Source organism: Arthrobacter sp. CMU6, assembly GCF_059090205.1.
The window spans coordinates 1-54,264 of record NZ_JBNHFL010000013.1; the positions used below are offsets into that span (position 1 = coordinate 1).

Here is a 54,264-nt window from a genome sequence, read left to right on the forward strand (position 1 = left end):
CACGGCGAGGGGACCGTGCTGCACGGGATCAGCCTCACCATCCCCGCCGGCGAGCACATCGCCATCCTCGGCCCCTCCGGCGCCGGCAAATCCACCCTCGCCAGCCTCATCCTGCGCATGATCGACCCCAGCACCGGCACCGTCCGGATCGGCGGCGAAGACCTGCGCGACCTCACCATCGCCTCCGTCCGCTCGCACGTGTCCATCCTGCTGCAGGACTCCGTGCTCTTCGGCTCCTCGGTCCGGGACAACATCCGCTTCGGCCGGCTCGACGCCACAGACCACGAGATCGAGGAAGCAGCCACCCTCGCCCAGGCCGACGGATTCATCCGCGCCCTGCCCAACGGCTACGACACCGTCCTCGGCGAAGCCGCCAAAGACCTCTCCGGCGGCCAGCGGCAACGAATCGCCATCGCCCGCGCCATCCTCCGGCGCGCGCCCATCGTCATCCTCGACGAAGCCACCGCCGGGCTGGACCCCGTCGCCCGCAACTCCGTCCTGCAGGCCCTCGCCGCCCTCACCCGGAACCGGACCTCCATCACCATCACCCACGACGCCCACTCCGCCCGCACCAGCGACCGCATCATCTGGCTCGACCACGGCCGCATCACCGAAACCGGCCGCCCCGAAGACCTCCTCCGGGACCCGGACTCCCGGTTCGCCCGCTGGATCGAGGAGCAGGGACTTGGTGCCCATCTTGGTAGCGTTGGTGACCGGCTCGGCGGCGCCGGCGTTGCGGCAGCTGCTGTTGGTCCTGCGGACTCCCTGGCTGCGCCGGGAGCCATCAGGGTGGAAGTGCCATGATCACCCTGGTCCCCGGGGCGGTGCACGCCGAACGCTCCCTCGCCCGCCGCGACGCCGCGCTTCCCGGCCTGCCCTGGCTGCTGGACAACGGCCGCCTCTCCGAACTCCTCGGTGAAACCGTCCGCGTCACCCGCGTCCGCTACAAGCCGGGCACCTCCCTGCTGGTGGCATTCCGCAGGATCCGCAACGGCAGCTTCGACTACGGCTGGGCCATGACCCGCACACCCGCCGGCAGCGGCAAACTCCTCGAACGCGAACGCACCGTCCGCAGCCACGGCGGGGACATGCGCATCCTCCGGCCGGACCCCCGGCACCCAGACATCCTGGTGGCAGTGGGCGGTGTGGAGGACGACTGGGCCCTGCACAAGAACCTCACGTGGCTGAACAGGAACGGCGACGAACGGCTGGGCCTTCGCCGCCGGCCCGGCGCTGCCTTGCTGGCGGGCAGCAGCGTGCTGCGCTACAAGCCGGAACGGCGGCTGGTCCTTCTCAGCCACAAGGCGAGCACCGCCGTCGTGATTAAAGCGGCAGGCAAGCCCGCCGGCGCCGGACAGCAAACCCAGTTCCTCAACCGTCTCCGCCACCATGGCGTCCCCCTCCTCCCTCAGCTCGCCGACGCCGAATGCCTCGCCAACGGCATCAGCGCCAGCACCGCGTGGGGTGCCGGTGACCTCGCGGCGCGCGACGACACCACCGACGCGCGCGCCGCCTACACCGCCGGCGCGGCCCTCGCCGCACTCCACCGCGTGCCCGTCTCCCCGGATGTGGCCGGGGGTGGCGCCCATCCCGCCACAGGCAACTGGCGCGAAGACCTCGAGGCGCAACTGAAGGCCACGCGCAGCATGGTTTCCGCTCTGCTGCCGGAACATGAACCACTGGCCAGAGACCTGCAAACCCGGCTCTCGGCCCTGCTGCTTGAACGGCCCCGGACAGCACCGGTCCTGGTCCACGGGGACTTCTCCCCCGACCAGGTTCTGGTGGGGAATTCAGAGGTGCGGCTCATCGACTTCGACCGGGCGGGCACCGGAACAGCGGAGGCCGACCTGGGGTCATTCGCCGCCGCCGAAGAGGCGTTGATTCCCGCTGCGGGCGGAGCTGCTCCGGGCGGTTCCCCCGGCGGCGGGGCTCGTGACGGCGGCGGGGCTGCCGCCGGGGGCGCCCCTGCCGGTGGACCCAAGACGGCCCTCCTCGCCGAGGGCTACCTCGACGCCGGGGGACGGTTCTCGCAAACCGCCGTGGATGCCTGGGCAGCCTACCGGCTCTTCACCAGCAGCGTTGACCCCTTCCGCGACCGTGCCCCGGAGTGGGCCGCCGACATCTTCTGGCACCTGGACCGGGCCAAGGAGCTGACCGCATGACCTGGCATCCCCCTGTCCCCCGCCGCGTAACCGACGCCGCCGGCACCGACTGGACAGTCCGGCGGGCCTGGCCCGGAACATCGCCGGGCTCCTACGATGTGGAAGTCCGCTCCCCGGACCGGCCCGGCGTCCTGGCCGGCCACTTCAGTGGCGGAACGTTCAAGGCCATCAGGGCGGACGACCCCCGCCTCCCCGCACTCGCCGCCGAGGCGACGAAGGGTGAGATGGTGGTGCACCGCGCCCATAAACGAGCCGTTCTCCGTGCCCCCGAGGCCTACATCAAGGTCTTCCGCCCCGGCCGTGCACTGGCAGCCGCGGCCAGCCACAGCATCACGGCCGCTGCCCTTACCGAAGGCGGCTTCCACACGCCCCGGCTGGTCAGCGCAAAGCCCGACGTCCTGGTATTCAGCCACCTGGCGGGCCGGTCCTTCCACGAGCTCGGCCACAGCCAAGCAGGAAGCACCGATGCTTCCTACGCCGCTCTGTGGGCGGAATGGTCCAGCGCCTGGGTAGGAACCGTGACCGCCGCCGGCAGTTCCGCATTCCAGGACAGCCTGGAGCAGCTTCCGCTCCGCGATGCCGGTAAGGAGGCCGCGACCCTGCAGCGCTGGGTGGATCACTGGCTCCGGCACAGCGAGGGCATCGCCGCCGCCGCTCCCGCCCGCGCCGCGCTCCTCTCCCGTGTCCGCGTGGTCACCGAGACCCTGCTCGGCACACCCCCAGACCGTATGGGTTGGGCCCACGGCGATCTGCACGACAAGCAGATGCTCGGCACCGAAAGACTGGGCACCGGCAACGCCACAGCTCCCGGGCTGTTGGATTTTGATGAGTCCTGCCGGGCCGAGGCTGCCCTGGACCTGGCCAACCTCGACGTGCACCTGGAACTGAGGTGGCGGCAAAACGTGCTCACCACCCGCCGGTACGCCATCGCCCACGCAGCGGTCGTATCTACCGCCGAACGCCTGCACGTCAGCCCGCGCCGCTTCTCCGCCTACGCCGCGTCCACCCGGCTCCGGCTGGCCTGCCTCTATTCCTTCCGGCCGCCATGGGGAGCCGACGCCGCCAGCTACCTCGTCGCTGGTGACCTCCCCGCCCAGGGCCCGGCCCTCCCCGTACGAACCCCGATAGGAGCCTGACATGAACAACTTGCCGACCACGGCCACGACCACCCCGTCCGACGTCCCTGGCCCCACTGACCCGTCCGGGCCCTCGGCCGGATTAGCGGCCGCCGGCCTTTCCCTTTCCGTCATCGGCACCGGGTACCTTGGCGCCACCCACGCCGTCTGCATGGCACTGCTGGGCCACCAAGTGGTGGGAATCGATGTCGACGCGAACAAGATCAACTCCCTCGCCAGTGGGACACTGCCGTTCTACGAACCGGGACTGCAGGAACTGCTCCGCCGCATGTTGGAGTGCGGCAGGCTCAGCTTCACCACCGACTTCTCCGCCACACACGGCGCCGACATCCACTTCCTCTGCGTCGGCACGCCGCAAATGCCCGACTCACCGGCCGCCGACCTCCGCTACCTCGACGCCGCCCTTGCCCGGCTGGCACCGCACCTGGACCGGGACTGCCTCGTCACAGGCAAATCCACCGTGCCCGTCGGCAAGGCGGAGCGGCTGGCCCAGTTCCTCCGGTCGGGCTCGCCCGCCGGCGGCCGGGCCGAACTCGCCTGGAACCCCGAATTCCTCCGCGAAGGACACGCCGTCGACGACACCCTCCACCCGGACCGGCTCGTGTTCGGTGTTGCGTCCGAGTGGGCCCGGGAACGGCTCGAGGCCTGCTACGCGCCCGTCATCGCCGCCGGCACCCCCATGGTGGTCACGGACCCCGCCACCGCCGAACTGGTCAAAGCCGCCGCCAACTCCTTCCTCGCCACCAAAATCTCCTACATCAACGCCATGGCCGAAATCTGCGAAGCCACCGGCGCCGACGTCAACCACCTCGCCACCGCCCTCTCCTACGACACCCGCATCGGCGGCCGCTTCCTCACCCCCGGCCTCGGCTTCGGCGGCGGCTGCCTCCCCAAAGACATCCGCGCCTTCACCCACCGCGCCAAAGAACTCGGCGTCGGACACGCCGTCGGCTTCCTCCGGGAAGTCGACGCCATCAACCAGCGCCGCCGCCAACGCACCGTGGACCTCATCACCGAAATGGCCTGCGGAGACCTCAGCGGCGTCAACGTCACCGTCCTCGGCGCCGCCTTCAAACCCGACTCCGACGACATCCGCGACGCCCCCGCCCTCGACGTCGCCCGCATGCTCCACCAAGCCGGCGCCCACGTCACCGTCTACGACCCCCAAGCCATGAACAACGCCCGCCACGCCTACCCCGACCTCACCTACGCCGACACCCTCGAGACCGCCGTCACCGGCGCCGAAATCGTCGCACTCCTCACCGAATGGGACCTCTTCCGCCACGCCGACCCCACCGCCCTCGGCACACTCGTGCACCGACGCAACATCGTCGACGGCCGCCACGCACTCAACGCCGACGCCTACCGCGCCGCCGGCTGGGACTACCGCGCCCTCGGCAGCCCCACCAAGCTGCCCGACCCGGTTCGCCACTGCCAGGCGGTTGCGGCACCGGAAGCCCTGGTGATGCTGTAATCATGGTCCTGGGTGGTGGTTCCGCCGGCTCGTAGGGTTCCGGAACGGGTGTGGAACAATCGAAGAGCCCTTTGAAAGGAGCCCTTCACCCATGCGGCAGCCGGACCAGGGACGAGCAGTACCCTCCGGCTACCGGACACCCGCGGGGTGGGCCCGGGTGCTGCGCGGCTCCCCCGCCACCCTCACCTTCGTCGTTCTCTTCTGGACCGCGGGCGCACTGTCCGCCAGCCTCCGCTCCGGGCCGCCGCCGGTTCTTCTGCCCCACGTCGCAGCCACCTCACATGCCGTACCGGACCACTGGTGGGCGCTTCTGCTCTCGGCCTTCTGGGAGCGGGACCTGGCCGGGTACGTTGTGGGCACGCTGCTGGTGCTGCTGGCCGGACTGCCGCTGGAACGCCGTCTTGGGTCCCTGAAGTTCGCTGCGGCGGCGCTGGCCGGACACGTGTTCGGGATCGTGCTGACTCTCGGGTTCCTCGCCGCGGCTCGCGGCCTGATGGGCAGCTGGATCCGCGACCTGAGCGGGCACTTCTTCCTGGGGCCGAGCGCCCTGGCCTGCGCTGCCGCGATGGCTTCAACCGCCGCCTTCACCACCCTGTGGCGGCGCCGGATCCGGGTTGTCCTGCTGGCCGTGCTGCTGCTGTTTGCAATGTATGCCGGAGGCTTCGAGGACCTCGTCCGGCTCGGGGCGGCCGCGGCAGGAGGGCTGCTGGGTCCGGTGCTGCTGGGCCGGCGCCCGCGCTTCGGCAGGCCCGCCGTCTCCCGGCACGAGGCCCGGATTCTGGTGGCCCTGCTCCTGACCGTCGCGGCGATCGGCCCGGTGATCGCGGGACTGGCGCCGCACGCCGTCGGACCTCTTTCCGTACTGAAGTTCCTGTTCACCAACATCCAGCCGGTGGACCCCGCGGCGCTGCAGGCGGCCTGCTCCCGGCCGGCCGGCCTCAGGGACTGCGCGGCCGCGCAGCTGCAACTGCGGGCCGGGGCGGGCGGAATCTTCATGGCCATCCTGCCGTCGTTCCTGCTGCTCCTGTTCGCGGACGGCCTGCGGCGCGGGCGGCGGTTCGCCTGGGTTGGCGCGCTCTTTATCCAGGCGATGCTGTCGCTGCTGGCCGCCGTCACCATCGCCGGCGTCCTGCTGCCGCCGCCCGGTCCTGGATTGCCCGTCCGCGAGGGCGTAGGCGGAATCGAACTGTCGGGCTATTCGCACCCGCTCAGCCTGGTGCTGCCAATGCTCCTGCCCGTCTTCCTGACGGTGCTCCTGCTGGCGGGCCGGAACCTGTTCCCGGTGCGCGCCCCGCGGGGAACGTACCTCCGGCTGGCGCGCCGGGTGGTGATTGCCCTGGTTCTGCTGAGCCTTGTGTACCTGGGCCTGGGACTGGCCCTGGCCGGCGGATTCACCCCCGTGCCCGGACTGGTCCAGCTTCTGGCCGACGTTCCGGACAGGTTCCTGCCCCTCGGCTTCCTGGTGGACCGCTCACCGGCCTTCTTCCCCGAAAGCACCGCCGCCGTCGTGCTTTACGAAAGCATCGGCGTCGTGTTCTGGGCGTGGACCGGAGCGCTGCTGCTCCGGACGTTCCTGCGTCCGGCCCACGGCCGGCACAGCGCGGACGAGGAGCGGGCGCGGCGCATCCTCAAAGCACACGGCGGCGGCTCGCTCTCCTGGATGACCACGTGGAGCGGGAACAGCTACTGGTTCTCCGGTTCGAGTTTCATCGCGTACCGGGTCCTCAGCGGGGTGGCCGTGGCGCTCGGGCCGCCCGTGGGTCCGCGGGCCGAGCGGGAGGCAGCGTTTACGGAGTTTGCCCGGCACTGCAGGTTCAGCGGGTGGACGCCGTGCTTCTACTTCGTGTCCGAGGAGCTCCGCGGTCTGGCCGGATCGCTGGGTTGGGGCTCGGTGCAGGTGGCGCAGGAAACCGTGCTGCGGCTGGACGAGGTGTCCTTCCGGGGCAAGAAGTTCCAGGACATCCGCACCGCACTGAACCGGGCAGCCAAGGCCGGCATCCGCGCCGAATGGACCACGTTTGCCCGGGCGCCGATCGCTGTGCAGGCCCAGATCGAGGCGATTTCCGAGGAGTGGGTGGCGGACAAGAAAGTCCCGGAGATGGGCTTCACGCTGGGCAGCCTGGATGAGCTGGACGACCCCGAGGTCCGCTGCCTGCTGGCCATCGATTCCGAGCACACCGTCCATGCGGTCGCGTCGTGGCTGCCGGTGTACCGGAACGGATACGTGGAGGGCTGGACCCTGGACTTCATGCGGCGGCGCGGCGACGGTTTCCGTGCGAGCATTGACTTCCTCATCGCCTCCGCCGCGCTGAGCCTGCAGGACGAGGGGTGCGAGTTCATGAGCCTGTCCGGGGCGCCGCTGGCCCGGGTGCCGTCTTCGTCGCCTGCCGGCGGCGTTGCGGCCGGTGCCGCTTCTGGTTCCTCCCCCGGTTCCGGCGCGCCTGCCGGCCAAGACGCGAACGGCGGTCAGGACGCGAATGGCGGCCTGGACCGGATGCTCGACTGGCTCGGCGCAGCCCTGGAACCGGTCTATGGCTTCCGTTCCCTGCTGGCGTTCAAGGCGAAGTTCAAGCCGGACTACGAACCCATGTACCTGCTCTACCCTGATGCAGCCGCCCTGCCCGCGATCGCCAACGCCATCACCCGGGCGTACCTGCCTTCGATCAACCTGGGCCAGGGCCTGACGCTGGTCCGCGGCCTCCTCACCCGCCGCTGACCCGAAACTGGTCAGGAGGCGCGGGCAGGGACGCGCGGGCTAGCGGAGCGCGTAACCCGTGTGGCGTTCCAGTGCGTCGAGCAGTGCAGACTGGAACGCCGGGTCGTTGACGGCCGGGTGGGGCTCCCGGCGCTGCTGGTGGAACCAATAGCCTCCGGACACGGGGTTCTCACCTGCCTCCCCGGTTGCCAGCCACACCTGCGTGACGTGCCCCAGCTCCAGGTTGTCCGGCGCGGCGCTTCCGCCCATCCTGGTGGGCACCCAGCCGGGATCCACCGCATTGCTTTCAACGTCAGGCCAGCGGCTGGCCACCGCGGCCGAGAGCGTGGTGACATACAGCTTGCTGTCCGAGTAGGCGGCCGGCCGCCTGGCCGCGTCCGTCCAGTCGATTCCCTGGAGGTCAGGCGTGCCGGACCGGTGCATGCCGCTGCTGATGTACACGGCCCGGCGCGGCCGCGCCATGAGCGCGGTCAGAATGTAGGGCGCAACGGTATTGACCGAAAAGATCTCGCTACCGGTGTACACCCCGGCGTTGTGGATGACGGCATCGAACGGGCCGTACTTGTCCGCCTGTTCCGCCACCCGCACCGTCTCGCCGAGGTCGGCCAGATTTCCGACGACGGCGCCGACGGCCTGCTCCCGGATCCCCCCGGCGTCCGCCAGCCGAGACTCATCCCTGGCGTGCAGGATCACTTCGTGGCCCTGCTGCATCAGCGCCCGAGCGGCATTAAGCCCCAGTCCGCCGGCAGAACCGGTAATGAATATCCTCGCCACTGCGCGTGCTCCGTTCCCGCTACTCCATGCCGCCGCCCGGGCAGCCCGCCTGTTTCACAGTAATCGGGGCGTCCCGCGTCTGGCAGGCCCTGACAGGGACTCCCACAGTATCCACAGGGTCCGTAACGTGGTGGCTATGAACAACCGGAACGAGATACGGGAGTTCCTTGCCTCCCGGCGGGCGAAGCTCACCCCAGAACAGGCGGGGCTGCCGGACCTCGGCGGCGTGCGGCGCGTGCCCGGCCTGCGCCGTGGAGAAGTGGCAATGCTGGCCGGCATGAGCGTTGAGTACTACACGCGGGTGGAGCGCGGCAGCCTGGCCGGGGTGTCCGACTCCGTCCTGGAAGCCATCGCACGCGCCCTGCAGCTGAACGAGGCGGAGCATGAACATCTGTTCAACCTCGCCCGGGCTGCCGGGCCCGCTGCCCGGCGGCGGAGGCAGCCCGCTCAGGCGATCCACCCGAGCGTCCAGCTCATCCTCGACGGCCTGGCCGGCATCCCGGCATTCGTCCAGAACGCGCACCTGGACATCGTTGCCGCCAATGACCTTGCCCGGGCCCTGTACTCCCCTGCTTTTGAGGACCCGGCGCGGCCCGTGAACTTCGCCCGGTTTGCGTTCCTCAACAGCCGTTCCGAACGCCTGTACGCGGACTGGGACATGGCGGCCGACACGAGTGTGGCGCTGCTGCATGCCGAAGCCGGCCGCGACCCCTTCAACAAAGCCCTGTCGGACCTCATCGGGGAACTGTCCACCCGCAGTGAGGAATTCCGCAGGCGCTGGGCACAGCGGAATGTCCGGCTGCACCGCACGGGCGCCAAGACCTTCCAGCACCCGGCCGTCGGCCGGCTCGACCTGCACTTCAACGGGCTGGAGCTGACGGCCACGCCAGGGCTCACTATGTTCACGTACACGGCCGAACCGGGCTCGCCGTCCGAGGACGGTCTGCGGCTGCTGGCCAGCTGGGCTGCAACCGCAGCAATATCCGAATCCCGCGACGGCGCCGCGGCCCGCGAAGGCTCGGCGGCTCCCGACAGAACAGCGCAAGCCGAAGGCACAGCGCAAGGCGGCACCACCGCCGTCGGCCTTCAAAGCGGACGCGTCGACCAACGTGACCGCAACCGCAACCGCAAAGCCTGACCCAAAGCAACCTCAACGGTCCCTCCACAACAGCCCATCCCGTGCTGTGCAACACAATCGGGAAGAGACTTGGGGGTCCCTGTGGTTACCCCTTACAGCAGGGTCTGCCTCTCGCCACGGCGATGGGGTTAAGTAGATGAAAGAAACGGTCCATGGCTTTCATCTGCGGCCCGTTCCACCCACACCGACACATAGGAGAACTATGCCTACCGTCAACGCCTACGCCGCGCCCTCCGCTTCCGAGGACCTCATCCCCACCACCATCGAACGCCGCGAGGTCGGCCCGCACGACGTCCTCATCGAAATCAAGTTCGCCGGCATCTGCCACTCCGACATCCACACCGTCCGCGGCGACTGGGGCCCGCAGCAGTACCCGCTGGCACCCGGCCACGAAATCGCCGGCATCGTCACCGAGGTGGGCTCCGAAGTGACCCGCCACAAGGTCGGCGACCGGGTGGGCGTCGGCTGCATGGTCAACTCCTGCAGGGAGTGCGCCAACTGCGTGGCCGGCGAGGAACAGTACTGCCTGAAGGGAATGGTCGGCACGTACGGCGCGGTTGACCGCGACGGCACCATCACCCAGGGCGGCTACTCCACCCACGTCGTGGTCACCGAGGAATTCGTCGTCACCATCCCGGACGGCATCGAGCTCGACGTCGCCGCTCCCCTTTTGTGCGCCGGCATCACCACCTATTCCCCGCTGAAGCGCCGGGGCGTCGGCCCCGGTAAGAAGGTCGCCGTCGTCGGCCTCGGCGGACTGGGCCACATGGCCGTCAAGCTCGCCCACGCCATGGGCGCCGAGGTCACCGTCCTGTCCCAGTCGCTCAAGAAGCAGGAAGACGGCCTGCGCCTCGGCGCAGACCACTACTACGCCACGAGCGACGCCGGCACGTTCGAAGCGCTCGCCGGCAGCTTCGACCTGATCATCAACACGGTCAGTGCCTCGATCGACATCAGCTCCTACCTGCAGTTGCTGTCCCTCGACGGCACGCTGGTCAACGTCGGTGCTCCGGCCGAGCCGCTTCCGGTCAACGCGTTTGCACTCATCGGCGGCCGCCGCGCCTTCGCCGGTTCCATGATCGGCGGCATCCGCGAAACCCAGGAGATGCTCGACTTCTGCGCCGAGCACGGCATCGGCGCCGAGATCGAGGTCATCCCGGCCGACAAGATCAACGAAGCCTACGAACGCGTCCTCGCCTCGGACGTGCGCTACCGCTTCGTGATTGACACCGCCACCCTCTAAGGCAATAGACGCCCGACGGCCGGGCCGGTCCCTTAAGGGGCCGGCCCGCCGTCGGGCGTTCCACCCCGGGGCCCCGGACAGGCAACACCAATGACGAAACTTTCAGGAAATACGTGACCCAAGAACATTCCGGCTCCGGTACCCCCACGCAGGCCCCGACAGGCACGTCCGCCGTCCCCTCCGCTCTGCCGGCCCGCCCCGCAAGGATCCCGCGGGCCGGCCTGCTCATCCTGGCCATGGCCGGGTTCACCGCCGTCACCACCGAACTCCTGCCTTCGGGGCTGCTTCCACAGATCAGCCATGACCTGGGCGTGGAGGAATCGGCTGTCGGCTCGCTGACCGCTGCCTATGCGGCCGTCATCGTCATCACGGCCCTTCCCCTGTCCAGGCTGCTCGGCGGGCGGATGCCCCGCAAGGCGCTGCTGATCGTGACCGTGCTGGCCTTCGCGCTGAGCAACGTGCTGCTGGCTGCCAGCCCCAATCTGAGCCTGGCCATCGCCGCCAGGCTTCTTGGCGGCGTGGCCCACGGCCTGCTCTGGTCCAGCATGGCCCCGTATGTTGCGAGGATCGTGCCGGCGCATTCCGTGGGCAAGGCGATGGCCATCGTGTTCAGCGGCAACAGCATCGCCCTGGCCGTCGGCGCCCCGCTCGGCACGGTGATGGGGTCCCTGCTCTCGTGGCGCTCATCCTTCCTGGTCCTGGCCGGGGTCGCCACGCTCCTCGCGCTGCTGGCCATTCGTCTGCTGCCGCCGGCTTCCGACGCCGGCCGGGGCTCGGCGCCGTCGCTGCGCGCAGCCATGGCACTGCCCGGCGTCATCGCGGTGGCCACTGCCTGGCCGCTGCTGCTCCTGGGCCACTTCGCCCTGTTCACCTACATCGCCCCGTTCCTCCTGGCCGAGGGCCTGCCCAGCACCGCCACCGGCATCTCGCTGTCCGTCATCGGCGTCGCCAGCCTGGTGGGCATCTGGATTGCCGGCCTCACCGCGGACGCCCGCCCCCGCGGATCCATCCTGACCGGCGTGGCCCTGCTCCTGGCCAGCTTCGCCCTCCTGCCAGCGCTCGGCGGCACCTGGACCGGCAGCCTCGCACTCCTGACCCTCTGGGGCATCACCTTCGGAGCCACCGGCATCTACAACCAGGCGGCCATCCTCCGCGCGGGCGGCGAGCACAAGGACGCCGCCAACGGACTGGCCGTGGTGACCATCCAGCTGGGCATCGCCGTCGGGGCCGCGTACGGTGCGCTGGCCCTCAACACCGTCGGCGCGCTTTTCGTCCCGCTGGCTGCGGCGGTTCCGCTGGCTGTGGCGCTGGTGATCATCTTCGTCAGCCGCCACCGCGGGTATCCGGCCGGTCCCCGCGAGGGGCAGTTGTCCCGTTCACCCAAGTAGGGCCCAGGGGCAGGCAAGCGTTGACTCCCACTTCTCTTTAAATCGAGTGAGGACGATAATTAAGTCGACCACCGGGGCTGGGCCGGCGGCGGTGCCGCCTGACTGAGACCAAGGCGGCCCCCCAGCCGCCGCCGTCCCGTAAATTTCAGCCGCCGCTTGGTTTGTCGGCCGCCGCCTCCTCTGTTGTGGCATCAGGCGTGCGTGGGCTCCTCCACCAGTGCCGTGGCGATGCTGTCCGCGTCCGCCAGCGCGGCAAGGTACCGCTCGGCGTCGAGGGCCGCCGCGCACCCGGTGCCGGCGGCGGTGATCGCCTGGCGGTAGCGGTGGTCCACTGCGTCGCCGCACGCGAACACGCCACTGAGGTTGGTGCAGGTGGTGGGCGAATCGACCTTGATGTAGCCCTCGCCGTCGAGCTCCACCTGCCCGGCCACCAGCTCGGTACGCGGCACGTGCCCGATCGCCACGAAGAGCCCGGTGGCGGGCTGCTTCCGGGTTTCGCCGGTGCGGGTGTCGGTCAGGGTGACGCCGCTGACCTTGCCGTTGCCGTGGATCGCCGTCACCGCCGAGTTCCACGCGAACGTGATCTTCGGGTTGTCCTTGGCCCGCTGCGCCATAATGCGGGAGGCCCGGAGCTCGCCCTTGCGGACGACGACGGTCACGGACTTCCCGAAGCGGGTCAGGAACGTGGCCTCCTCCATCGCGGAATCCCCGCCGCCCACCACGATGATGTCCTGGTCGCGGAAAAAGAACCCGTCGCAGGTGGCGCACCAGGAGACGCCATGGCCGCTGAACTCCTTCTCCTCGGCCAGCCCCAGTTCCTTGTACGCCGAGCCGGTGGCCAGGATGACCGCAGGCGCCTCATAGGTCTCACCGCCGCCGGTGACCACACGCTTAAGGTGGCCCTTGAGCTGAACCTGGGTGGCGTCGTCGAACACCACCTGCGCGCCAAACTTCTCCGCCTGCTGCTGCAGGCCGTCCATCAGCTCGGGGCCCTGGACGCCCTCCGGGAAACCGGGGAAGTTCTCCACCTCGGTGGTGTTCATCAGCGCGCCGCCCGCGGTGACCGAGCCGGCCAGGACAAGCGGCTTCAGCCCGGCCCGGGCGGCGTAGATCGCGGCAGTGTAGCCGGCAGGCCCGGAGCCGATGATGATCAGCTGTTCGCTGCCGACCTGTTCGGGGCTGGCCTTCCCGGCGCTGGCGTCCTCGGGCTTGGCGTTTTTGCTCACTGCTGGCTCCTTCTCTTCAGGCTCATTAATGGAAACTGTTACTGCGCGTCGGCGTGCCGGGCGGGCAGCAGTTCGGTAACCAGTGCCTCGACGCGCGTCCGGATCTCATCGCGGATCGGGCGGACCGATTTAATACCCTTTCCGGCGGGGTCGGCCAGTTCCCAGTCTTCGTAGCGTTTGCCGGGGAACACCGGACACTCGTCGCCGCAGCCCATGGTGATCACGACGTCGGCCTCCTGGACGGCACCCGTGGTGAGGACCTTGGGGATCTCACCTGAAATATCAACACCGACGTCGGCCATGGCCTGGACGACGGAGGGGCTCACCTCGTACGAGGGCTTGATGCCGGCGGAACGCACCTCAACTGCGCCCCGGGACAGGCTGATGAGGAACCCGGCCGCCATCTGCGACCGGCCGGCGTTATGCTCGCAGACGAACAGGACGGTGGGCTTCTTGGCTGGATCGGGCGTCATGGCGGTCTCCTGGTCTGGCGGTCGGAGCCTGCATCGCCGGGAGGAAGCGGTGCGTGCCCACAGACCTGCGTACTCCAGTGCAACAAGAGCGGGCAATTCAATCAAGAGCCGGATGGGCCGAGGGCCGATTAACCCCTCCGGTTTGGAACTCGCGGTCGATCCTTGGGCGTCACCACTGCCCTCGTCACCACGGCCCTCGTCACGGCGGGCCTTTCGTGCGAGGATGCGGCATGAACACCAGCACCGGCGGCCACGTTGTCCTACTCGGGGACTCGATTTTCGACAACAAGGCCTACGTCAACGGCGGACCCGGCGTCGTCGAGCAGTTGCGTGAAGAGCTGCCGCACGGTTGGAAGGCAACACTTCTTGCACTGGACGGGGACGTTATTGCCGGCGTTCCCCGCCAGCTGTTGGCCCTCCCTGACGACGCCACCCACCTCGTGGTCAGTGCCGGCGGCAACGATGCGCTCCGCTACGCCCACCTGCTCGAAGCGCCCGCGCGCTCTGTGGCGGAGGCCTTGGACATGTTCGCTGATGCCCAGGAGCGGTTCGCCGCCGACTATGAGCTGATGGCCGAAGGACTTTCAGCGAGCGGACTGCCCGCAGCGGTGTGCACCATTTACGACACCCCTTCCTCCGGGCCTTTCTACCGGATGATCAGGACCGCCCTCACGGTCTTCAACGACTGCGTCACCAGGGCCGCCTTCACCCGCGGCCTCACCCTGCTCGACCTCCGGATCATCTGCAACCACGACGGCGACTACGCGAATGCCATCGAACCGTCCGTGCAGGGAGGGGCCAAAATCGCCCGGGCCGTCGCCGCCCTGCTGGATCCTGGCCGCCAGGCGCCCCGGTCACGCGTCATCGGCGGCACCTGAACTAGAGCGGAGCCGTGGAACCCCGGACCACGAGCCGGGGCGTGATGCACTTGTCCGCGAGCGGAGCGCCGGGTCCGTTGAGCCGCTCCAGCGCGACACTTCCGGCCGTTTTTCCCAGCTCCACGGCATGGAGATCCACGGAAGTCAGGTCAATCCCGTGAAGCCGGGCGGTCCGGGAATCGTCGTAGCCCACGAGCGACAGGTCGCCGGGAATCGTCAGGCCCATCGCGTACGCGACTTCGCGGACACCCAGCGCGAACTGGTCGTTGTGCGTGAATACTGCCGTCGGCCGGTCCGGTCCGCCCAGCAGCTCCGCCGCCACACGCTCCGCGGCCTCTTGCGTGAAATCGTCAGCCGCCACGGTCTGCGGGGTCAGGCCGGCGGACCGCATCACCTGCTGGTAAACGTCCCGGCGGACGGTGTGTCCGTCATAATGCGGACCGGCCAGGTGGGCGATCCGGGTGTGCCCGAGTCCGAGAAGATGCTCGACGGCGGCCCGCGCGCCCGCACGGTCGTCCGGGTATACGCTGTCCACGCCCTCCACCCGGCGCGTGACACTGACCACCGGGACCATCTGCGCCAGCTCCCGAACCCGTTCGTCGGGATCGAGCAGCGTCGCCGCAATGATGATCCCCACCCGTGCCTCGATGAGCGAGTCAACGGCCCCCTGGTCCTCCCCGCCGATCGAGCGGGAGACACTGAGGATGAGCCGGTTGCGCGACTGCGGAAGCGCCAGCCGCACGCCGTTGAGCACATCCGAGAAGACCTCGTTCCGGAGGTCCAGGAGGTAAAGCCCGACGGCCGTGCGCTGCTTGCTTGCCAGGGCGGCGGCTGCCGCGTTGTGCCGGTATCCCAGTCGTTTGGCGGCATCAAAGATCGCCTGCTTGGTCTCGGGGCTGACGCCGGCGGCGCCGCGGAAGGCAAAGGACACCAGAGTGCGGGAAACCCCGACCTCGCGGGCAACATCAGCCTGCGTGGCTGGCCGCTGCTGGCGCTCAAGAGTCATACAGCCATCCTCCCACGGGCGGAAACAGCAAAAACTGATGCATTTGTAAGTTTGACCTTACATTTGAGCCTTTCGCGCGTTAGTCTAGGTGTGACAGCGGGTACACGTCCCGCAAACTTGAGACAAAGGAGTCCTTATGTCTGCTACCCAAGCCCAGCGCGACGCCGCACATACGCCCTCGCTGCCGCCGCTCACGAACGGCCCCCACCGCAAGCGGCTCGGCATGGTCGCCATGGTCGCAACCTTCGGCGGGCTGCTCTTCGGCTACGACACGGGTGTCATCAACGGCGCGCTCCGGCCGATGACCGCCGATCTTGGCCTCACCCCCATCACCGAGGGCATCGTGACCAGCTCCCTGCTTTTCGGCGCCGCAGCCGGTGCTGTGGGCGGCGGCCGTCTCTCCGACTCCTGGGGCCGCCGGAAGACGATCATCCTGCTGGCCGTGCTGTTCCTCGTCGGCGCCCTGTCCTGCGTGTTCGCACCGAACTTCGAGGTGATGGTCGTCGGCCGCGTCATCCTCGGACTCGCCGTGGGCGGCGCTTCCTCGGTGGTCCCCGTGTACCTCGCCGAGTTGGCCCCCTACGAGATCCGCGGCTCACTCGCCGGCCGCAACGAACTCATGATCGTCATCGGCCAGCTCGCCGCGTTCGTGGTCAACGCCATCATCGGCAACGTCTGGGGCGAATTCGGCGGCGTCTGGCGCATCATGCTCGCCGTGGCCGCAGTACCTGCAGTTGCCCTGTTCGTCGGCATGCTCGGGATGCCGGAATCCCCGCGCTGGCTGATCTCCCGGGGCCGCAACCAGGACGCGCTGGCCGTGCTGAAGACCATCCGCTCATCCGACCGCGCCGAAGCGGAGATGGCCGACGTCAAGCACCTGGCCGACGAGGAAGAGGAAATGAACCTCTCCGGCTGGGGCGCACTGAGGAACAAGTGGATCCTGCGGATCCTGCTGGTGGGCATCGGCCTGGGCGTGGCGCAGCAGCTGACCGGCATCAACTCGATCATGTACTACGGCCAGTCCGTGCTGGTTGAGGCCGGCTTCGACTCCGGCGCCGCCCTCATCGCCAACATCGCCCCGGGCGTCATCGCCGTCGTCGGCGGCATCATTGCGCTCACCATGATGCAGCGGGTCAACCGCCGCACCACCCTGCTCCTTGGCTTCACGCTGACCACCATCTGCCACTTCCTGATCGGCATCGCCTCCATCGCGCTGCCCGTCGGCAACCCGGCGCGGCCCTTCGTGATCCTCTTCCTGGTGGTTGCCTTCGTCGGCTCCATGCAGACCTTCCTCAACATCGCCGTCTGGGTGATGCTCTCGGAGATCTTCCCGCTGCACATCCGCGGCTTCGCGATCGGGGTCTCCATTTTCTGCCTGTGGATCGCCAACGCTCTCCTGGGCCTGTTCTTCCCCACGCTGGTGGCATCAGTCGGCATTACCGGAACGTTCTTCATGTTCGGTGTGGTGGGCATCCTGGCATTGATCTTCATCTACACCCAGGTGCCTGAAACCCGCGGCCGCACCCTCGAAGCTCTCGAGGAGGACGTCACCACCGGTGCCATCTACCTGGTCCACAAGACCCCGGCGACGGCTGCCCACTAGCAGCTCCCTTTGTAGGTGAGGCCTCCGGGCGTCTAATTGCGCAAGCCCCGCACGCTGGATTCACCCGAGTCCTGCGTGCGGGGCTTTCTGCATGTTCGGCGCCTACTGACCGGCGGGCTGGAACAGCTCGACCACGTTGCCGGCCGGATCCTCCAGCAGGATCTGCTGGCCGCCCGGCCCCTTAACAATGTCATTCCGGAACGGAACGCCCTCTGTCCGCAGCCTGTCCACCTCGGCGGCGATGTCGCCCACGATGAGGTGGATCCGGTTCCATCCGCCCGGTGCCGGGACCGCGCCGTCGGGCATGGGCCGGCCCGCCGAGCTGGTGGGTCCGCTCAGCAGCAGGCGCAACTGGCCGCGCACGACGTCGGCAAATGCAGGTGCCGCGTTCATTCTTACGGTGAAGCCGAGGTGCTTCGTGTAGAAGCTGACGGCGGCGTCGACGTCGTCCACCATGTATCGGACGCTGACCAGGTCCTCAGGGGTACTGGGCATCTACGGGCTCCTCTCTGGGTGAAGGATCAGACGTGCTGATCCACGATGACCGGGTTGCCGTCAGGGTCCACCACGATAAAGCTGCCCGGGCCCGTACCGTCACCGGCTTCAGCAACGAAGTGAACGCCCTGCTCCTTCAGCTGGCGTTGGAGATCGCGCACGTCGGTGAATGAGTCGAGCTGCTGAGCGTCCTGGTTCCAGCCCGGGTTGAAGGTCAGGGAGTTCTTCTCAAACATGCCCTGGAAGAGCCCGATCACCGTCTGCCCGTTACGCAGGATCAGCCAGTTCTGCTCGATTTCGCCCCCGGACCTGGTGAACCCCAGCTTCTCGTAGAACGCGGCAGATGCCGCGATGTCCTTGACGGCGAGGCTGAGTGAGAAAGCGCCGAGTTGCATGTGCTGCTCCAGTCTCCGGAAGTCTCCGGGCCATGAATGTTCACCGATCATACTCGGGGGGCTGTCCCGGGCAGCACCAGGTCAGAGTTCCTACAGAGGCTGCACGTACAGTGCGCTAAAACGCGTCCGTGTGTTCCAGCTCCGGCAGGACAACCAGCGGATCTCCGGCAAAATGCAGCCTGCGGGAGGACTGTCCGTCGACCCAGGCGAATACGACGGAGCCGCCAAGAGGCACGCTGCCGGCAACGGCGGCTTGGGCCGGGCGGGCTCCGGCGGGGAGGCCTGATTTCCGGATCCCCCTCTCCGCCTCCGTCTCCGCGGCGGGGGTCAGCATCCCCCACACCGCCGGGAGGTCGGCGTCGTGATTATTCCCAGCGTTCGCGTCCATGCCCTAATAGAACCAGCTGGGAATGAACAGCCTGTGAACGTGACCGATGTGACACGCCCCGTCAGGCGCTCGTCCAGAACTGTGGCGCACTCCCCAAACGCGTGGGACCATGCCTCATGGCCAACGGCAACGCTGTCCGCGATGCAATTGAGAAGGCACGCGAGGAGATGCTTTTCATCGGTCCGGACCACCCGTATTACCCGCTCCTGGCCGACATGGTCGCAGCCATAGAGGCGGCCTGGCAGCAGGGGTACGACGCCCACCGTGCCGGCAAGCACATCAGCAATCCCTACAGCTGGTGACATTCGTGAAGTCTGTGCGGCTCTGATGGGGGCCCGGGAGGGTTTTGCCGGGTCCGGTGCGAGGGGGGAGTGCGTCCGGACCCGGCAGTTCTGAGGTTCGGGGCGCGGAATCCGTCTCCTTCAGGACATGTTCAGTATGCGCCGCTGACATGGGGAAATAGCTGGGGCACCTTGGGACATTACCGGGAAAACCCCTCGATTTGCCGTGCGCGCCCAAGGAACTCCAAAGTTCTTCCAAGGACGAAGGCGGAAACTTTAAACAGCCGGCGGCGGTGGCCCCTGGTCCACCCTCCGGGACCTGGCTGCCTAACCCAGTCCGCCGCCGGCCCCACACGATTTGGTCTGGCCCACGCTCCCGGGGCCTGAGGCCTTCTATATACAAAAATCCTACTGCAGGGTAGGTTCATCACAGGACCCTGCGTTTTCCGTTCGGGACCCCTCCCGGCATCGTGCACCGCCCGGAGGTAATGCCGCTGTAGCCTAACGGCGGCCACCCTGCACCTGAGGAAAGAGCCTGACATGGCCACCTCGCATTTCCAGCAATTCCACTACATCATGGCCAGCTACACGATCGCCGGCTGACCATGTCACTAAGTTCCCCCGATTTCCGCTCCGAAGGTGCCGGACGGGCGCGCGTCCAGCCCGTAACCTGCACGCGCTGCCGTACCGGCCTGCACCTGACCATCAGATCGGTGACGAGCATCCCGGACGGTCCCGCCGACGTCGTCATGGTTGCCTACACCTGCAGCCGGTGCCGGCGCTTCAGCGAACATCCCGCCCGGGTTGCCGACTTGTCCGCGGTCATGGGCCGCCGGGAGCAAACGGGGGACGTGCTGATCTTCGGCGGGCATTACATGCACTGCGGACAACCCATGGCCAGGGCAGGCTCCGAGCTCCGCAGGCTGTCCGCGCCGCTGTCCACCGAGGGCCCGGCCGAAGACACCCTGGACGTCTACCTGTCCACCCGCGTCCTCCGGTGTACGTGCGGATTCCAGATGGAACTGCCCGAATGACGGGAATCGTACATTTGAAGGACAAACCTACGCGCGGGTAACTTTGACCGGGGTCCCATCCTATTCCCCCATGCGGATGGTCGTCCCCGGGAAGCCCCGCACCGCCTTCACAATGGTGCGGGGCTTTTTCGTGCCCAGGCCCTGAACTTCTTGAGGTTTCGGCCTTACACTATGCACACCTACTACAGGCCGGGGGGCACGTTGGGTTCACGGGGGCTTTGCCTGGTCATCGAGGATGACCGGGATATTCGCGATCTGCTCACACTGATCCTGACACGGATCGGATTTGATGTTCATGCGGTCGGCAACGGCGTTAACGGTGTGGCCGCGGCGTGGGAACACCACCCCGTCCTGGTGACGGTGGACCTGAACCTGCCGGACATGGACGGCCTGGAGGTGGCGCAGCACATCCGCGCCCGCTCCGAGGCACCGATGCTTTTCATCTCCGCCCGGGCGGAGCTCGACGACGAGATGGCCGGCATGGCGTCGGGAGCCGCCGCCTACCTGATCAAGCCGTTCCGTCCACGCCAGCTCATGGAGACGGTCAACAGGCTCTGCCCCGTGGGTCCGTTAACGGCGCACGGCCTCGAGTCGCGCGCCTGAGCGGACGCGCGCCTACCCGCGGCCCCGCGCCTGACAGGGTCCTGCGCCCAAGTGGCCCCGCCCCTAAGCGGGGCCCACTCTGTTGCCCCGCCGCGCCGAACGGCAACAGCAGTGCCCGGCCGGCCGCCGTCGTTCCTTCCTTCCCCGTCCTATATCCGCCGGTGGCACTTCGGTTCCATAATGTCCCCATGAAGTTCGGGGACCCGGGGGCCCGGCGATGCCGGAGACGCCGTGGAGTCCCAGGTTGCCGCCCCGGCTGTTGGCGAAACGGGTGGCGACGCGGCCCGGGCACGGCCGGCCAGTCCGTGCCCGGCGCCGAACAGGGGGACCATCGCCATCAACTCAGCGAGGAGTGAACTGTCATGCTCAGAGACAAAGAAGTCGCGGCCGTCCTTCCGGCAAAGGATGTGGGCAGGGCGAAGGATTTTTACCGGGACAAGCTGGGACTGGAACCAGTGGAACCGGCGGACGACAACGTGATGTACCAGTGCGGCAACGGCACCAGCTTCATGCTGTACCAGACTGACAATGCGGGCACGGCCAAGAACACCCAAATGGGCTGGGTAACGGACGACGTCGAGCGGGACGTGCAGGAATTGCGGAACCGCGGCGTCGTGTTCGAAGACTACGATTTTCCGGGCCTGAAGACCGAGAACGGCATTGCCACCTCGGACGCGGGCAAAGCCGCATGGTTTTTGGACAGTGAGGGCAACATTTTGAGCCTCTTCGAACGTCCATAAACCACGCCACCGTGGCAATCGGAAAGGGGACGGAACCACACTGTTCCGGCCCCTTTCCGTCTATACCGCGGCCCCCGGGCTGTGGACTTAGTCCGACTGCCCCGCGACGCTCCGGCCCCTCTGCGCCTACCAGAGCAGAGGGCCCCCAATGGAGAGGATTGAAGAAACGATAAATTCATCAATTCCTCAATTACGAGTCTCGTCCAGTGCCGCCTGCCCGTCAAGACCCTAACCTTTAGGGCACAAAATATGGAACCTTAGACTCTCGGGTCCCAGCCGTATCTAAGTCATTCTTGCGGGTTCCCCGCCACCGCCTCCCGGGAAACGTCAGCCAGCGTAAGGCGCCTTTCCCGGGCCTCGGCCAGTAGCCGGGCCAAGGTGTCGTCCGAGCTCCGGCCCGTCCGCACGCCGATGGAATGCACTGCCCTGGCTATCAGTGCCCGCCGTTCCAGAGACTCCTCGAGCACCGCCGCGGACTCATCGGTCAGGATGCCCTCACCGGCGGAGCCGGAACCTGCGCCGAATGCACCAAGACCCGCAAGGCCGTCCGCATCAGCCGCAGCCCGGGCATTCAGCACGGATTCGGCGGCGGCGAGCAGGTCCGCAATCCCGGGAACAGACAGCCGGTACAGCAGCCTGCCTTCCGAGCGGTGCCCGGCCACCAGGTGCTGGGCACGCAACTGCGCGAGTTGCCCCGCCAGGTGCGACGGCTTCAGCCCCGTGGCAGAACAAAGCTCCGCCACCGAAGCGGGCCCCTCCGTGAGCACAGCCAAGACCCGGACGCGGGCGGGATGCGCCAGCGCCTTGAACAGCTCCGCCTCAGCGGCCGCGACCCGCTCCCTTGGTTCCACCGGCCCGACCACCACCGCTCCTATCTGGCGAAACATGTGTTGTTAAGCGATTATCCTCTCCCGGACCAATTACTGAAGCGCGCGTTTCTTTTCCTCGGCGAGTGCCTTAAGCGCACCGATGCGCTGCGCCAAATCCGCCGCACATACAAACACGAGCACCCCTCGCGACGCGGGCGATCGCCTGAAATAATTGTTTTAGCACTTTCAACGCCGCAGCATGCCATGGGGACGGCACACCGCGGATCCAGGAAAGGAACGAACTGACGTGCCCGTCTCATCTGAATCCCTGGCCCGGTCCGGGCCCCGGCCGCAGGGCAGGCCAGGTTCCCGCCCGCCATGCCACCAAATGTCAGCCAGGCCGTGATGCAGGCCAACCTGCCCCTCGCCGACGAGCTCGCGGCGCTCACCGCCCGGATTGCCGACCTTCTGCTGACTCACGAAACCGTCGACGAAGCGGTTTCGGCACTGGCGCAGGCCCTCAAGGAAGCGATCCCGGGAACGTTGGGGGCAGGCGCGAGCCTGATGGATACGCGTGGCCGACGCACCAGCACAGCTTCCACCGACGGCACCATCCTGCAGGCCGACCAGCTCCAGTACGGCCTCGGGCAAGGGCCGTGCCTCACCGCCTGGGCTCAGCAGATGACTGTGACGGTCGCGGACACCCACACCGACCACCGCTGGCCCGCCTGGAGCCGCGCCATTGCAGAACTGCCGCTGCGCTCGGTGATCAGCACGCCGCTGTCCACTCCCGACGGCGCCATCGGTGCGCTGAAGGTTTACTCCGCTATTCCCGATGGCTTCGATTCCAAGGCCATCCGCCTGATCGAGCTGCTGGCCCGCCCTGCTGCTTTGATGCTTGCCAATGCCCAGGCCCGCGACACCGCGCAGCGCCTCAGCGACGGTCTCATCGGAGCACTAGGCGCCCGCGATGCCATCGGGACCGCTACCGGGATGATCATGGAGCGGCTCCACGTCAACCGCGACCAGGCCCTCTCCACCCTCATTACCGCAGCCCGCCGCCGGGAGGAACCGCTGCACCAGCTCGCCCTGGACATCATTGGCGGCGGCGAGGTGTAACTCACCGTCACAAAGCCGTCTCCGCACCGGCCGAGACGGCTCGCACAGAAGGCGGTGCCGCCGTCGGCCATTCCCTCGCTCCGCTGGCCCGGAACAGGCACGACCCGAACCCTCCTACACCAATTGCGACACCGGCGCAACTTTGGCGCGCGCAACAATTCCAAGGAAAATAGCGAGTCAGCACACAATGCACCACCCCCACTCACTTCAGGAGACAGAGAACCATGACTATCAACATTGCCCCGGGCGCCGGGTTGAACGCTGCCCCGATTGCAGCCACGGCCGCTTTGGACGACCTGGACCTCACTCCGCAGGGACTCGCCGACGCACCGGCGAGCGAGCTGGATCCGGACACGCTGGTGCACCCCGGCGCCAGCTAACTTACTCAGGTTCCGCAGAAGGTCCTGTAGGGTCCAAAGCTTTCTGGCGCAGCCTCTGCATAACGTTCGACGCCGGGACGCTCGTTATACGGGTCCGTCACCGCTTCGAGCAATTGCATGAGCGGACCAAGGTCGCCGCCGGTCGCGGCATCGAGTGCTTCCTCAACAAGGTGGTTGCGGGGCACATACGCCGGATTAGTCCGGTCCATACTGTCCGCGTCCGGCTGCAGGGCCTGCCAGCGTTCCGCCCAGGCAATGAAGGCGTCCGGTTCCGGGAACAGGTCCCGTGCCGGCCGGCCCATGCCGCGGGCCGCGGTTCCGAGCCGGCGGAAGAACGACGTGTAGTCGACGCGACCCTCCTGCATCAGCGCGAGCAGCTCGTCAATCAGGGGCGAAGCCACCTCATCAGCGATGCCGCTGTTGAGGCCCAGCTTCGCCTTCATGCCGGCCAGCCAGGCGGCACTGTACTGCTCGCGGAACGCACCCAGCGACTCCTGGGCCAGCGCCACCGCACGCTCCTCGTCGTCGTCAAACAGCGGAAGGAGCGCCTCCGCCAGGCGGGTCAGGTTCCACTCCGCTATGAGCGGCTGGTTGGCGTAGGCGTAGCGGCCGCTCTCGTCGATTGAACTGTAGACGGTGGCGGGGTCGAACGCGTCCATGAAGGCGCACGGGCCGTAGTCGATGGTCTCGCCGGAGATGGCCATGTTGTCCGTGTTCATGACGCCATGGATGAAGCCCACCAGCATCCACTGCGCCACCAGGGAAGCCTGGGCGGTTATGACGGCCTCGAAGAGTGCAAGATACGGATGGTCCGCCTCCGCCGCGCCCGGATAATGGCGCGCGATGGCGTGGTCCGCGAGGCGGCGCAGGAGTCCGATGTCACCGGCCACACGCGCATACTGGAAACTGCCCACACGCAGGTGACTGCTTGCGACCCGGGTGAGTACAGCCCCCGGCAGCAGGGTTTCCCGCTGGATGGAACGGTCGGTAGCCACGACGGCAAGTGAGCGGGTGGTGGGGATACCCAGTGCGTGCATCGCCTCGCTGACGATATATTCGCGCAGCATCGGCCCCACCACGGCGAAGCCATCCCCTCCCCGGGCGAAGGGCGTGCGGCCGGAGCCCTTCAGGTGGATGTCGCGGAGGCGGCCTTCGACATCGGATATTTCACCGAGCAGGAGCGCACGGCCGTCACCCAGCCTGGGCGCAAACCAGCCGAACTGGTGGCCGGAGTATGCCTGCGCAACGGGAGTGGCGCCGTCGGGCACTGCGTTGCCGATCAGCATCGGAAGTCCTTCTGGACTGCGCAGGAAGTCCGGGTCAAAGCCCAGCGCGGCGGCCAGCGGCTCGTTCAGAACGAGCAGGCGCGGGTCAGGAACCACCTCCGCCTTCCAGGGGATGGCCATCTCGGCAAGCTCGGTGGCGAAGCGGCGTTCAAAGGTGACGGTTGATGCGGCTCGAGCGCTCATCTTTCAAGCATACGTTCGGTCCCTGTCCCCCGCCGCTTCCTCACCTTTCGCCGCGCTCTTCCCCCAATGCTCCCCCCTCTCGCCGCGCGGGTGCCAGCAAATTTTTCCGTCGATGTAGGAAGTCTACTTACTATTCGATGGTAACCATGCTTACTATTACGGAGTGCTGGTTCATCAGCAGCAGCTAACCCTCAAAGGAAAGAGAGCAATGATGACCGAGAACCCATACGGCACCGGACCGGGCACAACAGGGCTGGGCACCACCGACGCCGACAGCACCGTCGCAGGTACCCCCGGGTACACAGGTACCGTCGGCTACCAGGACGACACCTCCTCAAAGAAGGACGTGGCCAAGGATGAGGCTGCAAACGTAGCGGGCCAGGCTGCCGGCGCCGCCCAGAACGTCGCAGAGACCGCCAAGACCGAGGCGAAGAACGTCGCCTATGAGGCGAAGAACAGCGCCCGTGACCTGCTGCACCAGGCGAAGTCGGACCTGACCAGCCAGGCCGGCACCCAGCAAACCAAGGCCGCCGATGGCATCCGCACGATCTCCTCGCAGCTGCGCACCATGGCCGACGCTCCGGACCAGCAGGGGGTGGCCTCGGACCTGATCCGGCAGGCCGCCGACCGCTCCGAATCGGTCGCGTCCTGGCTGGACAACCGGGACCCGGGCTCGCTCCTGAACGAGGTCAAGTCCTTCGCCCGCCAGCGCCCCGGCGCCTTCCTGCTCCTCGCGGCAGGCGCAGGCCTGCTCGCCGGACGCCTCGGCCGCAGCCTGCAGGCCGGCGCCCCCGAAACCTCGACGGCCGGCTACGGATCCCCCAGCGGCACTCTGCCCCAGTACCCCGTCCAGCCGCCGGTCACCGAAAGCAGCCTGACTGCTGCACCGGCCGCTCCCCTGTACGACGCACCGCAGGCCACGCCGACCACCTACGCAGAAACCGTGTACGGCGAACCCGCCCGCCCGGGTTTTGATGCGCCGGGTTCGGCAGGCGTCCCGCTGCGCGATCCTGAAGACCCGTATACCGAGGGTGGGGGTCGTCCCCTGTGAGCAGCCAGATCCCCGATACCCCGCCGACGGCCGCGCACGCCAAGGCCGACACCACCTCCCTCGGTGACCTCCTCGGCGAGGTCACCCGGGACCTGTCCACCCTGATCCGGCAGGAAATCGAACTCGCCAAAGCCGAACTCAAACAGTCCGGCACCCGCGCCGGCAAAGGCGGCGGCATGCTCGCCGGCGCCGGCGTCGCCGGGCACTTCGTGCTCCTGTTCCTCTCCATCGCCCTCTGGTACGCCCTCGGCGAACTCATGGGCCTGGGCTGGTCCGCCGTCGTCGTCGCCGTGATCTGGGGCATCATCGCCGCGGTCCTCGCCAGCGTCGGACGCAAGGAACTCAAAGCCATCAAGGGCATGCCCCAGACGGTCGAAACCGCCAAGGAAATCCCGCCGACCCTCAAACCGAACGGAGACCACTGATGAGTGAGAACCCGGACGCCATCCGCGCCGACATCGAAGCCACCCGCGAACGCCTCGGCACCAACGTGGACGCGGTCGCCGACAAAGTCACCCCGTCCAACATCGTCCACCGCCAAACCGGCAAGGCCAAGGACAAGGTCCGCGACGCCGTGTTCGGAGTGAAGGAGAAAGTCATGGGCACCGCAGAGCACGCCACCCACAGCACCACCGGCGGCCTCCACCACGCCGCCCACTCCACCAGCGGCGGGATCCACACCGCCACCGACGCCGCCGGGAACGCCCTCAGCAGCGCCGGGGACGCGATCGCCGACGCACCCCACCAGGTCGCCGCCAAAACCCAGGGCAACCCCCTCGCCGCCGGGCTGATCGCCTTCGGCGCCGGGCTGCTCGTCTCCTCCCTGATCCCGGCCAGCCAGAAGGAACGCGAAGCCGCCGACGCCCTGAAAACCGCCGCCGAACCCATGACCAGCCAACTCACCGAGGCCGCCAAGGACATGGCCCAGGGCTGGAAGGAACCCGCCCAGGAAGCCATGGAAAACGTCAAAGCCACCGCCACCGACGCCGCCCAGCACGTCAAGGACGAAGGCCAAACCGCCGCCCAGGACGTCAAAGCAACCGCCACGGACGCCAAGGACCACGTCCAAAACACGTGAGCCGGCATGAGCCTGGCTCATTCGACAGGACCTGAAAGCTGGCCAACACACCGGCTCCTCAGCATCGCTGCCCGTCTGGATGAGCTGCGGATCAACCGCAACCTCACGCATCTGGGCCTGACCAAAGGGTCCCTGGACGTCCTGGAGTCGGTCGCGGAGCTAGAACCGGTAACGGTCTCGGACCTGGCAACCCTGCTCTGCGTCAGCAAACAAAGCCTGGGCAGGGTGGTCCGCCGCCTTCAGGGACTTGGGCTCCTGAGCAGGGAACGCAGCGGCGACCGGCGCTATACGGACATCCGGGTCACGCACCAAGGCCGCAGGGTGCTGGCCACCGCCGAGGCCCTCGTCCAGCGACTAACGCAGAACAAATCGGATATCGAACCTGCACTGCACCATGATCTGGAACGCTACATCCGGGACCTCCGGATGTAGCGTTCCGGTCTGTCTGACGCGGTGGCGTGTTCCCGGCGGGCAGGAAAGCATGCCGCAGACAGCCGGAAACCCGAATCTTCATCCAACTTGCTGACCAACAGACCGAAACACCCGCCAGCTCCGCCGCCGGCGGCCAAGGAGAACCATGAAAAAACCCGAACCGCGCGGTCCTGTCAGCGCCGAGCTCATCGACCTTCTGTCCCGCTGCCCCGCTGCTGATCCCGCAGCACTGGCGGAACTGCAGCGATTCGTCGCCGACACAGTGAAACTCACCGACGACATCGTCACCGACGACGACATCCAGCTCTCACTGTTTTGCCTCTACGAGCTTCACTATGGAGGCATTGAAGGGGTAGACGACGCCTGGGAATGGGAGCCCGGACTGATCGCGCTCCGCCGGCTTCTCGAGGAACCGTTCGAACAGGCCTTGCGCTCTACCGCTCCCGTGGCTGCAGGACCTCCTCCGGCAGACAGCGAGGACGGGGCCTTCCAGGACAAGCCGGACAGCGACGCGGTAGCGGACATGCTGTTTGCACTGGCAGCCCAGGACACCGGGCCCAGCCTCTCGCGTTACATGGCCAAGAAGGCCACAGCTGGACAAATGGCGGAATTCCTCATTCACAAATCCGTCTACCAGCTCAAGGAAGCCGATCCCCACACCTGGGCGATTCCAAGGCTCTCCGGGAGGCCCAAGGCCGCCCTGGTCGAGATTCAGGCAGACGAATACGGCGGCGGCCGCCCCCACCGGATGCACAGCGCACTGTTCGCCCGGACCATGAAGGGACTGGGACTCAACTCCAGCTACGGCACTTACGTAGACGCGGTTCCGGCCGTGGCCCTGGCCTCCGTGAACATGATGTCCCTCTTCGGCCTGAACCGCCGGCTGCGCGGCGCCATCACCGGCCACCTTGCCATCTATGAGATGACATCTTCCCGGCCAAACCACCTGTACGCCCGGGGCTTTCGCCGCCAAGGATTCGGCGAGGACGTCACCGAATACTTCGATGAACACGTCGAAGCCGACGCCGTCCACGAACAGATCGCCGGCCGGGATCTCGCAGGGGGCCTCGCCGAGGCAGAACCCGACCTCCTCGCGGACATCCTGTTCGGTGCGAGGGCCGCTCTTGCCGTGGACGCCCGCCTCACCGCGCACATCGTGGAAGCCTGGGAGGACGGACGATCCTCATTGCGGACGTCCCTCCCTGAAGCCGCGTGAGCGACGATCCGGGACCCGGGCCGGACACCGAATACATCCTGCCTCTGCGCTGGACGGATGATGCGGGGCTGGAGGAACTCGTCGACTACCTCCGGGAGCTGTGCACCTGGACGCGAGTCACCGTTGTGGACGGCTCCCCGACGGAACTGTTCAACCGGCACCGGGCCGCGTTCCCGCCGTCGGTCCGGCATATTCCCCCAGCCACGGGGAGCGGCGGAAACGGCAAAGTGGCAGGCGTTCTGACCGCGGTTCGCGTAGCTGGCGCGGAGAGGCTTGTCATCGCCGACGACGACGTCCGCTACACGCGCGGGCAGCTGGCCGTTGCCTTCGCAGCACTCGACGACGCCGAAGTGGTCCGCCCGCAGAATTTCTTCACGCCGCTGCCCTGGCACGCACGCTGGGACACCGCCCGGTCACTTATTAACAGGGCCCTCGGCAGCGACTACCCCGGCACACTGGCCGTGCGACGCTCGGCACTGGTGGCCACGGACGGTTACGAAGGCGTCCTGTTCGAGAACCTGGAGCTCATCCGCACCGTAACAGCGGCCGGCGGCAGGCAGAAGCGGAGCCCGTCGCTGCTGGTCGCCCGGAGGCCGCCAACGGCGGCGCACTTCTTCAGGCAGCGGGTCCGGCAAGCCTACGACGACTTCGCCCAGCCCATCCGCTTGTGCGCAGAACTCGCCCTGTTGCCAGTCCTGGCGGCGCTGCTCGTACAGCGCCGAGTAGCGCGCATGCCGGTGCTCCTCGCACTGGCCGGCACCGCCGTCGCCATAGCGGAACGCGGAAGAAGGCGCGACGGCGGCATGGCCGTTTTTCCGGCGGACACCGCTCTTTTCGCCCCGCTGTGGGTCCTGGAACGGGCACTGTGCATCTGGGTGGCCCTGGCTCTGCGCGCCCGCGGCGGGGTTCCCTATTCAGGCACCAGGCTGAAGAGCGCGGCCACTTCCATGGCGGTGCTCCGGCTCAAGCACCAAGGCAAAATCCGCCCGCCCCTTTCCACCCAGTCAGAACGGAGCATTTCTCGTGAATCGTGACCCTCAGCCGCCGTCCGACCCCAGCTCGGTGGTGCTGTGCCCCGACGGCCCGATCATCATCCGCGGAGCGTTTGAAATCGTCACTCCGTCAGGGGATCCAGTCCCCCGGCAACGAGCCACGGTTGCCCTTTGCCGGTGCGGCGCCTCGGCGATCAAACCCTACTGCGACGGCACCCACAAGCTGATCAACTTCCGCACCGGCCCCCCGGACGCAGCCGGCTGATGTAGTTCCGGTTCATGGGGAGTAGGCTCAATGGAGGAGCCGTTCCCCGTAGATTGAGGCACACGATGGCCGCCACCGAGTCTGGCCAGCCGCCGGCGCCTGGGCCAATTCCCCCGCCGACGCTGGAACAACTGCAGGACCTATTGCTGGAAAGCCCGGGGTTTGACGAGTTCCTCCTCGAGCTTGCAGTTTTCTCTGCTTCACAACTTGCCGCACCAGAACCCATGATGTGCGCGATCTCCGTCGAACGGGCCGGACGCACCATCACCATGGCCAGCAGCAGCGAAGGCGCCAGGCGGATGGATGAGAAACAGTACGGGTTCGACGACGGCCCCTGCCTGACCGCTCTGCGGGAGGGCCGGACGGTGCTCGTGGAAGACCTTGAAGCGTCCGAAAGGTGGCGCCGCTATTCGGAGGTGGTCACGGACGACGACGTGGCATCAGTCCTGGCGGTACCCATTGATGCGGGCAAGGACGCAGGTGCAGCCTTGAATTGCTACGCCCGGAGCACTGACGCATTCAGGTCGGCCTCGACAGTCGCGGCGGTGGAGGCATACGCTGCCTCCCTGTCCCGGGTTCTCCGTTTGGCGCTGCGTGTGCACCGTCTGGCCTTCCTGCCGGAAGGCCTCCACGGAGCCCTGCAGTCCAGGGCGGTCATCGACGCAGCCCTCAGCCTGGTCATGTCCCAGACCCACGGCAGCCGCGAGGAAGCCGCCGCCGTTCTTCACGAAATGGCGCAATCCAACAGACAACAGCTGAAGCAGATAGCTACGGACATCGTAAACGGGGCGAGGCTCCCAGGGCGGGCGGGACGTGATAACGAAACGCAGCAGTAGGGCCACACCAGCCGCGGCGGAGTGCGTGGCTATGATGGGAAGCACCTGCCGAAGGTATCCATGCACGGGGATGCCAACGACCCTGATGACATGTGAGGCCTGCCTGTGACGCGGAAGCACCGAATGGCAGGGGAACTGCCCGAGATCTTCGCGCGGGTTACGGGCCTCCTGCTCACGGAACCAGTGGTTGATCGGGCGGTGGCCAATATCGCACGGGCGGCCCACGAAAGTCTGGCAGGCAGCGTCGGTGCCGGCGGCACGCTGATCGATCCCCACGGCCGGCCCACGAGCACAGCCTCCACGAACAGCATCGTGAAGCAGGCCGACCGGCTGCAGTACGATCTCGGTGAGGGACCCTGCCTCACAGCCTGGGCGAGTGCGCAGCCGGTGCGAATCGACGATTTTCGGGACGACCAGCGCTGGCCTGAGTGGACCAGGGCGGGCGTACGCCTTGGCTTGCTGTCCTGCATCAGTGTCCCCCTCCTGGTTCCGGACTTCACCGGACATGCTGAACCTGATGCCATTGGCGCGATGAAGGTCTATTCCGACCAGCCGCGCGCCTTCACTGCAGGCACCGAAGAGGTCCTGTCCCTGCTCGCCGGACCGGCCGCGCTCATCCTGGCCAACCTCCAAGCCCGCGAACGGGCCGCGCAACTCAGCACCGCCCTCAAGGACGCGCCGCACAGCCGAAGCCTGATTGACATGGCCAAGGGCGTCCTGATGGAGCGCCTCGGAGTGAGCGAACGGGAAGCCCTCCGGGTCATGATCACCCGCGCCCGCGCGCAGCGGGCCCTTCTGAGCGCGGTGGCGCAGGAGATCCTTCACCCGACCACGGACCTCGACCCGACGTCATGAGGGTTGACGGGGACGGAGAGGCGCAACGGGACCGGACGGCCAAGGCCTTCCGGCAGGCCGACCTTGAAGTCGACGAACTATGGATGCACTACTTCAGTATCGGTGGCGACGCGGGTGCCATGGAGATCGAGGCCTACCTCCACGGTTCGTACATGCTGCGCCCTATTCAGCGCGACCTCCTGGACCACGCCATCTACGAATTGGGCACCTTCCAGAGGGATTGACGAGAAGGCCTCCCCCTTGGGGCAGCGGCCCGGCGCATGCTGCCGGTCCATCTTGACTACGCCAGTCACAAAGACTACACAATAAGCAACCTTAGTAATTGTTGACGTCCCCAGCAGGAGGATTCCCGTGAGTGATGAACGTGAAGACGCCTAGGACGGTCAAAGGTCTGAGACTGGGGTTCCTCGTCCTGCTCGCGCTTATGGGCGGCGTCCTGTCCGGATGTGCCGCTGACGGGACGGAGGCGGCAGAGGCGGCGAAAGCGTTCCACCGGGATGTGGCCAGCTCCGACATGACGGCGGCGTGCTCGCTGCTCCAGTCCGAGACGCGGCAGGAGGCGGCGCGGTCCAGTGATGCCGGCACCTGCGAGAGCCAGCTGGAAAAGGCGAAAATCCCGGACGCAGGAAAGCTGCTGAGCACCGAGCAGTTCGGCGGTGAGGCCTTCGTCGAGTTCGAGCACGACACCGTCTTCCTGGCCGCCTCCAACGCGGGCTGGAGAGTCACAGGCGCGGGCTGCACCCCCCAAGGGGAAGAAGCGCCGTACACCTGCGAAGTAGGAGGCAAATAGAATGCGCTGGAGCTTTGCGCTGTATCTCATCCTGATCTTCGGCGGGCTGGCCTACATGGTCGCCGTCGGGCTTGTCCGGGGATAGGCGGGCCGTGAAGAAAGCACTCAGAAACAACGGCCTCAGCCTCTTTTTCGGCCTGATCTTCCTGCTGGCCCTGCTGGGCCAGGCGCTCACCGGCCATGCCCTCTTCAACGAGGAGCAGGTGGCCTCCGGGCTCGAAGAAATCAGCCTCGGCCAGTACCTCACGTCGTCGAACTTCGCGGTGGACGTTTCGGAAAACTGGCAGTCCGAGTACCTGCAGTTCCTGCTGTACATCTTCGCCACGATCTGGCTGGTCCAGAAGGGGTCCCCCGAGTCCAAGGAACTGAACCAGCCCGGACCGGAGTCGGACAGGGAACAGCTCGTGGGCGAGTTCAGCAACGCCAAGTCGCCGAAGTGGGCCCGAGTTTCAGGCTGGCGGCGGACGCTCTACTCCAACTCGCTGGGGCTGACGATGGGGCTGATCTTCCTCCTGTCCTGGCTGGCCCAGTCCGTTGCCGGAAACAGCAACTACAACCAGGAGCAAATCAAGAACTTCCAGCAGCCCGTCAGCTGGGCGGAGTACATCGTCTCGCCGGAGTTCTGGAACCGCACCCTGCAGAACTGGCAGTCCGAGTTCCTTGCCGTCGGCTCAATGGTTGTCCTGTCGATCTACCTGCGCCAGCGCGGCTCACCCGAATCCAAGCCGGTGGGCTCGGCGCACGACGACACGGGCACTACCGGCTAGCGCAGGCCGGTGCGGCCGCCTGGACCTGGGCCGCGCCATGGGCGGCGGCTGCCGCCGTGGACCGCCAACCCCTAGAGCCCGTCGACCGCCCAGCCTTCCTGGTACTCGGGGTGGTCCTTGTAGACGGCGGCGAGGGACATCAGGACGTATTCGCTGGTGGCGCCGATGGCGGTAGCAACATCGGTGACCAGCGGAACGTTTCCCAGGATCTTCCGTTTGGCCGCGCATTCTGAAAGTACGCGCCCGGGATTGAACCAGCCGACGACGGGTCCCGCCATTCCTTCAGTCTCCAGTCCCCGCCGGGCATCCGCCTCGTCCTCGGCGATCCGCGCTTCCAGAAAATCGATCAGGTCGGCCATATGAAGTCCCTCGCATTCATGTTGGTGGGTGGATGGTATCCGTGGTCCGGGCCGTCAGTCGCGCCGGAATAATCAGGTTTCCTCCTTCGGCCGGTGCCGCCTCTCCGGTGCGAGCGGAACAACGACCACCGGCCGGGTCTGCCGGTGCGTGAGGTGGACCGCCACGGAGCCAAGCAACAGCTGCTCTAACCGGGCGCCCACTCTTCCTTCGCGGGTGCCCACCACGATGACCGAGGCATCCGCGGAATCGGCCAGCCGGCCCAGGGCGCGTGCAGGTTCCCCCACGAGGGTCAGGAGCGACCAGCGGATCCCGGCCTTGCCGAGGACAGCCTGCAGGTGTTCCTTGAGGTGGGCACTGGTCTGCTCGACGTCGTCGACGATTCCGTCCTGGCCCGCGGACTGCAGAAGGTCCTCGTCGTCCCGCTCGTTGCTTAGGTATGAGGTGATGTCCACGTAGGCGCAGATGAGCTTGACGTTCAGGGAGTAGGCCAACCGGGCAGCATGTTGCACGACGGCAGACGGCTGCCCTGGCACGACGCCAACTACCACCGGACCCGCTATCCGCTGGGGAACGAATTCGACCTCCCCGCTGGGGGACCCGGCTTTCCTAGCTGGCTCATTCATGAGTGCTGCCATTCCACGCTGTCCTTACGGCAGATCGGGGTGACTCTCATTGCCAGCCTACTAGGACCGGCTGGCACCGGCGGGCAACCTGGTGGAGGATGGGCGCATGGCGGAACGTGTTCGTCGCAATCAGTTTGCTGTTGCCGGCTGGCTCTTCGGCTCCGTCAGTGTTGTCCTGGGCCTGGTCATCCACGGCCTGTCCGGGCATCCCGTGCCGGCGGTGCCGATCGTCGTCGCTACTGCCGCACTGCTCAGCCTCGTCGGAGCGGTAGTCACCCGAATCGGTGTTCCGAACTGGGCCGTACTCGTGCTGGCCGGGGTGGGACAGCAGGCCGTTCACTGGGCCTTGGCATTCTTCTCCAATCCGCTGGCCACCACCCTGGACGGCCACGGGCATACGGAGCCCGTGCAGTTCACCGGCCCCGGCCTGCTGCTGGGCGGGGTGCCAACCCAGCGGCTGCACGTGCTGCTGTACGCGCACGTTGCGGCGGCGCTGCTGACATCCCTGCTGGTTCAGCGGCTGAACACATCGGACCCGAAGCGGTTCAGCCCGGGCACGGCCGCGTATCCGAGGTAGGGCAGGCCGAAGGCATCCTCGATGCTGGCCAGCAGGCTGTAGTGGTTGTACAAGCGGTCCGAAGTGGTGCCCGCCCTGGCCAGGGGTGACAGCACCAGCGTCCCGATCAGTCCGCCCGCCGCTCCCCCAGGAAGTGCGGCATCGGAGCGTTCCTTCCCCTCCGCCTCGTCGAAGGTGATGACCAGCATCCCGTCCTGCTTGTACGCCGGTGAGGACATGATTTCCGGAACATGCTGGCGGAGCCACGCATCGGCGGAGACCAGGCCGCCCTCCCGCCCGTCAGCGCACGGGCTGTCGTGCCCGTCGTTGCACAGGTTCGGGCTGATGTAGGACAGGTTCGGTGTGGTTGCCACGGTTTTGAGGTCTGCGGCGAGGTTTGAGAAGTCGACGTCGTTGGCCAGGCACGCGGGCGAGGACGTGATCCCGGCGAAGTACACGAACGGGTTGTGCCGGGTGGCGTACTGGTGGCCCTCCTGCGCTGCATGGTTCGTATCCCTGGCGCCTAGCTCCGGGTGCAGGCACGGGGTGCCCATGTCCTCCATGTACCTTTCCAGGTCTTCCCCGCCGCGTTCAGCTGCCCGGCGACCGTCTGCACAGACTCCGGGTACACGCAGCCGATGCCCTCCGCCTGGCCCAGCGGCGCTGTGCCGTTCGGGTTAAACGCCTCGAAGTCCGGGCAGTCTCCTTCGGTGACAGGGTTCGGGCCCTGCCCCGAGATCTGGGCGATGTAGTTGGGAAGGGAGGCATGACCGATTGCGTAGTACCGGCTGAGCAGCACCCCCTGCGGACGCAGGGTCCGGGACAGGTACTCTGCGTCCGACTGGTCATTCCAGACATCCCGGAAGGACTTGTTCTCCAGGTTGACCACAAACACGTGCCCCGGCTTTGCCGCCGCTGTGGGAGAGGGCGACGGTCCAGTTCCGCATGCAGCAATCCCCGCAAGGGCCGCCACCAGCGCAGCTGCCGTGAGAAGCTTCCGGCCGGCTGGCCGGCGGCGGCGCCGGCCCTGGAGGTCCCAGCCATATATCGGAGCAGCTCTCATTGGATCCTGCCTTCTGCAACATTGATCCGCGGTCCCGGCTCCATGCTTGCACCCGTATCCCGGCAGCCGCATGAAGGAAAGCTGGGAGTTGATTGGGAGGGCGCACCCTGTTCCTCCGGAACGCCGGGCCGCTCACATGTTAAGTTGAATCGGTGGGACAGACCTGTCCTGCGCATCAGCCTGAGAGAGCCAATACGTGGAATCGCCTTCGCCAGTCCGAATCCTGACCGTCTGCACGGGCAATATTTGCCGTTCCCCCGTGGCGGAACGCCTGCTCCAGGCAGGCCTGGACCAGGTGCTTCCCGGCGGCTTCGAGGTGCGCAGCGCCGGAACCCGCGCTTTGGTGGGCGACCCCGTACAGCCGCTGTCCGCGGACATCATCCGCACCTTCGGCGGAACGGCGGAGAGCTTCGAGGCACGCCAGCTGTCGGGCAAGATCCTTCGTAACGTGGACCTGGTCCTCACCATGACCTCCGGACACAGGGGCGAGGTGCTCCAGCTGGATGCCTCCCTGCTGAAGCGCACCTTCACCATCCGCGAGTTTGCCAGGATGCTCGATGTTCTGGAGGAGCGTGAATGGCAGGCCCCTCCGAGCGCTGGCCTCAACGGTGAAAGGCTCGCTGCCAACACCAGGCTCTGGCGCAAGCTGCCCGCCCGGGCCGCGTCGGTCCGGCACCTCGCGCTGGCCCCCGATGCCGCGGACAATGACGTGGTTGACCCCTACCGCCGCAGTGCTGATTACTACCGGCAGATGGAAGACGAACTGGCCCCGGCGATCATCTCGATCCTTCGTTTCGCCCGGCTGAACGCCCCCGCTTAAACCGGCCGGCCGCCGTCGTTCTCACGGGCGGCTTTTGGTGATACCGTCCGATCATGAAATCCCGGAACAGTCCGGGAGCCGGGGGCAACGGCGACCCCGCTCCAGGCGCCAATGGCGGCGCCAAACCCAAGCGGACCATACGCAACATAGTTTTGGCAGGGCTGCTCGGGATTGCCCTGGTGGCCGGCGGCTTCCTGTTCAGCCTGGCGCAGATCTGGAATACCCAGACGGCCAAGACGGAGATCAGCGCCGCCCCCGAGAGCCCCCCACGGTCCGCAACCACCAAGCCCTCGCCCACCAAGAAGCCGGCGCCCAAACCGGTGAAGCCGCCACCCCCGCCCAAGCTGCCCATGAACATCCTGCTGATCGGCAGCGATCACCGCAAGGGCGATGCCCCGACGCCGAACGGCCTGCCAAACCAGCGCGCGGACGTCCTCATGCTGGTACATCTTGCGGCCGATGGGAAGCACGCCTACGGCATCTCACTCATGCGCGACCTCTGGGTTCAGATCCCCGGGTACGGCGAAGCCAAGATCAACTCCTCGCTCGAGCAGGGAGGCATGCCGCTTGCCGTGAAGACCGTGGAGTCCCTGTTCGGGCAGAAGATCCACCACGCCGTCATGATCGATTTCGAAGGCTTCAGAGGCATCACCGAGGCGCTGGGCGGCGTGGACGTCAACAATCCGGAGGCCTTCACCTCCACGCACGACACGCACCAGCATTTCCCCGCGGGAGTGAACCGGCTCAAGGGCCAGCGTGCCCTCGAGTTCGTCCGCGAGCGCTATGCGTTTGGCGACGGCGACTACCGCCGGGTCGCGAACCAGCAGCTGTTCCTGCGCTCCACCCTGGCCGAGCTGCTCTCCGCCCGCACCCTGACCAACCCGGTGACGCTGTACAAGCTGGTCAACACGGCGTCGAAGTACATCACCGTGGACAAGGGGCTGAACGCGACAGCGCTGGCCAGCCTCGTCTACAGCCTGCGGAACGTCCGGATGCAGGATGCGGTGTTCTTCACGCTTCCGACGGCGGGATTTGGGACCAGCACCGACGGACAGTCGATTATCGTGCCGGACTACGGAGCCGTCACCGCCGTCGGCGCCGCATTGGGGAGGGACCGGGTGGGGCAGTATGCCGCGTCCCTGGGGAAGTGATGTTCTTTGAATGACAATCGTGAGGGATAGCCAGTGAAAAAGCTGATCTGGATCATCGCAGTTATTGCGGTGCTGTTTTTCATCGTTGGCGCAACCATCAAGGCGGCGGCCTTCCTGCTGTGGGTGGCGCCTGTCCTCCTATTGGCGGCCGTGCTGGGGTTCTTCCTCAACCGTTCGGGCGGCAAACGCATCCCCTGACGCTCTCTCATTTCCCGTCGCCTACAACCGGACGCTCTCTCACCTCCCGTCGGTTTTGGGCCAACGCTTCCGTACCTCCTGCGGCAATTTCGGGAGGGTCCCAAGAAAGGCGACCAAACATAAGAGAGCGTCCCAAAAAAGGCGGCGAAAGGTGAGGGAGCATATGGTGGGGCCGCGGGTGATTACTCTGCTGACATTCCGGGTACGGCACTAGTAACGTGGAAAATTCGCAGGCTGAACGGGAGCGCAATCGTGGGACAGAACGGAACGTCCGCTGACGGAACACACAAGGATGCCCCGGTGCCCGCTGCGTGGACAGCCGGCGCCGTGGAACTCATCCTGATCCGGCACGGCGAGAGCCAGGGCAACGTGGCGGCCACCGATGCCACGGTTTCCGGCGCCGAGGTGATCGCGGTCCCGGCCCGTGATGCCGACGTCGAGCTTTCCTCCACAGGCCGGGAGCAGGTGACGGCACTGGGCCGCGCACTGGCGGCGGTTCCCGAGGACCGGCGGCCCGACGTCGTCATTTCCTCCCCGTACATGCGCGCCTACCAGACGGCAGAGATCGCCGTGGAGACGGCGGGCTGGCCCGTCCCCGTCCGCTCGGACGAGCGTCTCCGCGACCGTGAGCTCGGCATCCTGGACATGCTGACCGCCTTTGGTGTGGAAACCCGGCTGCCCCAGGAGGCAGAACGACGGCGGTGGTTGGGCAAGTTCTATTACCGTCCGCCTGGCGGGGAATCGTGGGCGGACGTGGCTCTGCGGCTCCGTTCCGTGATCGGGGAACTGAACGCGCTGGGCAGCGGCCACCGGGTGATGCTGGTGTGCCACGACGCCGTGATCATGCTGTTCCGCTACATCCTTGAGGGCATGTCCGAACGGGAGCTCCTGGACGTGGCGGCCAGCAATCCGGTCCTGAACGCCTCGCTGACCCGCTATGTCCGGCCGGAGGGGGTGGGCCCGTGGACGCTGGAGAGCTTCAATGTGGCCGACCACCTCATGGAGCAGGGCGTCGAAGTGACCGAACACGCCGGGGACGCCAATGTCCACCCGCGCTGAGCCCGCTGATGCGGCCGCCAAGGACTACGCCGGCAGCGCCCCCACCCTGATCACGCCGACTCTCCTGCGCAGTTGGCCGCTGCCTGCCGCAGGGTCCGACAAGTACTCCCGCGGCGCGGTGCTGGTCGTCGGCGGCGGCCGGCGCACTCCGGGTGCTGCCCTGCTCGCCGGCACGGCCGCACTCCGGGCCGGAGCGGGCCGGGTGACCCTGGCGGTGGCGGAGTCGGTGGCCGTCCAGCTGGCGGTAACGCTTCCCGAGGCGGGAGTGATCAGCCTGCCCCAGTCCGCCGGCGGTTCCGTGGGGGACGACGGGCTCGAAAACCTTCTCGGGGACTATGATGCTGCGGATGCCGTGCTGATCGGCCCCGGGCTGGACGACATCGGTCAGACCGAGGCGATGCTCCGCCGGCTGCTCCAACATGATTCCGCCAAGGGTCCGGATCAGAATGCCCGTCCGACGATTGTCCTCGATGCCTACGCCTTGGGTGCCCTCCCCCGGCTGGCTGATGAACTGGACCCTTGGGCAGACCGGCTGATCCTGACGCCAAACCCCACTGAGGCCGCCATCCTGCTGGGCCGGGACACTGAAGATCTGGCGGCCGACGTCGTCGAACTTGCCGGGAAGTACCGCGCGGTGGTGAGCTGCCAGGGCATGATCGCCGGGCCGCCCGGCGGCAGCAACCCCGACGGCGGCTCCCCCGCCCCTGATTTTCCGGTCACCGGAGACCATTGGGAAATCACCACGGGCTACGGCGGGCTGGGAACGTCCGGCAGCGGCGACATCCTTGCCGGCGCCATCGCGGGGCTGCGGGCTCGAGGCACGAGCGACGCCCAGGCCGCCTGCTGGGGCACTCACCTGCACGCCGCGTCCGGCGACAGGCTCGCCAGCCGGGTGGGCAGCCTCGGCTACCTGGCGCGGGAACTGGCCGACGAGCTGCCGCCCCTCATGATGGAGCTCGCCACGTAGGTCCCCACCCGCACCCCAACCTCGCAAGCTCGGCCAAGGAACCCGGCGGTCGTGGCCCCAGGCTCAACCAGCGCCCGCCCGGCGGTGGTCAGAGGCTCACTTCAGCGACTTCAGGATGGACCGGAGCGACGCGGCGGCCTTGGTGGCCGCGGCCTGCGGCTGCGCCCGGCCTGCTGCAACGTCGCTGACGGCCTTGGCGACGGGCAACTCGGCCATCGCAGCGCCTGCCAGGTCGCCGTGGCCCCGAACCATCCCCCAGTGCTTCAGGTCGTTGGACCCCTGCAGCACTGTGGAGAGAAGGTCCTTGGCATAAACGCTGCCGAGCCGTTCAGTCCTGCCGGCTGCCACGGGGCTGGACATCCAGGCATCCGCGTACTCGGCCGGGTTTGCGTTACTGCCCGAACGCACAGGTACGCGCTCCTCCGGGGCAATCGCGAGCCAGTCGGCGTAGCCGTCGGTCAGGAAGTACTCCACGAAGCGGCGCGCAGGTTCGGCGTCGGAATCAGCCGTCACGGTCCACGAGACCACTTCGCCGAAGTGCGCCGGCCGTTGCCCGTCCGGCCCTTGGAGCCCAGCCACCACTCCGGTGTTCTGCGCCAGGAACAGCGGATCCTTGGTGCATTCGGGGCAGCTGGGACGGGCATCGGTCCGCGTGCCAGCGAGCTCATCCAGCATGTTCGTCGGCCAGATGGCCATGGCGGCCTTGCCGGCGAAGTAGGCGGACCGCACTGAATCAATGTCTTGTATGCCGGGCACGGAATAGTTCTTCAGCAGGTCGCGGTAGAACCCAAGCGCCGCCACGCACTGCGGGCTGTCGAACGTGATATTTCCCTTGGTATCCACCATCTCGCAGCCGTTTCCCTGCGCAATGTGTTCAAAGGACTGCTGCGTGAACGCCTGCGCGGTCTTGTTGGCCGCGACGATACCCGCCAGCTCCGCGGAATCCAGCTTCCTGGCCGCTTCAACGATGTCCGCGTACGTCCGGGGCGCACTCAGCCCTGCCTTAGCGAAGAGGTCCTTGCGGTAGTAGATCAGCTGGTGCCAGGCGGAACCCGGAACGGCGAGCTGCAGGCCGTTGTCGCGTGTCAGTTCGAGGGCCCGGGCCGCCCACGTTTGCTCCCCGAGGCTCTGCACTATGGCGGCGTTGGTCTTGTAGTCGATGTGGCCGGAGGTCGCCACGGTCCGGACCTGTCCCAGCGACAGTGAAGCCATCACGTCGGGAAGGTCGCCGGACGCGGCCGATGACGTCAGAACCTGGTTGAAACGGTGCGGAGGAACGCTCACGAGGTCAGCCTTCACCCCGGTGGCAGCGGTGAAATCCTCGCTCACGACGCGAAGCTTGGCCATGCGGTCCGGGAGCGTCTCAGTAGTCCAGACAGTGATGTTGTGGTGGTCAACGTCCGGGGCCGGTGTGGGTGGCTGGCCCGTGCCAGGCGTGCAGGAAACCAAAAAGGCGGCCGCCAAGGACACCGCCGCTAGAACGCCCGCCCTGACTTGGCCTCTGGTCCTATTCACCTGGCGCTCCTGCCACACCGTGTCCGCAGTACGGACGCACGCCGGGTGTCAAACCCCGCGTACAACTAGGAGACCTGTGGGACAAGCGTAACTAATTGGTGCCCGCCTGTCAGCAGGCCGCGTTGTTGTCAGGGACCGGCTCCCGCCGCGGACAGCAGCGCGCACACGGACAATAATCCGCACATGAAGGGACGGCCTCCGCTCGTTGAGCCGGAGACCGTCCGCGAGAGGATCCGGATGCTGCTGCCGTGCGCTGTCTGGCGCGGTGGCGTGCTCCCGGGCTAACCGCCCCTTCTGGCAGCCAAATTAAAGCCCCGGGTCCTCCCGTTCACCGCCAGCCGCGACGGCTGGCTGTAGAAGTTTTATAGCACCGGCCCCGCCCGGCCACAAGGGTTTCCGCCGCGGTTTCTTCCTCCCGGTTTTTCCTCCCGGAATTCGCGGCGTCAGGGCCGGGAAGTCCAAGGGTTACGACGGCGAACCGCCGGCTGTTCAGGCGCCTCGCCGCACGCTGGGGGTGCTATTGCCCGGCCCGGCGGGCCGGGAGTATTTTAAGCGTGGGATTGAGCTCAAGCAGTTGGGCGCGGATGCCCTCTAACCAGGAGCACGTCAATGACGACTATCTCCAACGCCCACCTTCCCGGCGAAGCGCAACGCCCGTCCGGCGACCCCTTGTGGTGCTCCCAGTGCCAGACGGACGAACACCTTATCGTCGAATCAATTGAGGCCCTTCATCCGGCACAAGAAGGCATGGTGGACGTTTCCTACACCTGCGTGGAATGCGACCAGTTCTACGCCCACCCCGCTGGAGTCCACGACGTGGCAGGCGTACTGAACCGCCACGGCCAGGTGATGGGCGTCCTGCAGTTCGGCGGTGAATACTTCCACTGCGGAACGCCGATGGCCTCGGTCAGTTCGGGAACCAGCAGCATCTACGGCACCGAGCTCGGCCGGCACCGCACCATCCACGACGTGCACCTGCCCACCCGGCTGCTGCGCTGCGGCTGCGGGTTCCAGATGGAAGTACCGGACTGAACGGGTGCCGGCCTGCACAAACGGCGGCAGCCCGCCGTCGTACGAGCACCAAAGGTGAGGAGAACGGCAATGTCGATCCTGGCACGCGACATCATGACTGGCGGGGCGGAGTGCGTTGGCGTCAATGAAACCCTTGAGCAAGCGGCCAGGAAGATGAAGGATCTCGACGTCGGGTCCCTCCCGATCTGCGGCGAGGACAACCGGCTCAAGGGCATGCTCACCGACAGGGATATCGTGGTCCACTGTCTGGCGGACGGCGGCGACCCGAAAAGCACCAGGGCAGGCGACCTCGCCCAGGGAAAACCCGTGACCATCGGCGCCGACGACACCATCGAGGAAGCCATAAGGACCATGCAGCAGCACCAGGTGAGGAGGCTGCCGGTCATCGACGGCCACGACCTGGTTGGGATGCTCAGCCAGGCCGACATCGCACGGAATTACCCGGAGGACCGGGTGGGCGAACTGGTGGAGTTCATTTCCTTCTGATCGCCGGCGTATAACGCGTCCTTGTTAGTCCTTCCGCCGATTATGCGTAGCGGGCAATTATGAGCGCCAGCAATCGGGTTACAAATTCTACTTATCCTGAGATACTAATCATGCTTACTATATTCGTGTCAGTGTTGGACCACTCAGGAGAGCCTATGCGCAGACTGCTCGCTACTTTCACCGCAATACTTGCCCTCGCCGGTGCCGGGTTGACGCTCGCTGCGCCATCCCATGCAGCGCCCGTCCCGGGTTCCTCGGCACTGTCTGCCGTCCCGGCGGGCAGCTCTTTGCAGGTTCAGGCGGGCACGTCCGATGCGGCCGGAACACCCTCGCCCACCGGAACGTCTTCTCCGTCTGCAACCCCGTCCGAGCCTCCAGCCAACCCAGGCACAGGAGAACCGGCAGAGTCAGAGACCAACCGCCTCGAGTTCGCCCCGTACGTTATCGCGGCGGTATTGATCATCACTCTCCTCATCGTTTTTATCTGGCGACGCCGCCGCGGGAACAAAACCGTGGTCTAAACGCCGACGAATACGGGCTTCGTTAAGAGGCTCACCAATATCAATTCCCGTTTCACCCAATTCCAATTGAAGGAGTAGGCGCCATGACCACCATGGGCAGCGCGGCCGGTGCAAGGTCCCGGCTGCAACGGGCGGCACAGGTTGTCGGAGCAGTATTCGTGCTCGTCGGCATCCTGGGGTTCATTCCCGGCATCACCTCGAACTACGCGGCACTGGGAATGGCCGGCCCCGCGTCCGACGCCCTGCTTCTGGGCGTCTTCCAGGTATCAATCCTGCACAACATCGTCCACCTCCTCTTCGGCGTGGCCGGCCTGCTCATGGCACGGACGCCGGGACAGGCCAGGAGCTACCTGCTGTACGGAGGCGTCATCTACCTGGTCCTCTGGCTGTACGGCCTGCTGATCGGCCACGAGACCGCGGCGAACTTCGTACCGCTCAACACCGCTGACAACTGGCTGCACTTCCTGCTGGGCGTTGCCATGATTGGTCTCGCGCTGGTGCTGTCCCGCGACACCGGGAGGGTCCACGGCCCCGCCACGGGCCATTAGCCAGTAAACCTTTTGCGGGGGTGCCGCAGGCGCTATCCTGATGCCGTCGGTTCTGTGAACCGCTCACGGTCCGGCCGGCACCCTCGCCCTAAACGGGGCGTCGAAGCGCGATGCCGGGGAGTGGCAGACGATGACCGCATATCAGCAACCAGCAGGCACCACCGCCACGGAGGCCCCAAGAGTGGTGCCCCGCCGCAAGGGCAACATGGTGGTCAAGTGGGTCACCTCCACCGACCACAAGACGATCGGCTACATGTACCTGATCGCGTCCTTCGTGTTCTTCTGCCTCGGCGGCGTGATGGCCCTGCTCATCCGCGCCGAACTCTTCGAACCCGGCATGCAGGTCCTGGTGACGAAGGAGCAGTACAACCAGCTGTTCACCATGCACGGCACCGTGATGTTGCTGATGTTCGCCACCCCGCTCTTCGCCGGCTTCACCAACGTGATCATGCCACTGCAGATCGGCGCACCGGACGTTGCATTCCCCCGCCTGAACGCGCTGGCCTTCTGGTTCTTCCTGTTCGGCTCAACGATTGCGGTGTCCGGCTTCATCACCCCGCAGGGGTCCGCAGCTTTCGGCTGGACGGTGTACGCGCCGCTCAACAACACCACGTTCACACCCGGCATCGGCGGTGACCTGTGGGTCTTCGGCCTGGCGCTGTCCGGCTTCGGCACCATCCTGGGCGCGGTCAACTTCATCACCACGGTGATCTGCATGCGGGCCCCGGGCATGACCATGTGGCGCATGCCGATCTTCACCTGGAACGTCTTCATCACCTCTGTCCTGGTGCTGATGGCGTTCCCGCCGCTGGCCGCCGCGCTTTTCGCCATCGGCGCGGACCGCCGCTTCGGCGCCCACATCTATGACCCGGAGAACGGCGGGGCGCTGCTGTTCCAGCACCTGTTCTGGTTCTTCGGGCACCCGGAGGTGTACATCATCGCGCTGCCGTTCTTCGGCATCGTGTCCGAGATCTTCCCGGTCTTCAGCCGCAAGCCGATCTTCGGGTACAAGGGCCTGGTCTACGCCACCATCGCGATCGCCGCCCTGTCCGCCACGGTCTGGGCCCACCACATGTACGTCACCGGCTCCGTGCTGCTGCCGTTCTTCGCACTCATGACCATGTTCATCGCGGTCCCCACCGGCGTGAAGTTCTTCAACTGGATCGGCACCATGTGGGGCGGCTCCCTGACCTTTGAGACCCCGATGCTGTGGGCCATCGGCTTCCTCATCACTTTCCTTTTCGGCGGGCTGACGGGCATCATCCTGGCTTCCCCGCCGCTGGACTTCCACGTCTCCGACTCGTACTTCGTGGTGGCCCATTTCCATTACGTGGTGTTCGGCACCGTGGTGTTCGCGATGTTCGCCGGCTTCTACTTCTGGTGGCCGAAGTGGACGGGCAAGATGCTGAACGAGCGCCTCGGCAAGATCCACTTCTGGATGCTCCTCGTGGGCTTCCACGCGACGTTCCTGATCCAGCACTGGCTCGGCGTTGAAGGCATGCCCCGCCGCTACGCCGACTACATGCCGCAGGACAACTTCACGGCGATGAACCAGTTCTCCACGATCGGTTCCTTCCTGCTGGGCGCCTCGCTGATTCCGTTCTTCTGGAATGTCTTCATTACTGCGCGCAGCAAGGAAAAAGTGGAAGTCGACGATCCGTGGGGCTTCGGGGCTTCCCTGGAGTGGGCCACGTCCTGCCCGCCGCCCCGGCACAACTTCACCTCGCTGCCGCGCATCCGCTCCGAGCGTCCGGCCCTGGACCTGCACCATCCCGAGTTGCGGGTCCGTGAACATGACCCAGTGCACTCGACGGCCGCCGACGTCCTGGGCGCGGCGGACATCGGCGAGCGCGACGTGCGGGACCCGAACCCCGACCGCTAGCAGCCGCCCTTCTGAAACGCTGAGGCCCGGACTCCATTGGGGAGCCCGGGCCTCAGCGTGTGTTCAGTTCTGTTTCAGCTAGCCGGCTTCAGTATCGGCAGCCCGCCTCAGGCAGCCCGCCTCAGGCAGCCGCGGCGACCGCGTAGCGGCTGGTGCCGGCGCCCGTTCCGGCGTCGGCGGGGGCCAGGACGCGGACATTGCATTCGGACTGCTGCGGATCGATGGAACGTGGCAGGTGGTGCGTTTTGGAGCATTCCCGCAGCTGTTCAAGTGCGACGGGCTCAACTCGGGCGTGGCTGACATCGACGACGAGCTGCAGGCCCTGACGGAGGTGGTTGGCGCGCTTCATAACAACGTAAAGAGCCTGGATGCTTTGGGCGGTTACATGTCCCTGGGCGGCGACCTGGGCTTCGCCGCAGTCGAGGTCCACGCGGACCAGTACCTTGAGCTTCTGGTTCAAAAACTTCTCCCCTCATGCGCGGCCGCGACGCTGCGACCGGGTATAACCCTAGCCTGCATGTGACTCAGGTAACAGGAAAATTCTGAATGTTGCGGAATTGGGATCTTCGCGAATGGTCCCCGGACAGGCAAATGGTCCGGGGACGCGTGGATTCCAGCGTCCCCGGACCAACAGTGCGTCCTCACCTGTTCGACGGCGGCCGTCGCCCCGGTGGGCCGCTCAGCTGCGGGTCGGGTCCGGGCGCAGCGGCGCAGGCCCGGGGTCGGGCACCGGAAGCGGGCCGGGCGGCTCGGGCGTGGGGATGGGGTTGGGCGGTGCGGGACGGGACGGGTCCGGCCGCATGGGATCGGGCCCCGGCTCCGGCGGGAACGGCTCTGGTTCGTGCACTGGCGGGATGGTCATGCTTCCCCCTCGAAGGCTCGTGTGGGTTCCTTATTGCTGACGCGAGTTCAGGATACGCCCGCCGCCGAAGCGGGGACAGGGCCCCGGCCGACGTGGGGGAGCGTCACAAACCAGGCCTCTCCCCCGGTAGCGAACGGCCGCCCAAATGTCAGAGCGGCTCTATATATTGAGGGAATGACCCACACTCCGCTGCAGCAACCCGCAAGCTCCTCCGCCGTTGCCACGCCCCGTCCACCCGTTGCGAAACGGGTGCCCACCGAGCGCACGCACCACGGGGATACCTTCGTGGACCCGTACGAGTGGCTGCGGGACAAGGAGTCCGAAGAGGTCGTGGCGCACCTGAAGGCGGAGAACGCCTACCAGGAGGCCCTCACGGCACACCAGGAACCGCTGCGCGAGTCCATCTTCCAGGAGATCAAGGGCCGGACCAAAGAGACAGACCTGTCCGTTCCGAACCGTAAGGACGACTGGTGGTACTTTAGCCGGTCCGTCGAGGGCAAGGAGTACGGCATCCAGTGCCGCGTCCGCGCCCAAAACACCGGCAACCCGGTGGCGGACTGGACTCCGCCGGCGGTGGAGGCCGGCGTCGAAATCCCTGGCGAGGAAGTGCTGCTGGACGGCAACGTCGAGGCCGAAGGCAAGCCGTTCTTCTCGGTGGGCGGCACGGCTGTGACCATCGACGGGAACCTTTACGCCTACGCCGTGGACAACGCCGGCGACGAGCGGTTCACCCTGCGGATCAAGGACCTCCGGACCGGGGAACTGCTGCCGGATGTCATCGAGAACGTCTTCTACGGCGTGTCCTTCTCCCCGGACGGCACCCGCATCTTCTACACCGTGGTGGATGACTCGTGGCGGCCCTACCAGGTCAAATCCCACGTCCTGGGCACTCCGGTCACCGATGATGAGGTGATTTACCAGGAGGACGACGCCGCCATGTGGCTGGGCTTTGAGCTCTCCTCAGACCGGCGCCACCTTGTACTCGGGATTGGCTGCTCCGAGTACAGCGAGACGCGCTTGCTGCGCTTTGACGATCCCGATGCCGTCCTGTCCACCGTCATTTCCCGCAACGAACGCGTGCTGTACGAGGCCGAGCCCTTCCTGCTCGAGGGCCCGGACGGGCAGAAAACTGAACGCATCCTGATCAGCCACAACCGCAACGCCGTGAACTCGATGGTCTCGCTTGTGGATCCGGCCGAGCTGTCCAAGCCGCTGGCCCAGCAGCACTGGACCACCGTCGTCGAGCATTCCGACGACGTCCGGGTCAATGGTGCGGGGGTCACTTCCACCCACCTCGTGGTCTCGATCCGGAAGGACACCATCGAGCGGGTCCAGGTGATGTCGCTGTCCGGGCTGGGGACCGCTGCCCAGCAGGCGCCGGTGGAACCCGCTTTCGACGAGGAGCTGTACACCGCGGGGGTCGGCGGCTCCGACTACGAGGCTCCCGTGATCCGGCTGGGCTACACGTCCTACTTCACGCCCTCGCGCGTGTATGACTTCGTGCTGCCCACCCCGGAGCAGCCCGCCGGCGAACTCCTGTTGCGCAAGGAAAGTCCCGTGCTGGGCGGCTACGATGGCTCGGATTACGTGGCCACGCGCGAATGGGCCGAGGCCGCCGACGGCACCCGCATCCCCCTGTCGATTCTGCGGCACAAAGCCGTCAAGCAGGACTCGACGGCGGCCGGACTGGTTTACGGCTACGGCTCGTACGAACTCAGCATGGACCCGGGCTTCGGCATAGCCCGGCTTTCGCTGCTGGACCGCGGAGTGGTGTTCGTCATTGCCCACATCCGCGGCGGCGGTGAACTCGGCCGGCACTGGTACGAGGACGGCAAGAAGCTCAGCAAGAAAAACACGTTCACGGACTTCATCGCGGCCACGGACTGGCTGGCGCAGTCCGGCTGGGTGGCCCCCGACCGGGTCGCCGCGCTCGGCGGGTCCGCCGGCGGGCTCCTCATGGGCGCCGTGGCCAACCTTGCGCCGGAGAAGTACGCCGCCATTGTGGCGCAGGTGCCGTTCGTGGACGCGCTGAACTCCATCCTGGACCCGGAGCTGCCGCTGTCCGCCCTGGAGTGGGAGGAATGGGGCAACCCCATCACCGATCCCGGGGTGTATGAGTACATGAAGTCGTACACCCCCTATGAGAACGTCCGCGAGGTGGCCTATCCCAAGATCGCCGCGGTCACGTCCTTCAACGACACCCGGGTGCTCTACGTGGAGCCTGCCAAGTGGGTGCAGGAATTGCGCAACAAGACCACGGGCAGCGAGCCGATCCTGATGAAGATCGAGATGGACGGCGGCCACGGCGGGGCCTCCGGCCGCTATGTGCAGTGGCGCGAGCGGGCCTGGGACTACGCCTTCATCGCGGATTCGCTCGGTGCCACGGAGTTGCTGCCCGGCGCCGGGCTTAAGTAAGGCTCCGCGCTCAAGTAAGGCCCTCCGACTCGTTCTTCGGTGCTCGCGGCCCTCGCCGCGTCAGGGTTTCGCCAAAAATGGTCGCCTGCCACCAGCCGGGCCGGCCATTTTTGGCAAATCGGGGAAGCGGGGCGGCGCCGCTCCGCACTCGGCTTTCCCTTGCGGCGGAAGAGTTTGCCTGATGCCGTTCAATCCGCAACCCGCTGTTTCCAGAAAATAGTAATCCTGCTTACTATTGACGGGCATACGGGCTCGGTGCACCTGTCCGCTGGGGGCGGGGTATCCGACGCCGGAACTGGAGCATAGCGTGAGCAATGAACAGGGATTGACCCCTCTTTCCGACGACGAACTGAATGCGCAGGCGGGCGTTGCCCTGCCGGATAAGGAAGTGGCGTCCGTACTGGACCTCAACGCCGACCTCGACCTGGGCATCAGCGCGGCTGCGCCGATCGACCTCGCCGTGGCGGCCAACGCCAACGTCGCAGCCCCCATCGACGCCGCGGCCTCGGCGAACGTTTTGTCCTTCGGTTCAGAGTCGCAGGCCCTCGCCGATCAGGGCGTCATCATCGACCAGGGAATCACGGCCGACGCCACGGCGGACTCGGTCCAGGACAGCACCATCAGCCAGGGGTCCGGTGCCGAGGGCGGGACTGCAGATGCCGGCGCGACGTCGGATGCCGCGGGCGCGGGTGCCGCCGAAGCTGCTCCCCTGCCGGACGGCACGCTTCCCGACGGCACGCTACCCGAGGGGACCGTTCCGGATGGGACAGGTGTCGGCGCCCTTCCCGTGGATCCGTCCTCTGCCCTCGACGGGGACCTCCTCAACGTCAACGTGGACCTCGCGGCCGACGCCGACATCGCCGCTCCAATCAACGGCGCCGTGGCCGCGAACGCCAACGTCGCGGCGCCCATTGACGCCGCAGTGGCCGCCAACATCGGCTCGATCGACAGCGACGCCTTCGCCGTGGCGCAGCAGGACGCCATCATCACCCAAAATATCGACGGCGAGGCCACCGCATCAGCAGACCAGCAGTCCGATCTGCAGCAGTAGTTCCTGAATGAGCGCCAAACACAGCGGGCCGCCCGGCATGGGCGGCCCGCCGGCCTCCCCCTCGCCCACGCCCGGCCAGAATCCGGCAACCGGCCCCACGGGGGCGGGATCGTCCGCAGCGGGATCGTCCGCAGCGGGATCGTCCCCCGCCCACGGCGAGCGGACCGCCGTCGTAATGAGCCCTGGCACCAGTCATGGGGTGCCAGTGCGGGCGGAGGGAATCCAGCTCATTGGCGAGGCCAAGGGATCCGGCTACCGGGAGGCCCCCTCGCTGGTCCGCCGCTCGGACGGCCAGACCCTCCAGCTCACGCAGCTGCTTTTTCAGGTCCTTGAGGCCATCGACGGTGTCCGGGATGTCGATGAGATCGCCGAGGTGGCGAGCACCCGGTCCGGCCGGCTCATCAGCGCGGACAACGTCAGGACACTGATCGAGGGCCAGCTGCTGCCGCTGGGCCTGCTGCGGCTGGCGGACGGTTCGCAGCCGGAGGTCCGCAGGGCGGATCCGTTGCTGGGCATGCGGTTCCGTTACTCGATCACGGACCCCGCGCGGACCCGGAAGCTGACAGCGCCGTTCGCCGTGCTGTTCAATCCACTGATCGTGGCAGTTGTCGCCGCGGGATTCCTGGCCTCGTGCTGGTGGGTTTTGATGGTCAAGGGCCTGGCGTCGGCCACGCACGACGCCTTCGCGAACCCGTGGCTGCTCCTGCTGATTTTCGCCGTGACGGTCCTGTCCGCCGGCTTCCACGAATTCGGCCACGCGGCGGCCGCGCGCCGGGGCGGGGCAACACCCGGCACGATGGGTGCCGGACTCTACCTCGTCTGGCCCGCCTTCTACACGGATGTCACCGATTCCTACCGGCTGGGGCGCGGCGGCCGGCTTCGCACGGATATCGGCGGGCTGTACTTCAATGCCATGGTTGCCGTCGCCACCATGGGTGTCTGGTGGGCCACAGGTTTCGATGCTCTGCTCCTGGTGGTGCTCACGCAGATCCTGCAAATGGTGCGCCAGTTGCTTCCCCTGGTCCGCTTCGATGGCTACCACATCCTCGCCGATGCCACGGGTGTGCCGGACCTGTTCCAGCGGATCCGTCCCACCCTGCTCGGGCTCCTCCCATGGCGGTGGGGCAAACCCGACCCCGAGGCGCAGGCTCTCAAGCCGTGGGCGCGCGCCGTCATCACCGCCTGGGTCCTGGTCACTGTCCCCATGCTGCTGGTCAGCCTGGTGCTGATGGTCGTCTCCTTTCCGCGGCTCCTGGGCACCGCATGGGCGAGCCTGCAGCACCAGCAGGGCCTGCTGTCCGGCAGTCTCGAGGATGGGAACGTTGCCGACGCTGCCGTGCGCTTCCTGGCGATTGCCGCCGTCGCCCTTCCTGTACTTGGCGTGGCATACATGCTGCTCCGGCTGGCGCGGCAGCTCATCACCGGGCTGTGGAGCAAGACCCGGGGCAAGCCGCTGCAGCGCGCCACCGCAATGGCAGCAGCCGGCGCCGTCGTCGCCGGGCTGGCGTGGGCATGGTGGCCGCTGCCTGACAACTACCGCCCGGTGCAGCCCTACGAACGCGGGACACTCCTTGATGCCGCGGCCACCGTCTATCCCGCCCTGGCTGCCCCTGACGGAACTCTTCAGGAAGGCCGGACGGGGCAGACGGTGGCACTGTGGCCGGACGGTACGGCGCTGCCCACCAGGGAGCAGCCGCAGCTCAGCATGGTCCTCGTGCCGAGGCAGGCGCCGGAACCGGCTTCCGCGCCCGGTGAGCCGGAGCCGGCCGGGGGCGTCGCCGAAGCATCCGGCAGTGCCGCGCCGCCGTCGTGGGTCTTTCCGTTCAGCAAGCCCCCGGCCCCGGAAACGGACGGCAACCAGGCACTCGCGGTGAACACGACCGACGGATCCGTCACCTACGACGTCGCGTTCGCGCTGGTGTGGGCAGAGGACGGACCCGTGGACACCCGCAACGAGGCGTACGCCTTCGCCAGCTGCGCGGACTGCGCGGCGGTGGCCGTCGGGTTCCAGGTGGTGCTCATCGTTGGCCAGGCGGATGTGGTGGTGCCCGAGAACCTCTCCGCCGCCGCGAACTACAACTGCGTCCGGTGCCTGACCTATGCCCTCGCCAGCCAGCTGGTGCTCACGCTGGACGGCCCGCTCAGCACCGATGGCATGGCCCGGCTCAATGCGCTGTGGCAGGAGATCGCCGAGTTCGGACGCACCCTGCAGGGTGTTCCCCTGTCCGAGATCGAGGGACGGTTGAGCGCCTACAAGGCACAGCTCATGGAGATCATCCGGACCGATCCCAGCGCCAAACCCCAGGCCGGCACCAGCACCCCGCCGCCGGGGTCCACGCCGTCGCCCGGGGCCAGCGACGGCGCTGAAAGGGACCCGGGATCCGAACCAGGTGAGCCGACGCCGGGTGAGCCGTCTCCAGGTGGGCCGTCTCCAGGTGGGCCGTCACAGACTGAGCCGACGCCGGCCGTGCCGTCTCCGGGAACGACGGCGGACCCTGCGGTTCCCTCGCAAGGGACGGGAACGACGCCGGTTCCGGCCACTCCTGCGCCGGACAGCACTGGCCCGGCACCAGCCCCCGCACCGGCCCCGGCAACCTCGGCTCCCGGCGCCGCCGCGGCTGCGTCACCGGCCCAGGAGCCGGCAGCACCGTAGGGCGCTACCCCGACGGCACGCAGGCTCAGGGCTCTGCCTCGTCGTTTCGCCAAAAATGGCCGCTTGCAACCCTGGCAGGCGGTCATTTTTGGCCAAACGATGGCGCGGGGCAGGCCGGGGCGGCCGTTTTTGGCGAAACGGCGGATGAGGGGCAACGACGACGGCGGGGGAATAACGTGCGGACTTACTGGACGGTGATGTGTCACAGGCAACATATATTTGAATGATGCTCTCGGCGCTTAAGAAATACCTGTTGCTTCCCAAACTGGTGAAGCTTTCCTCCAACGCGCCCAAGGACCCCGGCGTCGCCTGGGACCAGTACTGGGGCAGGGTCGGGGTCACGGGTGCCCGCGGCGATGTGCTGTGGGATTCGGGCAGTGACCACGAGCTGCAGGCGTATCTGGAGCACCTGACGCGGCAGCTGGACCACAGCCTTCCCATCGTCGATGTCGGGTGCGGCAACGGTGCCTTCAGCCGCCCGCTGGCCTCCTACTTTCCGCATGTCCTGGGGGTGGACGTGTCGGCCAACGCCGTCGCCCTCGCAGCCGGCGAATCCGAAGGACTCGAGCGGGTCTCCTACCTGGCGGCCGACATGACAGCGCCCGAGGGCACCCGCGCGGTGACCGACGCCCTGGCCGCAGCAGGCTTCTCTGGTCAGGCCAACATCTTCATCCGGGGCGTCCTGCACGTCCTGAAGAGACCTGCGCAGGCGGCGCTGGCCGCTCAGCTGCGCCCCCTCGTGGGCAAGCGGGGCCGCGTGTTCCTGGCCGAGACCGACTTCCGCGGGAATCCGATACAGTACGTCAGCCATCTCGGAGCCACGTTGCACTCCATCCCCGAGCCCCTCGAGAAGGCGATCCGCGGACTGCCAATGCCCGGCCACTTCGGCGCCGAGCAGCGCAGGCGGGCGTTTCCCGAGGCCAGCTGGGATGTGGTGGAAGACGGCCCGGTGACCATCGAAACCCGACCCCTGAAATCCGTTGACCGCCCGGAACAGATCCCGGGCTATTTCGCGGTGCTCCAAACCCGCTGAACCCGAAGCCGCTGGCGCAGCAGCCCCAGGCCCGCTGAATCCCAGGCCCGCTGAATCCCAGGCCCTCTGGTGCGGCTAAGCAGTCAAGGGGCTACCGGTCCTTCAGCCAGACGAGGGCCTCTGCCTCGGACGTAAAGAACTTCGTGGGGCACGGGAGCTTGTTGAGGCCCAGGAAGAAGTTGGCTATCACCCGGTCCACCGGCGATGAACCGAGCAGGGCGATCCGGGAGGCCTGGCAGGGACGGCCGAACACGGCA

The 54,264-nt window shown here is 66.9% G+C and carries 60 protein-coding genes (1 of these 60 only partly in view); 43 read left to right on the plus strand and 17 right to left on the minus strand.

Annotated features, from left to right (window positions below; genetic code table 11):
- The 5 genes from AC5RWD_RS10725 to AC5RWD_RS10745 form a co-directional block, all read left to right on the plus strand.
- Window positions 1–804 (plus strand): ABC transporter ATP-binding protein (locus tag AC5RWD_RS10725; RefSeq protein ID WP_494019979.1); only part of this gene is annotated, 804 nt, incomplete at its 5' end.
- Window positions 801–2,162 (plus strand): phosphotransferase, encoded by a 1,362-nt coding sequence (locus tag AC5RWD_RS10730; RefSeq protein ID WP_494019980.1) that lies wholly within the window; start codon window positions 801–803, stop codon window positions 2,160–2,162. The genes AC5RWD_RS10725 and AC5RWD_RS10730, both read left to right, overlap by 4 nt.
- Window positions 2,159–3,298, plus strand: coding sequence for a hypothetical protein (locus tag AC5RWD_RS10735; protein ID WP_494019981.1), 1,140 nt, complete (start codon window positions 2,159–2,161; stop codon window positions 3,296–3,298). Before AC5RWD_RS10730 ends, AC5RWD_RS10735 begins: the two co-directional genes overlap by 4 nt.
- Window position 3,299: 1 nt before the next feature.
- The gene (locus AC5RWD_RS10740; protein WP_494019982.1) at window positions 3,300–4,772 is read left to right on the plus strand and encodes a UDP-glucose dehydrogenase family protein; all 1,473 of its coding nucleotides are present in this window, start codon (window positions 3,300–3,302) and stop codon (window positions 4,770–4,772) included.
- A 91-nt stretch (window positions 4,773–4,863) separates the two neighbouring features.
- Window positions 4,864–7,488, plus strand: a complete 2,625-nt coding sequence (locus tag AC5RWD_RS10745) for a bifunctional lysylphosphatidylglycerol flippase/synthetase MprF (protein WP_494019983.1) — start codon at window positions 4,864–4,866, stop codon at window positions 7,486–7,488.
- 39 nt (window positions 7,489–7,527) lie between these two features.
- Here AC5RWD_RS10745 and AC5RWD_RS10750 read toward each other — a convergent pair whose 3' ends face one another.
- On the minus strand, window positions 7,528–8,262 hold the full coding sequence (locus AC5RWD_RS10750; RefSeq protein ID WP_494019984.1) for an SDR family NAD(P)-dependent oxidoreductase: 735 nt from the start codon (window positions 8,260–8,262) through the stop codon (window positions 7,528–7,530).
- Window positions 8,263–8,398: 136 nt separating this feature from the next.
- Here AC5RWD_RS10750 and AC5RWD_RS10755 point away from each other — a divergent pair, with 136 nt between their 5' ends.
- The 3 genes from AC5RWD_RS10755 to AC5RWD_RS10765 all read left to right on the plus strand — a co-directional run bounded on the left by AC5RWD_RS10755 (window position 8,399) and on the right by AC5RWD_RS10765 (window position 12,031).
- Window positions 8,399–9,400 (plus strand): helix-turn-helix transcriptional regulator, encoded by a 1,002-nt coding sequence (locus tag AC5RWD_RS10755; protein ID WP_494019985.1) that lies wholly within the window; start codon window positions 8,399–8,401, stop codon window positions 9,398–9,400.
- Window positions 9,401–9,602: 202 nt separating this feature from the next.
- The gene (locus AC5RWD_RS10760) at window positions 9,603–10,643 is read left to right on the plus strand and encodes an NAD(P)-dependent alcohol dehydrogenase (RefSeq protein WP_494019986.1); all 1,041 of its coding nucleotides are present in this window, start codon (window positions 9,603–9,605) and stop codon (window positions 10,641–10,643) included.
- A 113-nt stretch (window positions 10,644–10,756) separates the two neighbouring features.
- Window positions 10,757–12,031, plus strand: coding sequence for an MFS transporter (locus tag AC5RWD_RS10765; RefSeq protein WP_494019987.1), 1,275 nt, complete (start codon window positions 10,757–10,759; stop codon window positions 12,029–12,031).
- Window positions 12,032–12,222: 191 nt separating this feature from the next.
- Here AC5RWD_RS10765 and trxB read toward each other — a convergent pair whose 3' ends face one another.
- Entirely contained in the window at window positions 12,223–13,257 is a 1,035-nt protein-coding gene (gene trxB / locus AC5RWD_RS10770; RefSeq protein ID WP_494019988.1) for a thioredoxin-disulfide reductase, read from the minus strand.
- Window positions 13,258–13,295: 38 nt separating this feature from the next.
- On the minus strand, window positions 13,296–13,730 hold the full coding sequence (locus AC5RWD_RS10775; RefSeq protein WP_494019989.1) for an arsenate reductase ArsC: 435 nt from the start codon (window positions 13,728–13,730) through the stop codon (window positions 13,296–13,298).
- Window positions 13,731–13,960: 230 nt separating this feature from the next.
- On the opposite strand from AC5RWD_RS10775, the gene AC5RWD_RS10780 reads away from it, so the two are divergent.
- Window positions 13,961–14,608, plus strand: a complete 648-nt coding sequence (locus AC5RWD_RS10780) for an SGNH/GDSL hydrolase family protein (protein ID WP_494019990.1) — start codon at window positions 13,961–13,963, stop codon at window positions 14,606–14,608.
- A 1-nt stretch (window position 14,609) separates the two neighbouring features.
- On the opposite strand, the gene AC5RWD_RS10785 is transcribed toward AC5RWD_RS10780, so the two are convergent.
- Window positions 14,610–15,614 (minus strand): LacI family DNA-binding transcriptional regulator, encoded by a 1,005-nt coding sequence (locus tag AC5RWD_RS10785; RefSeq protein WP_494019991.1) that lies wholly within the window; start codon window positions 15,612–15,614, stop codon window positions 14,610–14,612.
- A 136-nt stretch (window positions 15,615–15,750) separates the two neighbouring features.
- Between AC5RWD_RS10785 and AC5RWD_RS10790 the strand changes: the two genes are divergently transcribed.
- Window positions 15,751–17,217, plus strand: coding sequence for a sugar porter family MFS transporter (locus AC5RWD_RS10790; protein WP_494019992.1), 1,467 nt, complete (start codon window positions 15,751–15,753; stop codon window positions 17,215–17,217).
- 102 nt (window positions 17,218–17,319) lie between these two features.
- On the opposite strand, the gene AC5RWD_RS10795 is transcribed toward AC5RWD_RS10790, so the two are convergent.
- The 3 genes from AC5RWD_RS10795 to AC5RWD_RS10805 all read right to left on the minus strand — a co-directional run bounded on the left by AC5RWD_RS10795 (window position 17,320) and on the right by AC5RWD_RS10805 (window position 18,495).
- Window positions 17,320–17,712, minus strand: a complete 393-nt coding sequence (locus AC5RWD_RS10795; protein ID WP_494019993.1) for a VOC family protein — start codon at window positions 17,710–17,712, stop codon at window positions 17,320–17,322.
- 26 nt (window positions 17,713–17,738) lie between these two features.
- Complete coding sequence (locus AC5RWD_RS10800) at window positions 17,739–18,107, minus strand: VOC family protein (protein ID WP_494019994.1); 369 nt, start codon at window positions 18,105–18,107, stop codon at window positions 17,739–17,741.
- Window positions 18,108–18,222: 115 nt separating this feature from the next.
- The gene (locus AC5RWD_RS10805) at window positions 18,223–18,495 is read right to left on the minus strand and encodes a hypothetical protein (protein WP_494019995.1); all 273 of its coding nucleotides are present in this window, start codon (window positions 18,493–18,495) and stop codon (window positions 18,223–18,225) included.
- A gap of 116 nt (window positions 18,496–18,611) precedes the next feature.
- On the opposite strand from AC5RWD_RS10805, the gene AC5RWD_RS10810 reads away from it, so the two are divergent.
- The 4 genes from AC5RWD_RS10810 to AC5RWD_RS10825 all read left to right on the plus strand — a co-directional run bounded on the left by AC5RWD_RS10810 (window position 18,612) and on the right by AC5RWD_RS10825 (window position 21,153).
- A complete protein-coding gene (locus AC5RWD_RS10810) occupies window positions 18,612–18,797 on the plus strand; it encodes a hypothetical protein (protein WP_494019996.1) in 186 nt (61 codons plus the stop codon).
- A gap of 584 nt (window positions 18,798–19,381) precedes the next feature.
- Window positions 19,382–19,810, plus strand: a complete 429-nt coding sequence (locus tag AC5RWD_RS10815; protein WP_494019997.1) for a hypothetical protein — start codon at window positions 19,382–19,384, stop codon at window positions 19,808–19,810.
- Window positions 19,811–19,981: 171 nt separating this feature from the next.
- Entirely contained in the window at window positions 19,982–20,413 is a 432-nt protein-coding gene (locus AC5RWD_RS10820) for a response regulator transcription factor (RefSeq protein WP_494019998.1), read from the plus strand.
- Window positions 20,414–20,775: 362 nt separating this feature from the next.
- Entirely contained in the window at window positions 20,776–21,153 is a 378-nt protein-coding gene (locus tag AC5RWD_RS10825; RefSeq protein ID WP_494019999.1) for a VOC family protein, read from the plus strand.
- A 287-nt stretch (window positions 21,154–21,440) separates the two neighbouring features.
- Here the strand turns inward: AC5RWD_RS10825 and AC5RWD_RS10830 are convergent, their stop codons facing one another.
- Window positions 21,441–22,040 (minus strand): ArsR/SmtB family transcription factor, encoded by a 600-nt coding sequence (locus AC5RWD_RS10830; RefSeq protein WP_494020000.1) that lies wholly within the window; start codon window positions 22,038–22,040, stop codon window positions 21,441–21,443.
- 300 nt (window positions 22,041–22,340) lie between these two features.
- On the opposite strand from AC5RWD_RS10830, the gene AC5RWD_RS10835 reads away from it, so the two are divergent.
- Both AC5RWD_RS10835 and AC5RWD_RS10840 read left to right on the plus strand, forming a co-directional pair.
- The gene (locus AC5RWD_RS10835) at window positions 22,341–23,081 is read left to right on the plus strand and encodes a GAF and ANTAR domain-containing protein (protein WP_494020001.1); all 741 of its coding nucleotides are present in this window, start codon (window positions 22,341–22,343) and stop codon (window positions 23,079–23,081) included.
- A gap of 224 nt (window positions 23,082–23,305) precedes the next feature.
- Window positions 23,306–23,461 (plus strand): hypothetical protein, encoded by a 156-nt coding sequence (locus AC5RWD_RS10840; protein WP_494020002.1) that lies wholly within the window; start codon window positions 23,306–23,308, stop codon window positions 23,459–23,461.
- Between the two features lie 5 nt (window positions 23,462–23,466).
- Here the strand turns inward: AC5RWD_RS10840 and AC5RWD_RS10845 are convergent, their stop codons facing one another.
- Complete coding sequence (locus tag AC5RWD_RS10845) at window positions 23,467–24,930, minus strand: protein adenylyltransferase SelO (protein ID WP_494020003.1); 1,464 nt, start codon at window positions 24,928–24,930, stop codon at window positions 23,467–23,469.
- Between the two features lie 211 nt (window positions 24,931–25,141).
- Between AC5RWD_RS10845 and AC5RWD_RS10850 the strand changes: the two genes are divergently transcribed.
- The 12 genes from AC5RWD_RS10850 (at window position 25,142) to AC5RWD_RS10905 (ending at window position 33,212) form a co-directional block, all read left to right on the plus strand.
- Window positions 25,142–25,981, plus strand: a complete 840-nt coding sequence (locus tag AC5RWD_RS10850; protein WP_494020004.1) for a hypothetical protein — start codon at window positions 25,142–25,144, stop codon at window positions 25,979–25,981.
- On the plus strand, window positions 25,978–26,406 hold the full coding sequence (locus tag AC5RWD_RS10855) for a phage holin family protein (protein WP_494020005.1): 429 nt from the start codon (window positions 25,978–25,980) through the stop codon (window positions 26,404–26,406). The genes AC5RWD_RS10850 and AC5RWD_RS10855 overlap by 4 nt, the downstream gene beginning before the upstream one ends.
- Window positions 26,406–27,059, plus strand: a complete 654-nt coding sequence (locus AC5RWD_RS10860; RefSeq protein WP_494020006.1) for a DUF3618 domain-containing protein — start codon at window positions 26,406–26,408, stop codon at window positions 27,057–27,059. Before AC5RWD_RS10855 ends, AC5RWD_RS10860 begins: the two co-directional genes overlap by 1 nt.
- Window positions 27,060–27,065: 6 nt before the next feature.
- A complete protein-coding gene (locus AC5RWD_RS10865) occupies window positions 27,066–27,491 on the plus strand; it encodes a MarR family winged helix-turn-helix transcriptional regulator (protein WP_494020007.1) in 426 nt (141 codons plus the stop codon).
- Window positions 27,492–27,636: 145 nt separating this feature from the next.
- Window positions 27,637–28,707: an iron-containing redox enzyme family protein gene (locus AC5RWD_RS10870; protein ID WP_494020008.1), complete on the plus strand. Its 1,071-nt coding sequence runs from the start codon at window positions 27,637–27,639 to the stop codon at window positions 28,705–28,707.
- The gene (locus tag AC5RWD_RS10875) at window positions 28,704–29,741 is read left to right on the plus strand and encodes a glycosyltransferase family 2 protein (RefSeq protein ID WP_494020009.1); all 1,038 of its coding nucleotides are present in this window, start codon (window positions 28,704–28,706) and stop codon (window positions 29,739–29,741) included. The genes AC5RWD_RS10870 and AC5RWD_RS10875 overlap by 4 nt, the downstream gene beginning before the upstream one ends.
- A complete protein-coding gene (locus AC5RWD_RS10880; RefSeq protein WP_494020010.1) occupies window positions 29,731–29,964 on the plus strand; it encodes a CDGSH iron-sulfur domain-containing protein in 234 nt (77 codons plus the stop codon). The genes AC5RWD_RS10875 and AC5RWD_RS10880 overlap by 11 nt, the downstream gene beginning before the upstream one ends.
- A 227-nt stretch (window positions 29,965–30,191) precedes the next feature.
- On the plus strand, window positions 30,192–30,800 hold the full coding sequence (locus AC5RWD_RS10885) for a GAF and ANTAR domain-containing protein (protein WP_494020011.1): 609 nt from the start codon (window positions 30,192–30,194) through the stop codon (window positions 30,798–30,800).
- A gap of 123 nt (window positions 30,801–30,923) precedes the next feature.
- Entirely contained in the window at window positions 30,924–31,655 is a 732-nt protein-coding gene (locus AC5RWD_RS10890; RefSeq protein ID WP_494020012.1) for a GAF and ANTAR domain-containing protein, read from the plus strand.
- The gene (locus AC5RWD_RS10895; RefSeq protein ID WP_494020013.1) at window positions 31,652–31,879 is read left to right on the plus strand and encodes a hypothetical protein; all 228 of its coding nucleotides are present in this window, start codon (window positions 31,652–31,654) and stop codon (window positions 31,877–31,879) included. Before AC5RWD_RS10890 ends, AC5RWD_RS10895 begins: the two co-directional genes overlap by 4 nt.
- Window positions 31,880–32,010: 131 nt before the next feature.
- The gene (locus AC5RWD_RS10900; protein WP_494020014.1) at window positions 32,011–32,445 is read left to right on the plus strand and encodes a hypothetical protein; all 435 of its coding nucleotides are present in this window, start codon (window positions 32,011–32,013) and stop codon (window positions 32,443–32,445) included.
- 92 nt (window positions 32,446–32,537) lie between these two features.
- Window positions 32,538–33,212, plus strand: coding sequence for a DUF6766 family protein (locus AC5RWD_RS10905; RefSeq protein WP_494020015.1), 675 nt, complete (start codon window positions 32,538–32,540; stop codon window positions 33,210–33,212).
- A 71-nt stretch (window positions 33,213–33,283) separates the two neighbouring features.
- Here the strand turns inward: AC5RWD_RS10905 and AC5RWD_RS10910 are convergent, their stop codons facing one another.
- Window positions 33,284–33,571, minus strand: coding sequence for a DUF6221 family protein (locus AC5RWD_RS10910; RefSeq protein WP_494020016.1), 288 nt, complete (start codon window positions 33,569–33,571; stop codon window positions 33,284–33,286).
- A 72-nt stretch (window positions 33,572–33,643) separates the two neighbouring features.
- The gene (locus AC5RWD_RS10915) at window positions 33,644–34,195 is read right to left on the minus strand and encodes a universal stress protein (RefSeq protein WP_494020017.1); all 552 of its coding nucleotides are present in this window, start codon (window positions 34,193–34,195) and stop codon (window positions 33,644–33,646) included.
- Window positions 34,196–34,301: 106 nt separating this feature from the next.
- On the opposite strand from AC5RWD_RS10915, the gene AC5RWD_RS10920 reads away from it, so the two are divergent.
- Window positions 34,302–34,772 (plus strand): hypothetical protein, encoded by a 471-nt coding sequence (locus tag AC5RWD_RS10920; protein WP_494020018.1) that lies wholly within the window; start codon window positions 34,302–34,304, stop codon window positions 34,770–34,772.
- Here the strand turns inward: AC5RWD_RS10920 and AC5RWD_RS10925 are convergent.
- Both AC5RWD_RS10925 and AC5RWD_RS10930 read right to left on the minus strand, forming a co-directional pair.
- Window positions 34,709–35,305: an alkaline phosphatase family protein gene (locus AC5RWD_RS10925; RefSeq protein WP_494020019.1), complete on the minus strand. Its 597-nt coding sequence runs from the start codon at window positions 35,303–35,305 to the stop codon at window positions 34,709–34,711. The genes AC5RWD_RS10920 and AC5RWD_RS10925 overlap by 64 nt on opposite strands.
- Window positions 35,275–35,814: a hypothetical protein gene (locus AC5RWD_RS10930; RefSeq protein WP_494020020.1), complete on the minus strand. Its 540-nt coding sequence runs from the start codon at window positions 35,812–35,814 to the stop codon at window positions 35,275–35,277. Before AC5RWD_RS10930 ends, AC5RWD_RS10925 begins: the two co-directional genes overlap by 31 nt.
- 196 nt (window positions 35,815–36,010) lie before the next feature.
- Between AC5RWD_RS10930 and AC5RWD_RS10935 the strand changes: the two genes are divergently transcribed.
- The 5 genes from AC5RWD_RS10935 to AC5RWD_RS10955 all read left to right on the plus strand — a co-directional run bounded on the left by AC5RWD_RS10935 (window position 36,011) and on the right by AC5RWD_RS10955 (window position 40,009).
- On the plus strand, window positions 36,011–36,634 hold the full coding sequence (locus AC5RWD_RS10935) for an arsenate reductase/protein-tyrosine-phosphatase family protein (RefSeq protein WP_494020021.1): 624 nt from the start codon (window positions 36,011–36,013) through the stop codon (window positions 36,632–36,634).
- Between the two features lie 53 nt (window positions 36,635–36,687).
- Window positions 36,688–37,785 (plus strand): LCP family protein, encoded by a 1,098-nt coding sequence (locus tag AC5RWD_RS10940; RefSeq protein ID WP_494020022.1) that lies wholly within the window; start codon window positions 36,688–36,690, stop codon window positions 37,783–37,785.
- A gap of 33 nt (window positions 37,786–37,818) precedes the next feature.
- A complete protein-coding gene (locus AC5RWD_RS10945) occupies window positions 37,819–37,983 on the plus strand; it encodes a hypothetical protein (protein WP_494020023.1) in 165 nt (54 codons plus the stop codon).
- A 300-nt stretch (window positions 37,984–38,283) separates the two neighbouring features.
- On the plus strand, window positions 38,284–39,042 hold the full coding sequence (locus tag AC5RWD_RS10950) for a histidine phosphatase family protein (RefSeq protein ID WP_494020103.1): 759 nt from the start codon (window positions 38,284–38,286) through the stop codon (window positions 39,040–39,042).
- The gene (locus tag AC5RWD_RS10955; protein WP_494020024.1) at window positions 39,026–40,009 is read left to right on the plus strand and encodes an ADP-dependent NAD(P)H-hydrate dehydratase; all 984 of its coding nucleotides are present in this window, start codon (window positions 39,026–39,028) and stop codon (window positions 40,007–40,009) included. The genes AC5RWD_RS10950 and AC5RWD_RS10955 overlap by 17 nt, the downstream gene beginning before the upstream one ends.
- Window positions 40,010–40,105: 96 nt before the next feature.
- On the opposite strand, the gene AC5RWD_RS10960 is transcribed toward AC5RWD_RS10955, so the two are convergent.
- Complete coding sequence (locus AC5RWD_RS10960) at window positions 40,106–41,524, minus strand: ABC transporter substrate-binding protein (protein WP_494020025.1); 1,419 nt, start codon at window positions 41,522–41,524, stop codon at window positions 40,106–40,108.
- A gap of 609 nt (window positions 41,525–42,133) precedes the next feature.
- Between AC5RWD_RS10960 and AC5RWD_RS10965 the strand changes: the two genes are divergently transcribed.
- The 5 genes from AC5RWD_RS10965 to ctaD all read left to right on the plus strand — a co-directional run bounded on the left by AC5RWD_RS10965 (window position 42,134) and on the right by ctaD (window position 45,993).
- Window positions 42,134–42,556, plus strand: coding sequence for a hypothetical protein (locus AC5RWD_RS10965; RefSeq protein ID WP_494020026.1), 423 nt, complete (start codon window positions 42,134–42,136; stop codon window positions 42,554–42,556).
- A 69-nt stretch (window positions 42,557–42,625) separates the two neighbouring features.
- Window positions 42,626–43,042, plus strand: a complete 417-nt coding sequence (locus tag AC5RWD_RS10970) for a CBS domain-containing protein (protein WP_494020027.1) — start codon at window positions 42,626–42,628, stop codon at window positions 43,040–43,042.
- 155 nt (window positions 43,043–43,197) lie between these two features.
- Window positions 43,198–43,563, plus strand: coding sequence for a LuxR family transcriptional regulator (locus tag AC5RWD_RS10975; RefSeq protein ID WP_494020028.1), 366 nt, complete (start codon window positions 43,198–43,200; stop codon window positions 43,561–43,563).
- A gap of 83 nt (window positions 43,564–43,646) precedes the next feature.
- Complete coding sequence (locus AC5RWD_RS10980; protein WP_494020029.1) at window positions 43,647–44,111, plus strand: DUF4383 domain-containing protein; 465 nt, start codon at window positions 43,647–43,649, stop codon at window positions 44,109–44,111.
- 130 nt (window positions 44,112–44,241) lie between these two features.
- Window positions 44,242–45,993 carry an aa3-type cytochrome oxidase subunit I gene (ctaD, locus tag AC5RWD_RS10985; RefSeq protein WP_494020030.1) on the plus strand — a complete coding sequence of 584 codons (1,752 nt, stop codon included), beginning with the start codon at window positions 44,242–44,244 and terminating at the stop codon, window positions 45,991–45,993.
- Window positions 45,994–46,114: 121 nt separating this feature from the next.
- On the opposite strand, the gene AC5RWD_RS10990 is transcribed toward ctaD, so the two are convergent.
- Window positions 46,115–46,453, minus strand: a complete 339-nt coding sequence (locus AC5RWD_RS10990; RefSeq protein WP_494020031.1) for a hypothetical protein — start codon at window positions 46,451–46,453, stop codon at window positions 46,115–46,117.
- A 219-nt stretch (window positions 46,454–46,672) separates the two neighbouring features.
- Window positions 46,673–46,855 carry a hypothetical protein gene (locus AC5RWD_RS10995; protein ID WP_494020032.1) on the minus strand — a complete coding sequence of 61 codons (183 nt, stop codon included), beginning with the start codon at window positions 46,853–46,855 and terminating at the stop codon, window positions 46,673–46,675.
- Window positions 46,856–47,029: 174 nt separating this feature from the next.
- Here AC5RWD_RS10995 and AC5RWD_RS11000 point away from each other — a divergent pair, with 174 nt between their 5' ends.
- The 4 genes from AC5RWD_RS11000 to AC5RWD_RS11015 all read left to right on the plus strand — a co-directional run bounded on the left by AC5RWD_RS11000 (window position 47,030) and on the right by AC5RWD_RS11015 (window position 54,007).
- Window positions 47,030–49,270 (plus strand): S9 family peptidase, encoded by a 2,241-nt coding sequence (locus AC5RWD_RS11000; protein WP_494020033.1) that lies wholly within the window; start codon window positions 47,030–47,032, stop codon window positions 49,268–49,270.
- Between the two features lie 307 nt (window positions 49,271–49,577).
- A complete protein-coding gene (locus tag AC5RWD_RS11005; protein ID WP_494020034.1) occupies window positions 49,578–50,321 on the plus strand; it encodes a peptidoglycan-binding protein in 744 nt (247 codons plus the stop codon).
- A gap of 7 nt (window positions 50,322–50,328) precedes the next feature.
- A complete protein-coding gene (locus AC5RWD_RS11010; protein ID WP_494020035.1) occupies window positions 50,329–52,974 on the plus strand; it encodes a hypothetical protein in 2,646 nt (881 codons plus the stop codon).
- A gap of 226 nt (window positions 52,975–53,200) precedes the next feature.
- Window positions 53,201–54,007: a class I SAM-dependent methyltransferase gene (locus AC5RWD_RS11015; RefSeq protein WP_494020036.1), complete on the plus strand. Its 807-nt coding sequence runs from the start codon at window positions 53,201–53,203 to the stop codon at window positions 54,005–54,007.
- Window positions 54,008–54,098: 91 nt separating this feature from the next.
- On the opposite strand, the gene AC5RWD_RS11020 is transcribed toward AC5RWD_RS11015, so the two are convergent.
- Window positions 54,099–54,264, minus strand: the end of a protein-coding gene (locus tag AC5RWD_RS11020; protein ID WP_494020037.1) for a DUF7793 family protein. The gene runs 209 nt beyond the window's last position; 166 of the gene's 375 nt are visible here — the last part of the coding sequence; the start codon falls outside the window, past its right edge; the stop codon is at window positions 54,099–54,101.

Excerpts from the sequence above, each read along its gene's own strand:
- AC5RWD_RS10930 (WP_494020020.1), bottom strand. The coding sequence starts at position 35,814 with ATGAGAGCTGCTCCGATATATGGCTGGGACCTCCAGGGCCGGCGCCGC.
- AC5RWD_RS10730 (WP_494019980.1), top strand. The coding sequence starts at position 801 with ATGATCACCCTGGTCCCCGGGGCGGTGCACGCCGAACGCTCCCTCGCC.
- AC5RWD_RS10820 (WP_494019998.1), top strand. The coding sequence starts at position 19,982 with ATGCACACCTACTACAGGCCGGGGGGCACGTTGGGTTCACGGGGGCTT.
- AC5RWD_RS10760 (WP_494019986.1), top strand. The coding sequence starts at position 9,603 with ATGCCTACCGTCAACGCCTACGCCGCGCCCTCCGCTTCCGAGGACCTC.
- AC5RWD_RS10915 (WP_494020017.1), bottom strand. The coding sequence starts at position 34,195 with ATGAATGAGCCAGCTAGGAAAGCCGGGTCCCCCAGCGGGGAGGTCGAA.
- AC5RWD_RS10975 (WP_494020028.1), top strand. The coding sequence starts at position 43,198 with ATGCGCAGACTGCTCGCTACTTTCACCGCAATACTTGCCCTCGCCGGT.
- AC5RWD_RS10840 (WP_494020002.1), top strand. The coding sequence starts at position 23,306 with ATGACTATCAACATTGCCCCGGGCGCCGGGTTGAACGCTGCCCCGATT.
- AC5RWD_RS11000 (WP_494020033.1), top strand. The coding sequence starts at position 47,030 with ATGACCCACACTCCGCTGCAGCAACCCGCAAGCTCCTCCGCCGTTGCC.
- AC5RWD_RS11010 (WP_494020035.1), top strand. The coding sequence starts at position 50,329 with ATGAGCGCCAAACACAGCGGGCCGCCCGGCATGGGCGGCCCGCCGGCC.
- AC5RWD_RS10800 (WP_494019994.1), bottom strand. The coding sequence starts at position 18,107 with ATGCAACTCGGCGCTTTCTCACTCAGCCTCGCCGTCAAGGACATCGCG.
- AC5RWD_RS10810 (WP_494019996.1), top strand. The coding sequence starts at position 18,612 with ATGGCCAACGGCAACGCTGTCCGCGATGCAATTGAGAAGGCACGCGAG.
- AC5RWD_RS10825 (WP_494019999.1), top strand. The coding sequence starts at position 20,776 with ATGCTCAGAGACAAAGAAGTCGCGGCCGTCCTTCCGGCAAAGGATGTG.
- AC5RWD_RS10870 (WP_494020008.1), top strand. The coding sequence starts at position 27,637 with ATGAAAAAACCCGAACCGCGCGGTCCTGTCAGCGCCGAGCTCATCGAC.
- AC5RWD_RS10745 (WP_494019983.1), top strand. The coding sequence starts at position 4,864 with ATGCGGCAGCCGGACCAGGGACGAGCAGTACCCTCCGGCTACCGGACA.
- AC5RWD_RS10835 (WP_494020001.1), top strand. The coding sequence starts at position 22,341 with ATGCCACCAAATGTCAGCCAGGCCGTGATGCAGGCCAACCTGCCCCTC.
- AC5RWD_RS10805 (WP_494019995.1), bottom strand. The coding sequence starts at position 18,495 with ATGGACGCGAACGCTGGGAATAATCACGACGCCGACCTCCCGGCGGTG.
- AC5RWD_RS10815 (WP_494019997.1), top strand. The coding sequence starts at position 19,382 with ATGTCACTAAGTTCCCCCGATTTCCGCTCCGAAGGTGCCGGACGGGCG.
- AC5RWD_RS10785 (WP_494019991.1), bottom strand. The coding sequence starts at position 15,614 with ATGACTCTTGAGCGCCAGCAGCGGCCAGCCACGCAGGCTGATGTTGCC.
- AC5RWD_RS10980 (WP_494020029.1), top strand. The coding sequence starts at position 43,647 with ATGACCACCATGGGCAGCGCGGCCGGTGCAAGGTCCCGGCTGCAACGG.
- AC5RWD_RS10755 (WP_494019985.1), top strand. The coding sequence starts at position 8,399 with ATGAACAACCGGAACGAGATACGGGAGTTCCTTGCCTCCCGGCGGGCG.
- AC5RWD_RS10965 (WP_494020026.1), top strand. The coding sequence starts at position 42,134 with ATGACGACTATCTCCAACGCCCACCTTCCCGGCGAAGCGCAACGCCCG.
- AC5RWD_RS10865 (WP_494020007.1), top strand. The coding sequence starts at position 27,066 with ATGAGCCTGGCTCATTCGACAGGACCTGAAAGCTGGCCAACACACCGG.
- AC5RWD_RS10995 (WP_494020032.1), bottom strand. The coding sequence starts at position 46,855 with ATGACCATCCCGCCAGTGCACGAACCAGAGCCGTTCCCGCCGGAGCCG.
- AC5RWD_RS10885 (WP_494020011.1), top strand. The coding sequence starts at position 30,192 with ATGTGCGCGATCTCCGTCGAACGGGCCGGACGCACCATCACCATGGCC.
- AC5RWD_RS10850 (WP_494020004.1), top strand. The coding sequence starts at position 25,142 with ATGACCGAGAACCCATACGGCACCGGACCGGGCACAACAGGGCTGGGC.
- AC5RWD_RS10830 (WP_494020000.1), bottom strand. The coding sequence starts at position 22,040 with ATGTTTCGCCAGATAGGAGCGGTGGTGGTCGGGCCGGTGGAACCAAGG.
- AC5RWD_RS10925 (WP_494020019.1), bottom strand. The coding sequence starts at position 35,305 with ATGGGCACCCCGTGCCTGCACCCGGAGCTAGGCGCCAGGGATACGAAC.
- AC5RWD_RS10970 (WP_494020027.1), top strand. The coding sequence starts at position 42,626 with ATGTCGATCCTGGCACGCGACATCATGACTGGCGGGGCGGAGTGCGTT.
- AC5RWD_RS10790 (WP_494019992.1), top strand. The coding sequence starts at position 15,751 with ATGTCTGCTACCCAAGCCCAGCGCGACGCCGCACATACGCCCTCGCTG.
- AC5RWD_RS10920 (WP_494020018.1), top strand. The coding sequence starts at position 34,302 with ATGGCGGAACGTGTTCGTCGCAATCAGTTTGCTGTTGCCGGCTGGCTC.
- AC5RWD_RS10860 (WP_494020006.1), top strand. The coding sequence starts at position 26,406 with ATGAGTGAGAACCCGGACGCCATCCGCGCCGACATCGAAGCCACCCGC.
- AC5RWD_RS10740 (WP_494019982.1), top strand. The coding sequence starts at position 3,300 with ATGAACAACTTGCCGACCACGGCCACGACCACCCCGTCCGACGTCCCT.
- AC5RWD_RS10775 (WP_494019989.1), bottom strand. The coding sequence starts at position 13,730 with ATGACGCCCGATCCAGCCAAGAAGCCCACCGTCCTGTTCGTCTGCGAG.
- AC5RWD_RS10895 (WP_494020013.1), top strand. The coding sequence starts at position 31,652 with ATGAGGGTTGACGGGGACGGAGAGGCGCAACGGGACCGGACGGCCAAG.
- ctaD (WP_494020030.1), top strand. The coding sequence starts at position 44,242 with ATGACCGCATATCAGCAACCAGCAGGCACCACCGCCACGGAGGCCCCA.
- AC5RWD_RS10735 (WP_494019981.1), top strand. The coding sequence starts at position 2,159 with ATGACCTGGCATCCCCCTGTCCCCCGCCGCGTAACCGACGCCGCCGGC.
- AC5RWD_RS10845 (WP_494020003.1), bottom strand. The coding sequence starts at position 24,930 with ATGAGCGCTCGAGCCGCATCAACCGTCACCTTTGAACGCCGCTTCGCC.
- AC5RWD_RS10890 (WP_494020012.1), top strand. The coding sequence starts at position 30,924 with ATGGCAGGGGAACTGCCCGAGATCTTCGCGCGGGTTACGGGCCTCCTG.
- AC5RWD_RS10780 (WP_494019990.1), top strand. The coding sequence starts at position 13,961 with ATGAACACCAGCACCGGCGGCCACGTTGTCCTACTCGGGGACTCGATT.
- AC5RWD_RS10795 (WP_494019993.1), bottom strand. The coding sequence starts at position 17,712 with ATGCCCAGTACCCCTGAGGACCTGGTCAGCGTCCGATACATGGTGGAC.
- AC5RWD_RS10940 (WP_494020022.1), top strand. The coding sequence starts at position 36,688 with ATGAAATCCCGGAACAGTCCGGGAGCCGGGGGCAACGGCGACCCCGCT.
- AC5RWD_RS10910 (WP_494020016.1), bottom strand. The coding sequence starts at position 33,571 with ATGGCCGACCTGATCGATTTTCTGGAAGCGCGGATCGCCGAGGACGAG.
- AC5RWD_RS10955 (WP_494020024.1), top strand. The coding sequence starts at position 39,026 with ATGTCCACCCGCGCTGAGCCCGCTGATGCGGCCGCCAAGGACTACGCC.
- AC5RWD_RS11015 (WP_494020036.1), top strand. The coding sequence starts at position 53,201 with ATGCTCTCGGCGCTTAAGAAATACCTGTTGCTTCCCAAACTGGTGAAG.